Source organism: Streptomyces sp. NPDC104831, from assembly GCF_055583025.1.
Map to the genome: position 1 here is coordinate 1 of NZ_JBVJOT010000007.1, position 55,018 is coordinate 55,018.

Sequence of the window (55,018 nt, forward strand, 5' to 3'; positions counted from 1 at the left end):
GGGGAGGGGGGAGGAGGGAAAAAGAGGGAGGGGGGGGGGGGGGGGGGGGGGGGGGGGGGGGGGCGCCCCCCCCCCCCCCCCCCCCCCCCCCCCACCCCGTCGGTGTCTCCTCAGAGCCTGGCGCGCGTGGCCTCCAGCAGGCGCACGACCGACTCGTCGGCCACACCGCCCACCTCGTCGTACCCGAACCAGCGCAGGTCGAGGGACTCCTCGCTGATCTCCTGCACCGCGCCGGGCGGGGCCAGCACCGCGTACTGGACGTCGAAGTGCCAGTTGCAGGGCGCCGGGATCGGGTGCCGGTCCAGCCGCACCGGACCGCCGGGCAGCAGGGCGAGGCCCCGGATCCCGGACTCCTCCGTCGCCTCGCGCAGGGCCGCCGCCGCCAGCGTCGGGTCGCCCGGCTCGCAGTGGCCGCCCATCTGGAGCCACATCCGCAGCTTGCGGTGCAGCGTGAGCAGGACTCGGCCGGGCCCCGGGTCGATCACCAGGGCACTGGCCGTCACGTGGCCGGCGTCACACGCCTTCCACATGCCGTCCGGGTGGGCCGCCAGGTGGTCCAGGTACGACCGGCGCAGTTCCTCCTGGCCCTCGTACCCCTTCAGGACCAGGACCGCGTCGTCGTACAGGCTCACTCGGCGCCGTCGCCCTCGGTCTCGTCGTCGTCCTTCTTGCCGAGGTCCGGCTTGCCGTGGGCGCCGCCCGCCGCCTCGCCGAGCATCTTGTCCAGCTCGGAGAAGTCCAGCTGCTCGCGGTGCACGAAACCGTCCGGGTCGTCCAGGTCGGTCGCGGTCGGCAGCATGTCCGGGTGGGCCCACAGGCCGTCCCGGCCGTCGACGCCGCGCGCGTCCGTGAGCGAGGCCCACAGCCGGGAGGCGTCGCGCAGCCGGCGCGGACGCAGCTCCAGACCGATCAGCGTGGCGAACGTCTGCTCCGCCGGGCCGCCGGTCGCGCGCCGGCGGCGCAGCGTCTCGCGCAGCGCGTCGGCGGACCCCAGGCGCGGCTTCGCGGCCGCGTGCACCACCGCGTCCACCCAGCCCTCCACGAGCGCCAGAGCGGTCTCCAGACGGGCCAGGGCCGCCTTCTGCTCGGGCGTGTCCTCCGGCTGGAACATGCCCTGCTGGAGGGCGTCCTGCAACTGCTCGGGGTTCTGCGGGTCGAACTGGCCGACCACGTCCTCCAGCTTGGCCGTGTCGACCTTGATGCCGCGCGCGTAGCCGTCGACCGCGCCGAACAGGTGCGAGCGCAGCCACGGCACATGCGCGAACAGACGCTGGTGGGCGGCCTCGCGCAGGGCGAGGTAGAGCCGCACCTCCTCCTGCGGCACGCCCAGGTCCTTGCCGAACGCCTCCACGTTGGCCGGGAGCAGGGCGGCCTTGCGGGCCGGGCCCAGCGGCAGGCCGATGTCGGTGGAGCCGACGACCTCGCCCGCGAGCACGCCCACGGCCTGCCCGATCTGCGTGCCGAACATGGCGCCGCCCATCGAGCGCATCATGCCGATCAGCGGGCCCGCCATGGCCTGCATCTCCTCCGGCAGGACGTCGCCCATGGCCGCGCCGACCCGCTCGGCGACCGGGTCGACCAGCTCCTGCCAGGCGGGCAGGGTCGCCTCGACCCACTCCGCCCGGGACCAGGCCACCGCCGAGGCGGAACCCGACGGCAGGGACGTCGCGTCGTCCAGCCACAGGTCGGCCAGGCGGACGGCCTCCTCCACGGCCCGGCGCTCGGACGAACCGACGCTGGCGTCCTTCGTGCCGTTCGGCGCGCCCTGGGCGACCGTCTGGCGGGCGATCTGCTTGGCCATGTCCCAGTTCACCGGCCCGCCCTCGTACGAGAGCATCTGGCCGAGCTGCTGGAAGGCGGCGCCCAGGTCGCCGGGGTTCAGCGACCCGAACATGGCTGCGAGCGGGTTGTCGGCGCCGGGGCCGCCAAAGCCGCCGGCTCCGGGCAGGCCGCCGAAACCGAACGGATTCGCCGGTCCCTGCCCACCACCGCTCTGCTGGTCCTTCTTCTTGCCCTCGTCGCCGTCCTCCGGCTCCTCCGGCGGAAGGCCGAAACCGAATGGGGTGTCACTCACGGGATTCCTCGGCTGGTAAGGCCACCGGTTCCCCCGGTGGCGCGGCTGCCCGACAACACCACCCAGCGTAGACACCCGGACCCGATCGGGCCTCGGTGCTTCGCCTGCGGAAGGCCTGCGGCAGGATGGATGCACCTGGTACGTACGCGTCACTCGCGCGCGTACTGAAGACAACCGCTGGAGACGCCCGGTGAGTTCCCCAGATCCGCAGGTTCGCGCAGCGCGAAACCGTTCAACCCCTCCCGCCGTGCGCGGACCCGTCGTCGCGGTGACCGGTGCCGCCGGCGGGGTCGGCGCCCTGCTCACCGAGCGGCTCGCCGCCTGTGGGGAGATCAAGGAGGTCGTCGCCATCGACGAGCGGCGCGGCGAGTGCGCCGAGGCCCGGTGGCACATCCTCGACGTGCGCGATCCGGCCATCGCGGACAAGCTGCGCGGCACCGACGTGGTCGTCCACCTCGCCCTCGACCTCGATCTGGAGACCGACCCGGCGGCGCGTACGGCCTACAACGTCCGGGGGACCCAGACCGTGCTCACGGCCGCCGCGGCGGCCGGGGTGCGCCGGGTGGTGCTGTGCACCTCGGCGATGGTCTACGGCGCGCTGCCGGACAACGAACTTCCCCTCTCGGAGGACGCCGAGCTGCGCGCCACCGCCGAGGCGACCGGCGTCGGGGACCTGCTGGAGATCGAGCGGCTGGCGCGGCGCGCCCCGCGCGCGCATCCGGGGCTGAACGTCACCGTGGTCCGGCCGGCCGTCCTGGTCGGCGGCACCGACACCGCGCTGACCAGGTACTTCGAGTCGCCGCGGCTGCTGGTCGTGGCCGGGTCACGGCCCGCGTGGCAGTTCTGCCACGTCGAGGACCTGTGCAGCGCCCTGGAGTACGCCGTGCTGGAGAAGGCCGACGGGGAACTCGCCGTCGGCTGCGACGGCTGGCTGGAGCAGGAGGAGGTCGAGGAGCTGAGCGGGATCCGGCGCATGGAGCTGCCGTCGGCGGTCGCGCTCGGCGCGGCGGCCCGGCTGCACCGGATCGGGCTCACCCCGTCCCCGGCGGGCGACCTGGCCTACACGATGTACCCCTGGGTGGTCAGCGGCAGCCGGCTGCACGACGCCGGGTGGCGGCCGAAGTGGACCAACGAGGAGGTGCTGGCGGAGCTGCTGGAGGAGGTGTCCGGGCGGCGCACGGTCGCCGGGCGGCGCCTGGGACGCAAGGACGCCACGGCGGCGGGCGCGGCGGGCGCGACGGTGGCACTGCTGGGCGCGGCGGCCGTCGTACGGCGGGCCAGGAAGGCGCGGCGGCGCGTCTGACCTGCCCGGGCACGCCCCGGCGCCGGGCCTCTGTAGGAGCCTCCAAACCGCCCCGCGCCCGTGCTGTCGAAAGTCGTATTCCCCGATGTCCGGCCCGTGGGGCACGATGGGCCCATGGCACTCACGAACGACCACCCGGGTGAGCGGGCGGCTGAGCATCCCGTCAAGCTGATCGCCGTCCGGGAGACACCGCTCTCCGTGGACGAGGTCCTGCGCGCCGTCGAGGACGCGGCGGCCGGCGGCATCGCGCTGTTCGTGGGGACCGTGCGCAACCACGACGGCGGCGCCGACGTGGACGCCCTCGGCTACTCCTGCCACCCCAGCGCCGAGGCCGAGATGCGGCGGATCGCCGAGAAGGTCGTCGCCGACCACCCCGTGCGGGCGCTGGCCGCCGTCCACCGGGTGGGCGACCTGCGGGTCGGGGACCTCGCCGTGGTCGTCGCCGTGGCCTGCCCGCACCGCGCGGAGGCCTTCGACGCCTGCCGCAAGCTGATCGACGACCTCAAGCACGAGGTGCCCATCTGGAAGCACCAGAAGTTCTCCGACGGCACCGAGGAGTGGGTCGGCGCCTGCTGACGCCGGCGTCGTACGCGTGCCGCGCGCCGCCCCTCCGGTTGCGTAACCGGGACCCTCGCGTGAGCGTTGTCCGTGCGGATGGTTAATCTGCTGATCAGTCAGTTGCGGACGCTCATGGCGTAGGAGGTCGGCATGGGGGTGCTTGTCTGGCTGCTGATTCCGCTGATGGCCGCGGTCGGCGGCGGACTCTGGGGCAGTTGGGCCAACCGGACCCGCAAGGTGCGCGGCGACGGTCCCGAGCTGGACGGGTACGCCCGGTTCCGCGAGGCCATGGAGAAACCGCGCCCGGGCGCGCGCGGCGCGTGACCGGGGTGCCCTGACGGCGCACCGACAGGGGCGTCCCGTACTGTCGTGGCATGCCACGCCGCACCGTGACGATGCTCGCCTCGACCCTGATGCTGATCGCGCTCCTGTGCGCGGGAGTGCTCATCCCCGTGCCGTACGCGGAGATGTCCCCCGGCCCCACCGTGAACACGCTCGGGGAGCACGACGGCGAGCCGGTGCTGCAGATCTCCGGGCACAAGACCTACCCGGCCGACGGCCACCTGAACATGACCACCGTGCGGGTGACCGGCGCCGACTACCGGATGAACCTCGTCGAGGCCGTCTACGGCTGGCTGGCCCACGACAGCAAGATCGTCCCGCACGACACGCTGTACCCGGACGGCAAGACGGAGGAGCAGTCCAGCCAGGAGAACGCCGAGGAGTTCAGCCAGTCCCAGGAGAGCGCCAAGGTCGCCGCCCTGAAGGAGCTGCACATCCCGGTGAAGTCCTGGGTGATCGTCTCCACGGTCGTCAAGGGCTCCCCGGCCGAGGGCAGGCTGCACGCCGGCGACGTGATCAAGGCCGTGGACGGCACGGCGATCAGGCAGCCGGGCGACGTCGCCAAGCTGGTCACCAAGCACGAGCCCGGGCAGGACGTCGTCTTCACGATCGTCCCCGCCAAGGAGCAGGCCGCCGCGGAGAAGGCCCACCGGACGGCGACCGGCACGCGGGACATCACGATCACGACCCGCGCCTCCGACGACAGCGGCGCCAAGCGGGCCATCGTCGGCATCTCCGCCGGGACCGACCACACCTTCCCGTTCACCGTGGACATCAAGCTCGCCGATGTCGGCGGCCCCAGCGCCGGCCTGATGTTCGCGCTCGGCATCTACGACAAGCTCACCCCGGGCAGCCTCACCGGCGGCACGTTCGTCGCCGGCACCGGCACCATCGACGACAACGGCACGGTCGGCCCGATCGGCGGCATCGAGATGAAGACCGTCGGCGCGCGCGACAAGGGCGCCCGGTACTTCCTCACCCCCGCCGACAACTGCGCGGCGGCGGCCAAGGACACCCCGGACGGCCTCACCCTGGTCAAGGTGAAGACCATCGGCGACGCGCTCGACGCGCTCGCGGACATCCGCGGCGGGGACATCGCCGCCCTGCCGAAGTGCGCCGCCAAGGGCTGAGCGGGCCGGGACACGGCTGGGGGCGCCCCTCGCGGACGAGGGGCGCCCCCAGCGCCGTACCGCGGCGGGCCGGATCAGTCCGCGAACGTGGCCGCCAGCGCGTCCGCCAGGCCCGGCACCAGGTCGGGGCCGGTCAGGACCTCCGTCGGGGAGTCCTTCTCGCGCAGCCGCAGCGCCGACTCGCGGCTGCCGTCGCGCAGCACGGCCACCGTCATGCGGACCTCCTGGCGCTCGGGGTGCCGGGCGACCCACTCGGCCAGCCGGGCCTCGTCCAGGTCGGAGGGGACCTGGGTCTCGGCGGACGGCGGCAGCATCAGCCGCTCGACGGTGAGCGCGCAGCCGGCGACCGCGCCGGGCCAGGCGATGGTGGCGAGGAACTCGTCCAGCGGCTTGCCGGAGGGGACCTCGTCCTGCTCGATCGGGGTGAGACCGACGGTCTCGGACTCGTCCCCGAGGCCCAGCTGAGCCGCGAGCGAAGGTTCCTGAGCCCGCAGCCGTGCGGTGTCTACGAGGGCGAAAAGGCGAGCGGGCCGGTCCCAGCCGAGGCCGGAGACGTACTCGTCGATCTCGAGTACGGCCCGGGTGAGCGGGCTCGCTGCCATGGGAGTGTTGGACATGGTCACAATCCTGCCTCGTTCCCGGCCGGAATCGGGAACCGAGTAAACCGTGAGTAAGTTGCATAGGTGTGGGCCCGCGATCACGGGGGGCCACGGTGGGCCCGCGAACCCGAGGGCCTGACGGAACGACAGCGAACTTCGAGGGGCGCACCTTGGCTTTCCAGATGCCGGACCGCGGCGGAGGCCCGACGGGGCCACGGATCAGGGCAGGCCGCCCGTCCCGTAAGGTCCGGGCCCTGCTCGTGACCCTGGGTGTCCTCGCCGTCCTCGGCATGGTGTTCACCATGTTCGCGGGCTTCTGGACCGACTGGCTCTGGTACCGGTCGGTGCACTACTCGTCCGTGTTCACCACCACCCTGTCCACGAAGATCGGCCTGTTCTTCGTCTTCGGCCTGCTGATGGCGGCCGTGGTCGGCCTCAACATCTGGCTCGCGCACCGGCTGCGGCCCCCGCTCAGCGCCATGTCCATGGAGCAGCAGAGCCTGGACCGCTACCGCATGGCCATCGCGCCGTACAAGAGGTGGCTGCTGCTCGCCGTCACCTGCGTGGTCGGGCTGATCGCGGGCGCCTCGGCGGCGGGCCAGTGGCGGACCTGGCTGATGTGGGTGAACGGCGTGCCCTTCCACGAGAAGGACCCGCAGTTCCACCTCGACGTCGCCTTCTACGCCTTCGACCTGCCCTGGTACCGCTTCCTGCTGGGCTTCGGCTTCGCCGCCACCGTCCTGTGCCTGATCGCCGCCGCGCTCACCCACTACCTGTACGGCGGGCTGCGCATCACCAGCCCGGGCACGCGGGCCACCGCCGCCGCGACCGGCCACCTGTCGGTGCTGCTCGGCATCTTCGTCGCCCTCAAGGCGGTCGCCTACTGGCTCGACCGGTACGGCCTCGCGGTCAAGTCCAGCGACTTCAAGGCCACCGACAACTGGACCGGCCTGCGCTACGTCGACGCCAACGCCTACCTGCCGGCCAAGACCATCCTCTTCTGCATCGCCGTCATCTGCGCGCTGCTGTTCTTCGCCACGCTGTGGCGGCGCACCTGGCAGCTGCCCGTCATCGGCTTCGGCCTGATGGTGCTCTCGGCGATCCTGATCGGCGGCCTGTACCCGGCCATCGTGCAGAAGTTCCAGGTCCAGCCGAACGAGCAGGCGAAGGAGGCGCCGTACGTCCAGAAGAACCTGAAGGCCACGCGCGCGGCGTACGACATCGACGACACCAAGGTCACCGCGTACGACGGCGAGCCGACGACCTCGGACAAGTCGAAGCTGCGCGGCGACGCGAACGACGCGGCGAGCATCCGGATCATCGACCCGAACATCGTCTCGCCGACGTTCCAGCAGCGCCAGGAGATGAAGAACTACTACGGCTTCCCGACCAACCTGGACGTCGACCGGTACCCCGGCAAGGACGGCAAGGAACAGGACACGGTCATCGGGCTGCGCGAACTGGACCTGGCCGGCGTCCCGAAGCACAACTGGATCAACGACCACTTCCGCTACACGCACGGCTTCGGCGTCGTCGCCGCCAAGGGCACCGAGGCCAAGGGCGGCGAGCCGGTCTTCACCGAGTACGACCTGCCGTCCAAGGGCGACCTCGGCACCTACGAGCAGCGGATCTACTACGGCGAGAAGACCACCACCTACTCGATCGTCGGCGGCCCCCAGGAGGAGATCGACTACTCCGACAACGACGCCGAGAAGCCGACCAGGTACCGGGGCAACAGCGGCGTCAACCTCGACAACCCGCTCAACCGGGCCGCGTACGCGCTGACCTTCAACGAGCCGCAGATCCTGTACTCGGGTGCGATCGGCAAGGGTTCGCGGATCCTGTACAACCGCACGCCCAAGGAGCGCGTGGAGGCGGTCGCCCCTTGGCTGACCATCGACGGCGACGCCTACCCGGCGGTCGTGGGCGGGCGCATCCAGTGGATCGTCGACGCCTACACCACCACCAACGGCTACCCGTACTCCTCCCGCACGACCCTCGGCGACACGACGGCCGACTCGCTGACCGCGACGAACGACTCCCGCGCGGTGGTGGCCCAGCAGAACCAGGTCAACTACATCCGCAACTCGGTGAAGGCGACGGTCGACGCCTACACCGGTGAGGTGAAGCTGTACCAGTGGGACACCCACGACCCGGTGCTGAAGACCTGGATGAAGGCGTTCCCGGACACCGTGCGGCCGAAGAGCGCGATCTCCGACGACCTGATGGACCACCTGCGCTACCCGCAGGACCTGTTCAAGGTGCAGCGCGAGCTGCTCACCCGCTACCACGTGACGGACGCCGAGACGTATCTGACCGGCAGCGAGGTGTGGCAGGTGCCCGACGACCCGACCAACAAGTCGGGCAACGCGGTGCCGCCGTACTACCTGAGCATGAAGATGCCGGACCAGGACAAGCAGGCGTTCTCGCTGTCGACGACGTTCACGCCCAACGGGCGGGACAACCTGGCCGCGTTCATGTCCGTCGACGCGGAGGCCGGCACCAGCGACTACGGCAAGATCAGAATCCTGAAACTGCCGGCCCGGACGACGGTCGACGGGCCCAAGCAGGTGCAGAGCAAGTTCAACTCGAACGAGAAGATCGCCGCCTCGCTCAAGCTCCTCAGGGGCGGTGACTCCGACATCGAGTACGGCAACCTGCTGACCGTGCCGCTGCACGGCGGACTGCTCTACGTGGAGCCCGTCTACGTCCGCGGCGGCGGGCTCAAGCTGCCGCTGCTGCGCAAGGTCCTGGTCACCTACGGGAGCGAGACCGCGTTCGAGAACACGCTCGGCGAGGCGCTCGACAAGGTCTTCGGGACGAAGAGCCCGTCCACCAGGCCGCCGGAACCCGGGACCGGCAAGGCGCCCGGCACCGGCAACCCGACCGTCCGCAAGGCGCTCCAGGACGCCCAGAAGGCCTTCGACGCCGGACAGCAGGCACTGAAGGACGGGCCGGACTGGGACGCGTACGCCAAGGCGCAGAAGGAACTCCAGGACGCGCTGGAGCAGGCCGAGCGGGCCCAGTCGAAGGCCGGCGACAAGGCCGGCGGCGAGTCCGGCGGGAAGGCCGACGAGAAGGCCGGCGGGAAGAACGGCGGCGAGAACAAGAGTTGATCAATGCGCCTCCCGCGCCGTGGTACTGTTGACACGCAACGGCGCGGGGTGGAGCAGCTCGGTAGCTCGCTGGGCTCATAACCCAGAGGTCGCAGGTTCAAATCCTGTCCCCGCTACTGCATCGAAGGCCCGGATCCGGAAAAGGGATCCGGGCCTTCGTGGTGTGCGAACTCATGTGCCGGGGGGAGGTACGGCCGCGCCGCCGTGGGGAGTTGGGGGGTTTGTGTTTGACTTGTCTCTCTGTGGGCATGTCGACAAAACGCCGAAGTGACCTCACGGGCTGCTGCGGTATACCGGGTGTACCCAGGTTGCAGGTGGTGCGACGATGGACGTTATGGGGGAGAAGGCAACTCTGTTCGAGTCAGGGCGATTTGCGCAGTCTTCCGGTACGGAGTCGGCCCGCGACGAGCTGGCGGACATGGGGGAGGCCGCCGAGGAGACGCGTCTGGCGCTCGCCGCGCAGAGCGGTGACGCCGAGGCGGCCAGTGTCCTGGGAGCGATGCTGCTGCGCCGTGGCGACCCGGACGCGGCCGAACCCCACCTGCGCGCCGCCACCGCGGCCGGCGACCGGGCCGCCGCCAACAACCTGGGCGTCCTGCTGCACCAGCGCGGTTACCCCGAGGAGGCGGCCGGGTGGTGGCGGATCGCCGCCGTGGCCGGGTCCGCCGCCGCGGCCCACGCCCTCGGCCGCTACCACCGCGAGCGCGGGGACGAGCCGGCCGCCGAGTACTGGCTGCGCCAGTCCGCCGAGCAGGGCCACGTCCTCGGCGCCTACGCCCTCGCCGACCTGCTGGAGCACCGCGGCGACGCCGGCGCCGAACACTGGCTGCGCTCCGCCGCCGAACGCGGGCACCGCGAGGCCGCCTACCGGCTGGCCCGGTCGCTGGACCGGGCCGCCGGACAGGAGGAGGAGCGGCCCGGGGAGGAGAACGGCCCCGACCACGGTGCGGCGGAGGCCGAGCAGTGGTACCGGCAGGCCGCCGCGCGCGGGCACCGCAAGGCCGCGCTCCAGCTCGGGGCGATCCTGGAGCGGCGCGGGGAGCTGAAGGAGGCCGGGCGCTGGTACCTGACCTCCGCCAAGGACGGCGAGCCGCGGGCCGCCTGCGCCCTCGGCTTCCTGCTGCGGGACGCCGGCGACACCGAGAGCGCCGCCGTGTGGTGGCTGCGCGCCGCCCAGGAGGGCGACGGCAACGCGGCCAACGCGCTGGGCGCCCTGCACGCCGAGCGCGGCGAGACCCAGACCGCCGAGCGCTGGTACCGGGCCGCGCTGACCGCCGGTGACGACAACGGCGCCTACAACCTCGGGCTGCTCTGCGCCGAGCAGGGCCGTACCGCACAGGCCGAGCAGTGGTACCGGCGGGCCGCCTACGCCGGGCACCGGGAGGCCGCCAACGCGCTGGCCATCCTGCTGCTCCAGGGCGGGGACACGACCGGGGCCGAGCCGTGGTTCTCCAAGGCCGCCGAGGCCGGGAGCGTGGACGCCGCGTTCAACCTCGGCATCCTCTACGCCGGCCGGGGCGAGGAGCGGATGGCCCTGCGCTGGTACGAGCGGGCCGCCGCCGCCGGGCACGCCGAGGCCGCGCTGCAGGTCGGGATCGCCCGGCTGCGCGAGGGCGACGAGCAGGAGGCCGAGCGGCACCTGCGCTGCGCCGCGGGGGGCGGCAGCGCGGAGGGCGCATACCGGCTGGCCACCCTGCTCGACGCGCGCCGGCCGCCGGAGCCCGCGCACGAGCTGGGGGAGATCGTGCACGAGAAGACCGAGTGCGAGGAGTGGTACGAGCGCGCCGCCACCCAGGGGCACCGGCGGGCGCAGGTGCGGGTCGGGATGCTGGCCGCCGCCCGCGGGGACGTCGTGCAGGCGGCGCGGTGGTACCGCAGGGCGGCCGAGGCCGGCTCCCGCAACGGCGCCTTCAACCTCGGGCTGCTGCTCGCCCGCGAGGGCAGCGAGCCGGAGGCGGCGGTGTGGTGGGCCCGGGCCGCCGACGCCGGGCACGGGCGGGCGGCGCTGCGGCTGGCCCTGGTCTACGCGCGTCGCGGCGAGCTGGCGGAGGGGCAGCGCTGGGCCGACCGGGCGGTGGAGCTGGGTCCGGCGGAGGTGGCCGAGCGGGCGGGCCGGCTGCGCGACGCGCTGCGGGAGGAACTGTCGGCGTGACCCCGGCCACTCGCCGGACAAGGGATTTGCATCCCGGCGCAGGAGTCACGTAGTGTCTTGTTCATCGACGCGGGGTGGAGCAGCTCGGTAGCTCGCTGGGCTCATAACCCAGAGGTCGCAGGTTCAAATCCTGTCCCCGCTACTGAAGGCAGAGGGCCGGAATCCAGGAATGGATTCCGGCCCTCGGTCGTTCCCGCCTCTGGACCCGGGCAGCGGGCCGCGGGGAAGTCCGGGCAGCAAAAAAGGGGGCTTTCGCCCCCTTGTGCCGCGTGTCACGCGGATGCCGCTCGGGTCACGCGCCCGAGCAGTCCGGGCACAGCCCCCGGTACGTCACCTCGACGTCCGACACCGTGAAGCCGAAGCGCTCGGTGTCGGGGAGGTCGGCGAGGGGGTTGCCGTTCGGGTGGACGTCGCGGATCGCGCCGCAGCGGGCGCACACCAGGTGGTGGTGCGGCCGGTGCGCGTTCGGGTCGTACCGCTTGGCGCGCTTGTCCGTCGCGACCTCCAGCACCTCACCGAGCGAGACCAACTCGCCCAGGGTGTTGTAGACGGTCGCCCGGGAGATCTCGGGCAGCTTCGCGACGGCCCGCGCGTGCACCTCGTCGGCGGTCAGATGGACGTGCTCGCCGTTCAGGACCTCGGCCACCACGCGCCGCTGCGCGGTCATCCGCCATCCGCGTCCACGCAGCCGTTCCAGAAGGTCGCTCATGGCCACCAGCCTAACAGGAGGGGACCCCAGGACGGGAATAGGTGTGACTTTGGATCATTGCTTGACTTAGACAAAGTCCATTGTAGGATCGAGCTTGGCTTTGGCCACAGGACAGGACTAGTCAGTGATGACGCAGGAGGCGCACGTGACGCAGGGACCGCTCACCACGGAGGCCGGGGCTCCGGTCGCCGACAACCAGAACAGCGAGACGGCGGGCGTCGGCGGGCCGGTCCTCGTCCAGGACCAGCTGCTCCTGGAGAAGCTGGCCCACTTCAACCGGGAGCGCATCCCGGAGCGGGTCGTGCACGCGCGCGGCGCCGGTGCGTACGGCACCTTCACGGTGACCGCGGACGTGACCCCGTACACGCGGGCCGCCTTCCTCTCCGAGGTCGGCAAGGAGACCGAGGTCTTCCTGCGGTTCTCGACCGTGGCCGGCAACCTCGGCGCGGCGGACGCCGTCCGTGACCCGCGCGGCTTCGCGCTGAAGTTCTACACCGAGGAGGGCAACTACGACCTCGTCGGCAACAACACCCCGGTGTTCTTCATCCGGGACGCGATCAAGTTCCCGGACTTCATCCACACCCAGAAGCGCGACCCGTACACCGGCAGCCAGGAAGCCGACAACGTGTGGGACTTCTGGTCGCTGTCGCCGGAGTCCACGCACCAGGTGACCTGGCTGTTCGGCGACCGCGGCATCCCGGCGTCGTACCGGCACATGGACGGCTTCGGCTCGCACACCTTCCAGTGGAACAACGAGGCCGGCGAGGTCTTCTGGGTCAAGTACCACTTCAAGACCGACCAGGGGATCAAGAACCTCACCGCCGAGGAGGCCGAGGTCCTCGCGGGCAAGGACCCCGACTCCCACCAGCGCGACCTGCGCGAGGCGATCGAGCGCGGCGAGTTCCCGAGCTGGACCGTGGGCGTCCAGATCATGCCGGCGGCGGACGCGGCGGCCTACCGCTTCAACCCGTTCGACCTGACCAAGGTGTGGCCGCACGCGGACTACCCGGTCATCGAGATCGGCAAGCTGGAGCTGAACCGCAACCCGCGGAACATCTTCGCCGAGGTCGAGCAGTCGATCTTCTCCCCGGCGCACTTCGTGCCCGGCATCGGCCCCTCGCCCGACAAGATGCTCCAGGGCCGGCTGTTCGCCTACGGCGACGCGCACCGCTACCGCGTCGGCATCAACGCCGACCACCTGCCGGTCAACCGCCCGCACGCCACCGAGGCGCACACCCACTCCCGGGACGGCTTCCTCTACGACGGCCGGCACGGCGGGGAGAAGAACTACGAGCCGAACAGCTTCGGCGGTCCGCAGCAGACCGGCCGTCCGCTGTGGCAGCCGGTCGACGGCCTCGCCGGTGGCACCGGCAACCACCCGACGCCGGTCCACGCCGAGGACAACGACTTCGTCCAGGCGGGCAACCTCTACCGGCTGATGACGGAGGAGGAGAAGGAGCGCCTGGTCGCCAACCTGGCCGGCTTCATCTCCAAGGTCACGCGCCAGGACATCGTCGAGCGCGCGATCGGGAACTTCCGCAACGCCGACGCCGACTTCGGCAAGCGGCTGGAGGCCGCGGTGCAGGCGCTGCGCGGCTGAGCCGGCCGCCCTCGCGGCTGGGCGGGCCGGACCCATGGTGCTCTGGGTCCGGCCCGTTCGTGCGTTCAGGCCGCGGAAACGGGCGCCCGGGCCGGGGCCCAGCGGCGCACGATGTCGCGGACCGAGACGATCCCGGCCACCTCGCCGCGGTCGAGCACGACCAGGTGCCGGAAGCCGCCGTGCGCCATGGCGCGGGCCGCCTCCTCCAGGGTCCAGGTGGGGGCGGCGAAGACGACGTCGGTGGTGGTGTGGGCGTGCAGGGGTTCGGCGTCCGGGTTCTGGCCCAGGCCGACGGAGACGAGGATGTCGCGTTCGGTGAGGATGCCGATGCCGCCGGCGTCCGGGTCGAGGACCACGGCGGCGCCCACCCGGCGGGCCGACATCAGGGTGGCTGCCTGACGGAGGGTGTGGGCGGGGCCGAGGGTGAGGATCACCGTGCTCATGGCGTCACGGACGAGCATGAAGGGGCCACCTCCTGGGAATCCCGCGCAACCTCGGGATTCACTTGTTCACAAGTGGGGTGGGCCCAGGGTGGCAGGCAAAGGGAGGGTCAACAAGGGGGCGCGCGCCGCTTGTCGGCGGCGCGCGGGGGGCATGCCGGCGCTCTAGCGGCGCGGGTTGAGATACCCCAGCATCTCCTCGTGCAGCAGGCCGTTGGAGGCCGCCGCGTTGCCGCCGTGCGGGCCCGGACGGCCGTCGAGGCCGGTGAAGGTGCCGCCCGCCTCGGTGACGATGATCGCGTTGGCGGCCATGTCCCAGAGGGACAGCTCCGGTTCGGCGCAGATGTCCACGGAGCCCTCCGCGACCATCATGTACGGCCAGAAATCGCCGTACGCGCGCGTGCGCCACACCTGGCGGGTGAGGTCCAGGAAGCCGTCCAGGCGGCCCTGCTCCTCCCAGCCGGAGAGCGAGGAGTACGCGAAGGAGGCGTCCGCGAGCCCGGCGACGCGGGAGACGCGGAGGGGGAGGCCGGAGGCGAGATCGCGGCCGGCGAAGGCGCCGTGGCCCTTCGCCGCCCACCAGCGGCGGCCGAGCGCGGGGGCGGAGACGACCCCGACGACCGGCTGGTAGCCGTCCTCGTCCTCCTCCATCAGGGCGATGAGGGTGGCCCACACCGGGACGCCGCGGACGTAGTTCTTGGTGCCGTCGATCGGGTCGACGACCCAGCGGCGGGGGCCGGTGCCCTCGACGCCGTACTCCTCGCCGAGGACGGCGTCCCCGGGGCGGGCGCGCTGGAGGTGGCCGCGGATCAGTTCTTCCGCCGCCTTGTCCGCCTCGCTCACCGGGGTCATGTCCGGCTTGGTCTCCACCTTCAGGTCGAGGGCCTGGAAGCGGGCCGTGGTGGCGGCGTCGGCCGCGTCCGCGAGGGCGTGGGCGAGGCGCAGGTCGTCGAGGTAGTCGGGCATGCGACGAACGGTAGCCGCCGGGACCGGTACGGGGCCACAGGGGGCCTTGCGGCGCGGGCCCGGCCGCGCCGGTCCGGTCCCGTCCGGGGCCCGTGGACCGGCGGGCACCACCTCTCGTACGCCCTCGCACGCCCCCGTGCCCCCCGCGGACCCTTGACAGTGCATACAACCCCGTCAAATCTGGGCGCTACGTCGCTGTGGCCCAGGGAGGCGCGGATGCCTGCTGCCCGGGAATCGTTGTTGGACGCCGCCTACACGGCGCTGGCGCGCCGGCCGTGGTCCGCGGTGCGGATGGTCGACGTGGCCGCGCGGGCCGGAGTGTCCCGGCAGACCCTGTACAACGAGTTCGGCAGCAAGGACGGCCTCGCACGGGCGCTGGTGCGGCGGGAGGCCGACGGCTACCTCGCCGGGGTCGAGCGGGCCCTCGCCGGTTCCGCCGAGCCCTGCGCGCGGCTCACCGCCGCCGCCGAGTGGACGGCCGCCGCCGCCCGGGACAACGTGCTGGTGCGGGCCCTGCTCACCGGCTGCTGGACCGAGCGGCTGCCGAGCCCGCCGCTCACCGCCGCGCACTCCACCGCCACGATGCCGGCCCAGCGCCGGGCCGACGGGCCGCTGCCCGCGCCCCGCGACTTCGTGCGGATCGTCCGGGACCGCATGGCGACCGTGCTGGCCGCGCCCGGCGCCGCCCCCGCCGACCTGCTGCTCCGCTGCGAGCTGGTCGTCCGCCTCGCCCTGTCCTGTGTGGCGGCACCGCCCGGCGACGGCGCGATCGCGGAACTGGTCCGGGCGGTCCTCCCGCGCCACCCGGTCCGGCCGGCGCGGCCCGCGTCCTAGTGCGCGGAGCCCGACAGCTGGAGTCCGATCACCCCGACGATGACCAGGCTGATGGAGACGATCTTCAGGGTGGACACCAGGTCGCCGAGGAAGACCATGCCGTAGATCGCGGTGCCCGCCGCGCCGATCCCGGTCCACACCGCGTAGGCGGGGCCGACGTCCAGTTTGCGCAGGGACAGGGTCAGCAGACCGAAGCTGCCCAGGGCGAACGACGCGAACGCGATCGTCGGCCACAGGCGGGTGAAGCCGTGCGAGAGTTTCAGGCACACGGCGAAACCGGTCTCCAGAATCCCGGCCACTATGACCAGCAGCCACGCCATGTGCGGTCCTCCCACTCGGATCCGGATCTCCGGCTCGGTGTGATTATGCACTCACCGGACTGGTGCTCGGGCAAACAACGCTGGACTCAGTCGCCTTCCCGGCGTTCGCGCGTGGACAACAGCCGGCGCAGCGAGTACAGCCGCGCCGGGTCGGCGTGCCCGTCCGCCACCCACGCGTCCAGCGCGCAGTCCGGCTCGTCGTGCCCGCACGCGCGCGGGCAGCCCGCGGTGCCCGGCTCCAGGTCCGGGAAGGCGTGGATCACCCGGGACGGGTCGATGTGGGCGAGCCCGAAGGAACGGACGCCCGGGGTGTCGACCACCCAGCCGTCGTCGCCCGCCAGCGGCAGCGCGAGCGCGGACGTGGTGGTGTGCCGGCCCCGGCCCGTCACCGCGTTGACCAGTCCCGTCGTCCGCCGGCGCTCCCGCGGCACCAGCGCGTTGACCAGGGTCGTCTTGCCGACGCCCGAGTGGCCCACGAACGCGGTGATCTTGCCGCCGAGATGGGCGCGCACCCGGTCCGCCGCGTCGCCGTTCTCCAGCTCCTCCCGGCTGGTGACGACGTACGGGATGTCCAGCGCGCCGTACAGCTCCAGCAGCTTGTCCGGCGGGGCGAGGTCCGACTTGGTCATCACCAGCAGCGGCTCCAGGCCGCCGTCGAAGGCCGCGACCAGACAGCGGTCGATGAGGCGGGGGCGGGGCTCGGGGTCGGCCAGGGCGGTGACGATGGCCAACTGGTCGGCGTTGGCGACGACCACCCGCTCGTAGGGATCGTCGTCGTCGGCCGTGCGCCGCAGCACCGAGGACCGCTCCTCGATGCGGACGATCCGGGCGAGGGTGTCCTTCTTGCCGGACAGATCGCCGACCAGGGCCACCCGGTCGCCCACGACGGCGGCCTTGCGGCCCAGCTCGCGGGCCTTCATCGCCAGCACGGGCCGGTCGTCCACCAGGCAGGTCAGCCGGCCCCGGTCGACCGTGAGGACCATGCCCTCGGCCGCGTCCTCGTGCTTGGGACGGATGTTCGTGCGCGGCCGGTTGCCCTTGCGGTTGGGGCGGCTGCGGATGTCGTCCTCGTCGGTGTGCTTGCCGTAGCGGCGCATGGCGTACGTCCCTACTGCCCGAGCATCCCGGTCCACAGCTCGGGGAAGTCCGGCAGGGTCTTCGCCGTCGTCGCCACGTTCTCGATCCGCACGCCCGGCACGGCCAGGCCGATGATCGCGCCGGCGGTCGCCATGCGGTGGTCCTCGTAGGTGTGGAAGGTCCCGCCGTGCAGCGGGCGCGGGCGGATGCGCAGGCCGTCGGCGGTCTCCGTGACGTCGCCGCCCAGCTCGTTGATCTCCTTGGTGAGCGCGGCCAGCCGGTCCGTCTCGTGCAGCCGCAGGTGGGCCACGCCCCGCAGGGTGGACGGCGAGTCGGCGAGCGCGGCCACCGCCGCCACGCCCGGGGTCAGCTCGCCCACGTCACCGAGGTCCACGTCGATGCCGTGGACCGCCCCGGAACCGGTGAACACCAGCCCGTACTCGGTGAGCTCGCAGGAGCCGCCCATCTCGGTGAAGATCTCCCGCAGCCGGTCACCCGGCTGGGTGGTGCGGGCCGGCCAGTCCGGGATCAGCACCTTGCCGCCGGTCACCAGGGCCGCCGCCAGGAACGGCTGCGCGTTGGACAGGTCCGGCTCGACGGTCAGGTCCCGGCCGAGCAGCGCGCCCGGCGTCACCCGCCACACGTTCGGCTCGCCGCCCGACTCCGGGGTGTCCACCTGGGCGCCGACCGCGCGCAGCATGTCCACCGTCATCCGGATGTGCGGCATCGAGGGCAGGGTCGCGCCGGTGTGGCGGACCTCCACGCCCTGGTTGAAGCGCGGGCCGGACAGCAGCAGCGCCGAGACGAACTGGGACGAGGAGGAGGCGTCGACCGACACCGGGCCGCCGTCCAGGGCCCCGCCGCCGTGCACGGTCAGCGGCAGCGCGCCCCGGCCGTCGTCGTCGATCCGCGCGCCGAGCCCGCGCAGCGCGTCGATCACACCGTGCAGCGGACGCTCGTGGGAGCGGGGGTCCCCGTCGAACCGGATCGGCCCGTCGGCCAGCGCGGCCACCGGCGGCAGGAACCGCATCACCGTGCCGGCGTTGCCGACGTCCACCGTGGCCGGGCCGCGCAGGCCCGTGGGCAGCACCCGCCAGGCCTCGCCGGTGCCGTCGGGACCCACCCCCTCCTCGATCTCCACGCCCATGGCCCGCAGCGCGCCGGCCATCAGCAGCGTGTCCCGGGACCGCAGCGGGCGGCGCAGCCAGCCCGGCTCGGAGGCCAGCGCGGCCAGGACCAGGGCGCGGTTGGTGACCGACTTGGACCCCGGCACGTGGACCGTCGCGTCGACGGCTCCGCTCGCGTGCGGGGCGGGCCAGAGGGCGGTGGAGGAGCTGTTCGGGGCCATGGGGCCACTTTATAAGGAGGGCCCGGGGTCAACCTTCCAGCAGCCAGCGCCCGCCGCCGATCAGCGAGCACAGCGATACCGCGTGGAACAGGAACAGCCACAGGCCCGCCGGTACGTGGGTCAGCCGGGACAGCTGGTCCGCGTCCGAGTCGCCCGCCCCGCCCCGCGAGCGCGCGGCCTGCAGCTCGAACGCCGGGCGGACCCCGCCGAGCAGCAGGAACCACACCACCGCGTACCCGAACGCGGCCTGCACCGGCGGCTGTGCCAGCCAGGACACCAGCAGGAACGTCCCGCCGGCCAGGACCACGGTCAGCACGCCGTAGGCGTTGCGGATCATCACCAGCATCGCCAGCAGCAGCGCGGTCGCCGCCCACAGCAGCAGGGTGATGCGGCCGGCCGCCAGCAGCGCGGCCCCGCCGAGGCCCAGCAGGGCGGGGGCCGGGTAGCCGGCGGCGGCGGTCAGGATCATCCCGGCCCCGTACGGCTTGCCCCGGCTCACGGTGAGCCCGCTGGTGTCGGAGTGCAGCCGTATGCCGGTGAGCCGCCGGCCGGTGAGCAGGGCGAGCAGACCGTGGCCGCCCTCGTGCGCGATGGTGATCGCGTTGCGGGACACCCGCCACACCGGGTGCGGCGCGACGACGGCGAACGCGGCGGCGAGCGTGGCCAGCACCACCCACGGTCCCGGAGCGGGCTGGGTGCCGGTGAGCCGGTCCCAGAGGTCGGGCAGCGCGGTGGCGGCGAGGCTCTCCATGGGTCCGGACGGCTCCCTCTTCTCGTGACGGGTCTGGCAGTGTGGCACTTATGTGCGGACGGTATGCATCCAGTCGTAGGCCCGAGGATCTCGCAGGCGTCTTCGAGATCGACAAGTGGGAGCCCGAGGAGACCTTGGAGCCGGACTACAACGTGGCGCCGACCAAGGAGGTCTACGCCGTCCTGGACCGTCCTCTGAAAGACGCGGAATCCCCTCGTCCGGTTCGCCAGCTGCGCAGGCTCAAGTGGGGACTGGTGCCGTCCTGGGCCAAGACCCCCGAGGGCGGGGCGCGGATGATCAACGCCCGCGCGGAGACCGTGCACGAGAAGCCCGCCTACCGCCGCGCCTTCGCCGCCCGCCGCTGCATCCTGCCCGCCGACGGCTACTACGAGTGGGTCACCGGCGAGCAGGAACGCGAGCTGGAGGTCGAGGGCAGGAAGAAGCGGCCCCGCAAGCAGCCGTACTTCGTGCTGCCCGCCGACGGCTCGGTGTTCGCGATGGCGGGACTCTACGAGTTCTGGCGCGACCGGACCCTGCCCGACGACCACCCCGGGGCCTGGTGGGTCACCTGCTCGGTGATCACCACCGAGGCGGAGCGGAGCCCGCTGGCCGTCGCCCCCGCCGAGGGCCCCCGCTCGCTCGCCGACATCCACCCCCGGATGCCGCTGATGCTCACCCCCGACCGCTGGGACGCCTGGCTCGACCCCTCGCGCACCGACCCCGGGGAGCTGCGCGCCCTGCTCGCCCCGCCCCCGGCCGGCCTGATGCGCGCCTACCCGGTCTCCACCGCCGTCAGCAACGTCCGCAACAACGGCCCGGAACTGCTGAAGGAGCTGGAGGCGCCGGAAGAGGGCACACTCTTCTGACATGACTGACGTCACCACCGAGACGGTCGGCACCCCGGCCGGGGACGCCCGGATCACCTGGCACCCGGCCGGCGGGGCGCGGCTGGTGCTGGCCCTGAGCCACGGCGCGGGCGGCGGCATCGAGGCCCGCGACCTCCAGGCGCTCGCCGCCGCGCTGCCCGCGCACGGCGTGAGCGTCGCCCTCGTCGAGCAGCCCTGGCGGGTGGCCGGCAGGAAGGTCGCGCCCGCCCCGAAGACCCTGGACACCGGATGGCGCGGGGTGTGGCCCGCGCTCACCCGGCCCGGCCTGCCGGTGATCTCCGGCGGCCGCAGCGCGGGCGCCCGGGTCGCCTGCCGCACGGCGGCCGGGCTGGGCGCGCACGCCGTGCTCGCGCTGAGCTTCCCGCTGCACCCGCCGGGCAAGCCGGAGAAGTCCCGCGCCGGGGAGCTGCTGGGCGCGGGGGTGCCCACGCTGGTCGTGCAGGGCGGCAACGACCCCTTCGGGAAGCCGGCCGAGTTCCCCGCGGGCGATTACGGCCTGGCCGAGGTGGCGCACGCGGATCACGGCTTCGCGGTGCCGAGGCGCGCGGAGATCACCCAGGAGCGGGCGCTGGAGATCGTCACCGGCGCGGTGCGCACGTGGGTCGCGTCACTGGGGTGAGGCGGGAATGCGGGGCGGCGGCACGCTGTTGAGGAGGTCGGAAGTGCCGGGGACCCGGCACCGATGTCGTAGCAGGAGAGGAAGTCCGCCGCATGGGTTCGACCATCTGCCCGGCCCGCAGCAGCCGCACTGACCTGGACTGGTCCGTGCTGCACGCGGCCAGGACGGCTCCTATTCGAGCGGCGGCGGGTGCGGGTCGTGTTCTATCCTCCGAAACGAGTGGGATCGGTTTCGGTCCCGCCCGGGATCTTGAGGAGGTGGGTCCGGTCACTGGGACCGACGCAGGGACCGACAACGGCCAGGCGGAGCTGCCCGAGGGCCAGGGCATCCGCGCGTCCGACGAGACGGGCGCGCAGCGCAACGCGCGCTTCGAGCGGGACGCGCTCGAGTTCCTCGACCAGATGTACTCGGCCGCGCTGCGCATGACGCGCAACCCGGCCGACGCCGAGGACCTGGTGCAGGAGACCTACGCCAAGGCGTACGCGTCCTTCCACCAGTTCCGCGAGGGCACCAACCTCAAGGCGTGGCTGTACCGGATCCTCACCAACACCTTCATCAACTCGTACCGCAAGAAGCAGCGCGAACCCCAGCGCAGCGCGGCCGAGGAGATCGAGGACTGGCAGCTCGCGCGCGCCGAGTCGCACATGTCGACGGGGCTGCGCTCCGCCGAGTCGCAGGCGCTCGACCATCTGCCCGACTCGGACGTGAAGGAAGCCCTCCAGGCGATCCCCGAGGAGTTCCGCATCGCCGTCTATCTGGCGGATGTAGAGGGCTTTGCCTACAAGGAGATCGCGGACATCATGGGGACACCCATCGGTACGGTGATGTCCCGGCTGCACCGGGGCCGCCGTCAGCTGCGCGGCATGCTGGAGGACTACGCCCGGGAGCGCGGGCTGGTCCCGGCGGGCGCCGGAGAGTCGAACGAAGCGAAAGGCTCGGGCTCATGAGCTGCGGAGAGCCGCACGAGACGGACTGCGGTGAGGTCCTCGACCACCTGTACGAGTTCCTCGACAGCGAGATGCCGGACATCGATCGCGACAAGTTCCAGCACCACTTCGAGGAATGCTCGCCGTGCCTGGAGAAGTACGGCCTGGAGCAGGCCGTGAAGAAGCTGGTCAAGCGGTGCTGCGGGCATGACGACGTGCCGGCCGACCTGCGGGCCAAGGTCATGGGGCGGATCGAGCTGATCCGCTCCGGGCAGACCGTCCCGGAGCACGACGTGACCCGGGCGCCGACCGCGCCCCAGGAGTCCTGACACGCCGGGTCAAATCACCCGTACGTGCTAATCCTCAGGTCATAAGCCCCACACCCCCCGATTGCCGTCCTAGGCTCCGAGCCTGGACAGACACGGTCGGGGAGGGGCGTGATGGACGCGGTACCGGCAAGGGCACGCGGCTATGTGGCCGCCGTCGCCCTGCTGGGCGCCCTCTGCCTGTCCCGCCCGCCGGACACCCCCGGCGCCTGGGCGGCGCCCACCCTGCTCGCCGCACTGTACGCGGCCTGTGAGCACGCCGTGCACCGGCGCTTCGGCGGCACCTTCTACCCCGTGCTGCTCGCCGGAGCGTTCCTGCTGCCGGCGTCGGCCGCCGCGCTGGTCCCGGTGCCCGCCGCCCTGCTCTGCCCGGTCGGCCACCGGCCCGCCCTGCCCCGGCGCGTGTGGCGGGCCGCGCGGCCCGTGCTCGCCGTGTGGGCCGCCGCCCGGGTGCACGAGGCGCTCGGCGGCCGCGCCGCCGTGGCCGGCTCCGACTTCCCCTACGCCCTGCTGCCGGCCGGCGCCGCCGTGCTCGCCTTCTGCCTGGTGCTCACCGTGCTCGACGGCGGCCTGCGCTCGGCCGCCGGGCTGGTGCCGCCGTGCCGGACCTGGCGCGGCCTGCTGGCCCGCTCCCTCGCCCCCGTCGCGGCGCACGGACTCGCCGGCCTGATGATGGCCGTGCTGTGGCGCAGCCCCTACGGACCGGTGTCCGCGCTGCTGGTGCTGCTGCCGATGTGCGTCTCCTGGTGGGTGTTCGCCCAGTACCACCGTGAGCGCGCCGCCCACCAGGCGACCATCCGCGCCCTCGTCCAGGCCGTCGACATCAAGGACGGCTACACCCGCGGCCACAGCGAACGCGTCGGGCAGGCCTCCGTGCTGATCGCCCGCGAACTCGGCCTGGACGACGACCGGGTGGAGGTGCTGCGCTTCGCGGGCATCCTGCACGACGTCGGCAAGCTGGGCGTGCCCACCCGGCTGCTGCGCAAGGACGGGCCGCTCACCCCCGAGGAACGCCGGATCATCGAACTGCACCCCGAGTACGGCCACGAGATGGTCCGCGGGATCTCCTTCCTCGGCGAGGCCCGCTCGGCCATCCTCCACCACCACGAACGGCTCGACGGCACCGGATACCCCTACGGCCTGGCCGGCGACCGGATCCCCGAGTGCGCCCGGATCGTCGCCGTCGCGGACGCCTTCGACGCCATGACCTCCACCCGCTGCTACAGCCGGGCCCGCCCGGTCGAGGCCGCCGTCGCCGAGCTGGAGCGCTGCGCCGGCGCGCACTTCGACCCCCGCATGGTGCGCGCGCTGGTCCGCGCCCTGCGCCGCGAGGGCTGGCGCCCGGCGGTCACCGCGGACGAACCGGCCCACGGCACCGCACCCGCCGAGCGGGCCCCGCGCACCGGGGCGCACCGATGACCGTGCTGCGGCTCATCCACACCGCCGCCGCCCTCGCCGCGGCCGGCTCCCTCGCCGACACCCTGTGGACCGGCCTGGCCGACCGGGGCGACGCGCTCGCCTTCGGGCTGCTCGTCACCGTGGGCGAGCTGGCCCGGTGGAGCGACGACCGGGCCCGGCAGGCCGCGCCCCTCGGCGCCGCCGGCTCGCTGTCGTACGCCCTGCTGGGCGCCGTAGCCGGGCGGCCCAGCCAGCACGACGCCGCCCAGGTCGTCACCGTCGTCCTCGTCGCCGCGCTGCTCGGCGCCGTTCCGCACATCTGGTCCGGCCGCGCCCCCACCGCCGATCACCTGGCCCGCCGGATCCTCACCGTCGGCTTCGCCGCCCTCTGCTTCCAACCCCTGTACAACGAGGGTGTCTTCACCGGCTGGTGCGGATCCGCCTACGCCCTGCTGCTGCTCACCCTGCTCGCCCTGACCTCCCTGTGCGGCACCGTGCTGGCCGCCGCGCTGGCCCACTGCCGCACCGGCTGGCCGTTCGGCCCGCTGCTGCGCGAGGAGGTGCGCGGGCTGCTCGGCATCGGCTCCGCCGTCGTCGCGACCGGTGCGGTGATGGCGCTCGCGGTCGCCGTCGCCGGGCTGTGGGCGCTGCCCGTGTTCTGCCTGCCGCTGCTGCTGGTCCAGCTGTCCGTGCGCCGGTACGCGGCGGTCCGCGCCACCTACCGGCAGACCATCGCCTCGCTGGCCCGCGCCACCGAGATCGCCGGCTGCACCCCCGCCGGGCACGCGCGCCGGGTGGCCGCGCTCAGCCTCGCCGTGGGCCGGGACCTCGGGCTGACCCGGCCGGAGCTGACCGTGCTGGAGTACGCGGCCCTGATGCACGACATCGGCCAGCTCAGCCTGGTCGACCCGGTCCCGGCCGGCGCCACCGCCGCCCTGCCCGCCGCGGAGCAGCGGCGCATCGCCCTGCTCGGCGGCGCCGTCGTCCGGCAGACCGGGGTCGACCCGGCCGTCGCCGACGTGGTGGAGCGGCAGGCCGACCCCTACGCCGAGCAGCCGCTCGCCGCCCGCATCGTCCGGGCCGTCAACGCCTACGAGGAGAAGAGCCGGGACGCCGGCCCCGAGGGCTCCTCGCGCGCGCTGGAGGAACTCGGGCTCCGCACCGCCCGGGAGTACGACCCGCGGGTGATGGATTCGCTCGCCCGGGTACTGTCCCAGCCCCAGGCGGCGCGGGAACGCGTGCCGGTGAGACGGACGGGACTGTCTGACCCCGCGCCCGGCTGGGTAACCCATGGGTAATGAGCACCTTTCCCGCCGTACGTGGTTGGATGCGAGGGAGAGGGTGTCCGGGGGCACAAGCCAGCCCACAGCGGGAAATGGAACTGGCAGGCGGGAATCGTGAGGATCTTCGGCAAGGGACGGCACCGGCCCTCCGCCTCCTGGCGGCAGGCCACCGACCGCGCGTTCACACTCATCGGCGACGGCCGGTACGAGGACGCGGGCGAACTGCTGACACGGGCCGCCGATCTCGAACCCTGGCTGTCGGAGTCCTGGTTCAACCTCGCGCTGCTGCACAAGTTCCGGCACGACTGGGAGCAGGCCCGCGCGGCCGGACTGCGCGCGGTCGCCCTGCTCGACCGGGACACCGGGGCGCCCGACTGGTGGAACGTCGGCATCGCCGCGACCGCCCTCCAGGACTGGCCGCTGGCCCGCCGCGCCTGGCAGGCGTACGGGCTGAAGGTGCCCGGGGGCTCCGCCGCCACCGCCGAGCCGCTCGGCATGGAGCTGGGCAGCGCGGCCGTACGGCTCTCCCCGGAGGGCGAGGCCGAGGTCGTCTGGGGCCGGCGGCTGGACCCGGCCCGGCTGGAGGTGCTGTCCATCCCGCTTCCCTCGTCCGGGCGGCGCTGGGGCGAGGTCGTGCTGCACGACGGCGTCCCGCACGGCGAGCGCACCACCTCCACCGGGCACTCCTACCCGGTCTTCGACGAGATCGAGTTGTGGGCGCCGTCCCCCGTGCCCACCTGGGTGGTCCTGCTGGAGGCGGCCACCGAGGCCGACCGGGACGCGCTGGAGCAGCTGGCCGCCGACGCGGGGTTCGCCGCGGAGGACTGGTCGTCCTCGGTGCGGCTGCTGTGCCGGATGTGCAGCGAGTCCCGGATGCCCTCCGACGAGGGGGAGGGGGTGCACCTGGACCCGCACGACCACAGCGAGCCGGGGCATCCCGGGCCGCTGGGGCACCGGACGGACGGGCAGCTGTGGGTGCCCGAGCGGGAGTGCGGGGTGGCCGCGCCGCCCTCGCTGGTCCGGGGGCTGCTCGACGGATGGGTCGCCGACAGCCCGGATTCGCGTGACTGGCGGGACCTCGAAGAGGTGTGCTGAGCACCGCGCGCGGCCGCGGCGCCGCCGTGGCCGGTGGCGGAGTTCCCCGCGCCCCCCAGGGGCGCGGCCACGTAACCTGTACCAGCAACATCTCCCCCTGTTCTTTGAGGAAGGCGTACGTCGGTCATGGCGCAGCAGGACACCGATCAGCAGGACGCGGGCGTGCTCCCGGTCGACGACGAGGGCTATGTCGTCGACACGGAGAACTGCGAGGAGCGCGAGAACGCCTGGCGTGAGCGCGGCACCTCGCGGCCGATCACGGTCGTCGGCAACCCGGTCCTGCACAAGGAGTGCCAGGACGTCACCGAGTTCGGCGAGGAGCTCCAGCAACTGGTCGCCGACATGTTCGCGAGCCAGCGCACCGCCGAGGGCGTGGGCCTGGCCGCCAACCAGATCGGTGTCGACCGCAAGGTCTTCGTCTACGACTGCCAGGACGACGAGGGTGTCCGGCACGTCGGCGTGGTGTGCAACCCGAAGCTGGTCGACCTGCCCGCCGATCGCCGCCGGCTCGACGACAGCAACGAGGGCTGCCTGTCCGTCCCCACGGCGTACGCCGCCCTCGCGCGTCCCGACTACGCCGAGGTGACCGGCCAGGACGAGCGGGGCAACCCGATCAAGGTCCGGGGCACCGGCTACTTCGCGCGCTGCCTCCAGCACGAGACCGACCACCTCTACGGCTACCTGTACATCGACCGGCTCTCCAAGCGGGACCGCAAGGACGCGCTGCGGCAGATGGCCGAGAACGAGCCGCGCTACCCCGTGGTCGCCAACGACTGACCCCCCCCGGGTCCGCCGCGGCGCCCGGCCGGGATTTTTCCCGCCGGGCGCCTTCGTGTTGCCGCCGTTCGCTTGTTCGAGCATCGCGTGTCCGTTTTGCTCCGCCGCCCCCGTGCGCCCCATTCGGTCAGACAAGGGGGCTGTCTCGCCACTTTGGGGTGGTGAGTGGACCAAATCCGTTCCCACAACGGTCACTTGTGGTGCTGAATGTAAGTACGGGGATACGCAACGGCGCACACCCGGCACAAGGGGAGAGGTGTGCGCTCCTGGCGGCTGAGAGGGGTTTGTCCTGTGCAAGCTTTCCCACGCAGCACCACGGCGACGGCGGTCGCGGTCCCGCCTTCGCTGGCACTCCCGGTGATCGAGTCCTCCTTTCCGCGGCGACTGCACCCGTATTGGCCAAAGCTTCAGGAGAAGACGCGGCTGTGGCTGCTGGAAAAGCGGCTGATGTCGGCGGACAAGGTAGCGGAATATGCCGATGGACTGTGCTACACCGACCTCATGGCGGGCTACTACCTGGGCGCCCCGGACGAGGTCCTGCAGGCCATAGCCGACTACAGCGCCTGGTTCTTCGCCTGGGACGACCGCCACGACCGCGACATCGTCCACGGCCGGGTCGCCGGCTGGCGGCTGCTGCGCCACCGGCTGCACACGGCCCTGGACGCGCCCCGGTCCCACCTGTACCACCCCGACCCCCTCGTGGCGGGCTTCGCGGAGAGCGTGCTGCGGCTGTACGGCTTCCTGCCGCACACCTGGAACCAGCGGTTCGCCCGCCACTTCCACGCCGTGATCGAGGCCTACGACCGGGAGTTCCGCAACCGTACCGAGGGACGCATCCCCACCGTCGACGAGTACCTCGCCCTGCGCCGGCTCACCTTCGCCCACTGGATATGGACGGATCTGCTGGAACCCAGCGCCGGATGCGAACTCCCGGAAGCCGTCCGGAAGAATCCCGCATACCGCCGGGCGGCGCTGCTCAGCCAGGAATTCGCCGCCTGGTACAACGACCTCTGCTCACTGCCGAAGGAAATCGCCGGCGACGAGGTGCACAACCTCGGCATCAGTCTCGTCGCCCATGCCGGACTGACCCTCGAAGAAGCGGTGGACGCCATCAGACGGCGCGTCGAGGAATGCGCCGTCGAATTCCTCGAAGCCGAGCGGAACGCGCTCGTACTCGCCCGGCGGATCGACGACGGTACGGCACGCGGCCGGGAACTGGGCAATACGGTCCGGACCTGCGTCGGCAATATGCGCAACTGGTTCAGCTCCGTCTACTGGTTCCACCACGAGTCCGGCCGGTACCGGGTCGACAGCTGGGACGACCGCGCCACGCCCCCGTACGTCACGAACGAAGCGGCAGGTGAGAAATGACCGTCGAGTCGGTGAAGCCCCAGGCCCCCGCCCGCCCCGGCACGTCCCCGCTCGGTGAACCGCCCCTGGCCGGCGGAGCCCTGCCCGTCCTCGGACACGGACCGAGACTGGTCCGCGATCCGCTCGCCTTCGTGTCCGCGCTGCGCGAGCACGGCGACGTCGTACGCCTGAGACTCGGCCCCAAGACGGTGTACGCCGTCACCACGCCGGAACTCACCGGAGCCCTGGCCCTCAGCCCCGACTTCGTGATCGACGGCCCGCTGTGGGAGTCCCTGGAGGGACTGCTCGGCAAGGAGGGCGTGGCCACCGCGAACGGCCCCCGGCACCGGCGGCAGCGGCGCACCATCCAGCCCGCGTTCCGGCTCGACGCGATCCCGGCCTACGGCGCGGTGATGGAGGAGGAGGCGCACGCCCTGACCGAGCGCTGGCAGCCCGGCCGGACCATCGACTGCACCATCGAGTCCTTCCGCGTCGCCGTCCGCGTCGCCGCCCGCTGCCTGCTGCGCGGCGACTACATGGACGAGCGCGCGGAACGGCTCAGCGCCGACCTCGCCACCGTCTTCCGCGGCATGTACCGCAGGATGGTGATCCCGCTCGGGCCGCTGTACCGGCTGCCGCTCCCGGCCAACCGCCGATTCAACCGGGCGCTGGCCGACCTGCACCTGCTGGTGGACGAGATCGTCGCCGAGCGCAGGGCCTCCGGGCGAAGGCCGGACGACTTGCTGACGGCATTGCTGGAGGCGAAGGACGACAACGGCCACCCCATCGGGGAGCAGGAGATCCACGACCAGGTCGTCGCGATACTCACGCCCGGCAGCGAAACAGTGGCCTCCACGATCATGTGGTTGCTCCAGCTCCTCGCCGAGCACCCGGAACACGCCGAGAAGGTACGGACCGAGGTCGAAGCCGTGACCGGCGGTCGACCGGTCGGATTCGAGCATGTCCGCTCGCTCAGGCACACCAACAACGTCGTCGTCGAGGCCATGCGACTGCGGCCGGCCGTGTGGATCCTGACCCGGCGCGCGGTGACGGACACCGTCCTCGGCGGCTACCGCATCCCGGCCGGGGCCGACATCGTCTACAGCCCGTACGCGATCCAGCGCGACGGCCGCTCCTACGACCGTCACCTCGACTTCGACCCGGACCGCTGGCTGCCCGAGCGGGCCAAGGACGTGCCCAAGTACGCCATGAGCCCGTTCAGCGTGGGCAACCGCAAGTGCCCGAGCGACCACTTCTCCATGGCCCAGCTGAGCCTGATCACCGCGGCGGTCTCGGCGAAGTACCGCTTCGAGCCGGCCGCCGGTTCGGACGACACCACCCGCGTGGGGATCACGCTGCGCCCGCACCGCCTGCTGCTGCGCCCGAGGCCCTGGTAGGCCGCCCGGTGCCGGCGTGCGCTCAGGCGGCCTGGGGGCCCCGGAACGCGCGCCGGTAGGCGTGGGGGGTGACACCCAGCGCCCGGACGAACTGATGGCGCAGCGCGGCGGCCGTGCCGAACCCGGTGCGCCAGGCGATCGCGTCCATCGTCTCGTCCGTGCCCTCCAGCAACTCCTGGGCGAGCAGCACACGTTGACGCAGGACCCAGCGGTAGGGCGTGGTCCCCGTCTCCTGCCTGAAGCGCCGGGCGAAGGTGCGCGGCGCCATGTGGGCGCGGGCGGCGAGCTGGTCCACCGTGACCTCCTGGTCGAGGTGGGCCCCCAGCCACGCCAGCACCTCCCCGACCGTGTCGACCGGTGCCTTCGGCAGGGGCCGTTCGATGAACTGCGCCTGCCCCCCGTCCCTGTGCGGCGGCACCACCATCCGGCGGGCCAGCTTGTTGGCCACCTCCGGGCCCTGCTCCTTGCGCACCAGGTGCAGACAGGCGTCGATCCCGGCGGCCGTGCCGGCGGAGGTGATCACGGGATCCTCGTCCACGTACAGCACGTCCGGCTCGACCTCGATCCGGGGATAGCGCCGGGAGAGCTGCTCGGCGTGGTGCCAGTGCACCGCGCACCGCCGCCCGTCCAGCAGCCCCGCCGCGGCCAGCACAAACACCCCGGAGCAGACGCTGAGCACCCGGGTGCCCCGGTCGACCGCCCGGCGCAGCGCCGCGAGCAGCTCCTCCGGGTACGCGCGCGCCGCGAAGCCCTCACCGGCCGGTACGGCGATCAGGTCGGCCTCCTCCAGCCGCTCCAGGCCGTACGGCGTGGACACCGTGAACCCGCAGGGGGTGCCGAGGCCGGGCCCCTCCGCCGACGCGACGGCGAAGTCGTACACCGGCAGCCCGTCATCGCTGCGGTCGATGCCGAACACCTCGCACACGACACCCAGTTCGAAGGGATGCACCCCGTCCAGCAGCACGGCGGCCACGTTCTTCAGCATGCCGCCAGTCTGCCCTGTCAGTGGCAGTAATTCGAGGGTCTACGGCAGTCCTGCCACTGCCGGTCAGGGGCGGCCGGCGCGACAGTGGTGTCCATGAACGGAAACCAGATCGAAGGCGTGATCGGAATCGGACTGACCCTCGGGATCCTGGTCCTCCTGGCCCTCCCGTCCCTGCTCGGCTTCCTGCGCGACAGGCGCGTGGGCCGGCGGACCGGGCAGGGCCAGGAGGGCCGCGGAGCGGGGAGGGATCAGAAGTCCTCGTCGAGGTCGACGGTGCCTTCCACGGCGACCTGGTAGGCGGAGGGGCGGCGTTCGAAGAAGTTGGTGAGTTCCTGGACGCCTTGGAGTTCCATGAAGGAGAAGGGGTTCTCGGAGCCGTAGAGGGGGGCGAAGCCGAGGCGGGTGAGGCGCTGGTCGGCGACGCATTCGAGGTACTGGCGCATGGACTGGGTGTTCATGCCGGGAAGGCCGTCGCCGCACAGGTCGCGGGCGAACTGGAGCTCGGCGGCGACGGCTTCTTCGAGCATGTCGGTGACCTGCTGCCGGAGCTGGTCGTCGAAGAGGTCGGGTTCTTCCTTGCGGACGGTGTCGACGACGTCGAAGGCGAAGCTCATGTGCATGGTCTCGTCGCGGAAGACCCAGTTGGTTCCGGTGGCCAGGCCGTGCAGGAGGCCGCGGCTGCGGAACCAGTAGACGTAGGCGAAGGCGCCGTAGAAGAAGAGTCCTTCGATGCAGGCGGCGAAGCAGATGAGGTTGAGCAGGAAGCGGCGCCGGTCGGCCTTGCTTTCCAGGCGGTCGATCTTTTCGACCTCGTCGATCCACTTGAAGCAGAATTCTGCCTTTTCGCGGATGGAGGGGATGTTCTCGACGGCGGCGAAGGCGGCGGCGCGGTCGTCGGGGTCGGGGAGGTAGGTGTCCAGGAGGGTCAGATAGAACTGGACGTGGACGGCTTCCTCGAACAGCTGGCGCGACAGGTAGAGGCGTGCTTCGGGGGAGTTGATGTGTTTGTAGAGGGTGAGGACGAGGTTGTTGGCGACGATGGAGTCGCCGGTGGCGAAGAAGGCGACGAGGCGGCCGATGAGGTGTTGTTCCTCGGGGGTGAGCCTCGCGAGGTCGGCGACGTCGGAGTGGAGGTCGACCTCTTCGACGGTCCAGGTGTTCTTGATGGCGTCCCGGTAGCGTTCGTAGAAGTCGGGGTAGCGCATGGGGCGCAGGGTGAGTTCGAAGCCGGGGTCGAGCAGGTGGGTGTTGCGGGTCATTACTGGCAGGCCTCGCAGGACTCGGGGTTTTCCAGGGAGCAGGCGACCGCTTCGGGGTCCGCGGCGGTCTGCTGTGCGGGGAGGGTGGGCTGTGCCTGGGCGGCGCGGGCGATGCGGGTCGCGGGCCGCGAGCGCAGGTAGTACGTGGTCTTCAGCCCGGACTTCCAGGCGTAGGCGTACATCGAGCTGAGCTTGCCGATGGTGGGGGTTTCCAGGAACAGGTTCAGCGACTGGGCCTGGTCCAGGTAGGGGGTGCGGGCGGCGGCCATGTCGATCAGGCCGCGCTGGGGGATCTCCCAGGCGGTGCGGTAGAGGGTGCGGACGTCCTCGGGGATCCACCGGAAGTCCTGGACGGAGCCGTTGGCCTCGCGCAGGGCCTCGCGGGTGCGGGCGTCCCAGACACCGAGGTCCTTGAGGTCCTGCACGAGGTAGGAGTTGACCTGGAGGAACTCCCCGGACAGGGTCTCGCGCTTGAACAGGTTCGACACCTGCGGCTCGATGCACTCGTACACGCCCGCGATCGAGGCGATGGTGGCCGTCGGAGCGATCGCCAGCAGCAGCGAGTTGCGCATGCCCGTCTTCGCGATGCGCTCGCGGAGGGCGTCCCAGCGCTCGGGCCAGGTGAACTCGACGCCGTAGTGGTCGGGGTGGAGGACGCCCTGTGCCGTGCGGGTCTTCCGCCAGGCGGGCAGGGGGCCGTTGCGTTCGGCGAGGTCGGCGGAGGTCTCGTACGCGGCGAGCATGATGCGCTCGGCGATCCGCGTGGACAGGGCCTTGGCCTCGGCCGAGTCGAAGGGCAGCCGCAGCTTGAAGAAGACGTCCTGGAGGCCCATCACCCCGAGCCCGACGGGTCGCCATTTCGCGTTCGAGCGTCCCGCTTGTTCGGTGGGGTAGTAGTTGATGTCCACGACGCGGTCGAGGAAGGTGACGGCGGTGCGGACGGTGGTGTCCAGGCGGTCCCAGTCGATGTCGCCGTCGTGGACGAAGGCGCCGAGGTTGACGGAGCCGAGGTTGCAGACGGCCGTTTCGCCGTCGTTGGTGACTTCCAGGATCTCGGTGCAGAGGTTCGAGGAATGGATGACGTTGCCGGGTTCGGCGGTCTGGTTGGCGGTGCGGTTGGCGGCGTCCTTGAAGGTCATCCAGCCGTTGCCGGTCTGGGCCAGGGTGCGCATCATGCGGCCGTAGAGCTCGCGGGCGGGGAGGGTCTTCCTGGCGAGGCCGGCGGCTTCGGCCTTGCGGTAGGCGGTGTCGAAGTCCCGGCCCCACAGGTCGGCGAGTTCGGGGACGTCGGCGGGGGAGAAGAGGGACCACTGGGCGTCGCTGTTGACGCGGCGCATGAACTCGTCGGGGATCCAGTGGGCGAGGTTGAGGTTGTGGGTGCGGCGGGCGTCCTCGCCGGTGTTGTCGCGCAGTTCGAGGAATTCCTCGATGTCGCAGTGCCAGGTCTCCAGGTAGACGGCGGCGGCGCCCTTGCGCCGGCCGCCCTGGTTCACGGCGGCGACCGAGGCGTCGAGGGTCTTCAGGAACGGCACGATCCCGTTGGAGTGCCCGTTCGTCCCCCGGATCAGCGAACCCCGCGAGCGGACACGGGAGTACGACAGCCCGATGCCGCCGGCGTGCTTCGACAGCCGGGCCACCTGGTGGTAGCGGTCGTAGATGGAGTCCAGCTCGTCCAGCGGGGAGTCCAGCAGGTAGCAGGACGACATCTGGGGGTGCCGGGTGCCGGAGTTGAACAGTGTGGGGGAGGAGGGCAGGTAGTCCAGGCGGCTCATCAGGCCGTAGAGGGAGGCGACCTCGTCCAGGGAGCGGACCGTGTCGTCCTCGGCCAGCCCGCTCGCCACGCGCAGCATGAAGTGCTGGGGGGTCTCGACGACCTTGCGGGTGATCGGGTGGCGCAGCAGGTAGCGGCTGTGCAGGGTGCGCAGGCCGAAGTAGCCGAAGCGGTCGTCGGCGCCCTCCGCGACGGCCGACTCCACCAGCGCGTCCAGCCGCTCGGCGTGGGCGCGGACGAACGCGGCGGTGCGGTCGGCGACCAGGCCCTCGCGGTGGCCCACCGCGATCGACCCGGTGAAGGACGACACGCCCTGGGAGGCGGCCTCGGCCCGGATCGCGAGGGTGAGCAGCCGGGCGGCGAGCCTGGAGTAGGCGGGGTCCTCGGCGATCAGGCCGGCGGCGGCCTCCGTGGCCAGCTCGCGCAGTTCCGCCTCGTCGGCCCGCGCGGACCGGCCGCGCAGCGCGGCGGCGGCGACCCGGCCGGGATCGGCGTCGGGCAGGTCGGCCGTCAGCTCGGACAGGGTCCGCAGCAGCGCGGCACCGGGACCGTCGGTCTCCGGTGCGCTGACCGAAGCCGGGTCTGCTGGCGCGATGGTCACGTGGGGGTCTCCCTCGCTCGGCACGGGGCCTGGCGGAGGGCAGGGGCGACCACGAGCGCGCACGGCGTCGCGTCCGCCGGCCCATTCCACGAGGCCCGGACGTCGGAACACACCCGGACCGGGAGGCCGGGTGGGCCGTCGGCAGGTCTTCGGACTGGACAGGCGCGCGGACACGCGAGTCACACCGTTGCGGGACAGTTCCGGATTCGCACCGGATTCCCCTGCGACGACAGCGAGGACGAGCATACATCTAGTGCCGGGCTGTCCCCTCACCCCCAGATGTTGTGTCGCCCCCGCTCCGGACGGTCAACGGACGGACGGGGAGCGTGAGGCCGGCGGTGGGGGGGCGGATCTCCGGCGTCCGCCGGTACCGGCGCGGGTGACACCGCCGGGCGGCGCGACGCCGTGCCGGCCCAGGGCGGGGCCCGGTGCCGGGTACGGCGGACCGGCAGGGCGGGCGGGTACGGCGACGGGCCGCCGGGGAGTGTGCTCCCGGCGGCCCGTCGCGCGGAGTGGGCCCGGTGCCTCAGTGGCCGGCGCCGGCCGTGGCGGCCGGCAGCTCCACCTGGACTCCCGGGTCGCCGGAGTCCGCCGTGTAGTCCTCCGGCTTGGTCTCGTCGATGCCCTCCGGCGCCTTCACGGCCTTCAGGACGACCGTGAGGACCACGGTGACCAGGACGTTCAGCACGAACGCCGTCAGGCCGATGTAGCCGATCTCACCGATGCCGGGGATCTCCTTCGCGGAGCCGCCGAAGTGCTTCTGCGTCGGCGAGGCCACCCCGTACGCGGCCACCGTGCCGTAGACCATGCCGACCGCCCAGCCGGCCAGCAGCGCCCAGCGGTGGAACCAGCGGGTGAACAGGCCGCCGACCAGCGCGGGGAACGTCTGCAGGATCCAGATGCCGCCCAGCAGCTGGAAGTTGATGGCGACGGTCTTGTCCATCGTGAGCACGAAGACCAGGGCGCCGACCTTCACCAGCAGGGAGACCAGCTTGGAGACCTTGGTCTCCTGCGCGGCCGTCGCGTTCGGCCTGATGAAGTCCTTGTAGATGTTCCGGGTGAACAGGTTGGCCGCCGCGATGGACATGATCGCCGCCGGGACCAGCGCGCCGATGCCGATCGCCGCGAACGCCACGCCCGTGAACCAGTCCGGGAACATGTCCTCGAACAACTGCGGGATGGCGAGCTGGCCGTTGGAGACCTTCACCCCGGCCGCGATCGCCATGAAGCCCAGCAGCGCCAGCAGTCCCAGCATCAGGGAGTACAGCGGCAGGATGGTGGTGTTGCGGCGGATCACCTCACGGCTGCGCGACGACAGGGTCGCGGTGATCGAGTGCGGGTACATGAACAGCGCGAGCGCCGAGCCGAGCGCCAGCGTGGCGTACGTCCACTGGCCCGCCTCCGGCGGCGTCACCGCCCCGCGAGGCTTGCCGGTGGCCGGGTTGACCTGGCCGAAGGCGTGGCCCGCCTTGGCGAAGATGTCGTCGAACCCGCCCAGCTTGATCGGGATGTAGATGATCGCCACCACGATGACGATGTAGATCAGCGTGTCCTTGACGAACGCGATCAGGGCGGGGGCGCGCAGGCCCGAGGAGTAGGTGTAGGCCGCCAGCACACCGAAGGCGATGAGCAGCGGCAGGTCCTTCACGAACCAGTTGGTGTTCTCGCCGCCGCCGACGCCCATCACGTCCAGCACCGCCTGGATGCCGACCAGCTGGAGCGCGATGTACGGCATCGTCGCCAGGATGCCGGTCACGGCCACCGCCAGCGACAGGCCCTTCGAACCGAACCGGCCGCGCACGAAGTCGGAGGTGGTGACGTAGCCGTGGCGGTGCGAGACCGACCACAGGCGGGGCAGGAACGTGAAGATCATCGGGTACACGAGGATCGTGTACGGCACCGCGAAGAAGCCGGACGCGCCCGCCGCGTAGATCGCCGCCGGCACGGCGACGAAGGTGTACGCCGTGTAGAGGTCACCACCGAGCAGGAACCAGGTGATCCAGGTGCCGAACGACCGTCCGCCCAGGCCCCATTCGTCCAGGGAGTGCTCGTTCTCGGACCTGCGCCAGCGCGCGGCCAGGAAGCCCATGACCGTGACGGCCAGGAAGAAGAAGATGAAGACGCCGAGCGCGACTCCGTTGACACCGTCCTTCACTTCGCCGCACCCCCGTTCGCTTCCCCGCGGGCGCGCTGGTCACGCTGCCAGAGCTTGTACGCCAGCATGGTGAGAACGGTGGAGACCAGCACCCAGAGCATCTGGTACCAGTAGAAGAACGGGATCCCGATGAGTGCGGGGTCGGTCTTGGCGTACGAGCCGACCCACAGCATCGCCACGAAGGGCGCGACGAGACACAGGGCGATGATCACCCTTCCCGGTGTCACCACCGGTGGTCTCACTTCAGGCGTTTCGGACATGGCACGGCTCCGTCCCCTCGCTGATCACCTGTGCAATGAGCAGGAAATCTAGGTGACTGTGTCATGACAGCGAAAGCCCTCGTCCGCATATCGGTATATCGATTCAGCGAACGTGTGCGGCCGATGACCCGGCGGTTACTCCACCGGGCGCTTCAGCCGGGCGACGAACTTGTACCGGTCCCCGCGGTAGACCGAGCGCACCCACTCCACCGGCTTGCCGTGGCGGTCCAGCGAGTGGCGGGAGAGCATCAGCATCGGCAGGCCCACGTCGGTGCCGAGCAGACCCGCCTCGCGGGGGGTGGCCAGGGAGGTCTCGATGGTCTCCTCGGCCTCGGCGAGGTGGACGTCGTAAACCTCGGCTAGCGCGGTGTACAGCGAGGTGTACTTCACCAGCGATCGCCGCAGGGCGGGGAAGCGCTTGGCCGACAGATGGGTGGTCTCGATCGCCATCGGCTCGCCGTTGGCCATGCGCAGCCGCTCGATGCGCAGCACACGTCCGCCGGCGGTGATGTCGAGCAGCTCGGCCAGCCGGTCGTCGGCGGTGATGTACCCGATGTCCAGCAGTTGCGAGGTCGGCTCCAGGCCCTGGGCCCGCATGTCCTCGGTGTAGGAGGTGAGCTGGAGCGCCTGGGAGACCTTGGGCTTGGCGACGAAGGTGCCCTTGCCCTGGATGCGTTCGAGCCGGCCCTCCACGACCAGTTCCTGCAGGGCCTGGCGCACGGTGGTCCGGGAGGTGTCGAACTCGGCGGCCAGCGTGCGCTCGGGCGGGACCGGCGTGCCCGGCGCCTGCGTCTGCGTCATGTCGAGCAGATGCTTCTTCAAGCGGTAGTACTTGGGCACGCGCGCGGTACGGGTGATGCCTGCCTCGTTCTCCGCACTGCTGACGTCGGTGCTCATGGTCTGCCTTCCCGGCTCCGGGTGCCGAAAGCGACCGACATCCCATCGGCCACGGCTCACATCGTGGCACGGGTTGCTGTGCCGGCACCCCGCCCGCACGCTCCGTGATCCCCTCTGTATACCGCCGCACCCGCTGTTGGTCTAGTCCATCCCCCGGGGAGCCGCGCGACCGCCGACGGAACGGAGGAGTGGGACAGGGGCGGCGGGGCCGGTGGCACGGGCGGGCCCCGGTCGCCTGGGTCGGTGCGCGGGGGAGGAGCGGCGCGGGGGCGGCAAGGGCGCGGTCCGGCCGGCGGCGTACGGCGCAATCCGGCCGCGGCCGGCCGGACCGCCGACGCTCCCCGCCCGGCCGGTGACCAAGGGCCGCAGCCGTCCGGCCTGGGGAGCGCACCCGGCCCCTTCGGTCCGCGGACGCCTTCAGGCCGTGGCGGGGACGCGCTCCCTCACGGCCCGGTCCGGACTCCCCGGCCGGTGACTCCCGTCAGATGCCCTGCCACTGCGGCTTGTTGGCGTAGGTGTGGCGGAAGTAGTCGGCCAGCTTCAGCTTGGACGCGGCGGCCTCGTCGACGACCACCGTGGCGTGCGGGTGGAGCTGGAGCGCGGAGGCGGGGCAGACCGCGGCGACCGGGCCCTCGACGGTCGCGGCGACCGCGTCCGCCTTGCCCTCGCCGGTCGCCAGCAGCACCAGGTGCCGGGCCTCCAGGATCGTCCCGATGCCCTGGGTGATGACGTGGTGCGGGACCTGCTCGATGTCGCCGTCGAAGAAACGCGCGTTGTCGATCCGGGTCTGCTCGGTCAGCGTCTTGATCCGGGTGCGCGAGGCGAGCGAGGAGCAGGGCTCGTTGAACCCGATGTGCCCGTCGGTCCCGATGCCGAGCAGCTGGAGGTCCACCCCGCCGGCCCCGGCGAGCGCCCGGTCGTACGCCTCGCACGCCGCCTGGACGTCCTCCGCCGTGCCGTCCGGCCCCATGAACGCGTCCATCCCTATGCCCAGCGGCTCCAGCACCTCGCGGCGCAGCACCGAGCGGTAGGACTCGGGGTGGTCCGCGGGCAGCCCGACGTACTCGTCCAGCTGCGCGATCCGCGCCCGGGAGGCGTCCACGGCGCCGGAGCGCACCTTGGCGGTCAGCGCCTGGTAGATGGGCAGCGGAGTGGAGCCGGTGGCCACGCCGAGCAGGGCGTCGGGCTTGCGTCGCAGCAGCTGGGCCATGGCCTCGGCGATCAGCTCGCCGCCCGCCGCGGCGTCCGGAACGATGACAACTTCCACGCTGGGCCTGCCGTTCTGAAGTGGGCTCTGTGCTCTCTATGTGGTTTAGACCAATCTAACAGAGGCGGGGTCCCGAGGCGCGGAAAGAAGCGGGGAAGGTCCGGGAAACTCTCAGCTGAGGGAACCCCCTGTCGCGTCCAGCCAGTGACCGGTCACCCAGCGCCCGTCCTCCGAGACCAGGAAGGCCACGACGTCGGCGACGTCCGCCGGCGTTCCCACGCGTCCCAGTGCCGACAGCGCGGTGGCCCAGGCCTGACCGTCCTCCGTGCCGTGCAGGAAGTCCGCGGTGTTGTCGGTGTCGATGATCCCGGGCGCCACCGAGTTCACCGTGATCCCGCGGGGGCCGAGCAGCTTGGACAGGTCCCGGGTGAAGACGTCCAGCGCCGCCTTGGTCATCGAGTAGGCCATGAGGTGGGGCATCGCGGCGGTCCGCGCCAGGCCGGACGATATGTTCACCACCCGCCCGCCGTCGCGCAGCCGGTCCGCGCCGAGCCGGGTCAGGAAGAACGGGGCCTTCACGTTCACCGCGAACAGCCGGTCGTACTCCTCTTCCTTGATCTCCTCGAAAGAGCCCGCGGTGCCGATGCCCGCGTTGTGCACCAGGATGTCCAGCCCGTCCGCGTGCCGGTCGAACTCCTCCCACAGCCGCTCCGCGTCCTGGGGGGTGCCCAGCTCCACGCCGATCGCGAACGCCGAGCCGCCCGCCGCCTCGATCGCGGCCACCGTCTCCCCGGCCGCCTTCGCGTTGGTGCCGTAGTGCACCGCCACCCGTGCCCCGTCACGCCCCAGCCGCTCGGCGATGCCCCGCCCGATACCCCGGCTCGCCCCCGTGACCAGCGCCGTCTTCCCTGTCAGCGCACCCATGGCCGCCCCTCCAGATTTGTCTAGCGGTCGTTACAAAAAAACCGTACACCACCCCGCCGACATTTTTCTAGGGCTCGCTATAAAATGGTGTCCATGGCGACGGGGCAGGACACGCAGGCGAAGAGCGGCGGCGCGGGCCGGACGCGGGGCAGGCCGCGCTCCTTCGACCGGGCCACGGCGCTGGAGAAGGCGCTGACGGCCTTCTGGGAGCGGGGGTACGAAGCCACCTCGGTCTCCGACCTCACCCGCGTCATGGGGATCGGCGCCCCCAGCCTGTACGCGGCCTTCGGGGACAAGCGGTCCCTCTTCGACGAGGTCGTCCGCGTCTACGCCGGCGGCCACGGCGCCTTCGCCGATCGCGCCCTCGCCGAGGAGCCCACGGCCCGCGAGGGCGTCGAGCGCGTGCTGCGCGAGGCCGCCGCCCGGTACACCGACCCGGCCCATCCCCACGGTTGCATGATCATCCACGCCGCCACCAACTGCACCAACCCCGAGGTGGAGGCGCTGCTGCGGGAGCGGCGCAACGCCAACATCGCGGCCCTGGAGTCCCGGATCCGGACGGACGTCGCGGCCGGGCTGCTGCCGCCCGGCACCGACGCCGCCGCCCTCGCCCGCCATGCCGGTGCCATGCTCCAGGGCATGTCCCAGCAGGCCCGCGACGGCGCACGCCGGGAGGAACTGGAAGCACTCGCGGAAATTGCCATGGCCATCTGGCCCCACGACTGACCCGGGCGGGCTAGGCTGCGTGGCATCGCGTGCCACGGCCTCCGCGCACGGACGCCTTCCACGCCATGGACACGCCGTACTGGTCTAGTCCAGAATCGAACAACAAGCCTCCGTCTTCCCCGCACAGGAAGGCGGACCGAGGATCCGGTGCTCTCTGCCCTGACTGCCCCGGCTCCTCGACCTTCGGCCGACCGGGACCGCACACCCCACGGCCGTTGATGCTCCGGGCTGCGGTGCCGGTGAGGGTTGAGGGTCCCTTCCAGGCGCCGCGGCCCGCGGGTGTTTTTCCGGCCATCGTGAGGCCCCGGGTACGCTCGCACACGTGCCCTCCATGAACGAACTCGTACGCCAGCACACCGCCCTGGACGACTCCGACCTCGAGTGGCTGCACCTGCTGGTCTCGGAGTGGCAGCTGCTCTCCGACCTCTCCTTCGCCGACCTGGTGCTCTGGGTCCCCACCCGGGACGGCACGCGGTACGTCTCGGTGGCCCAGATGCGGCCCAACACCGGCCCGACCTCGTACCAGGACGACATGGTCGGCCACCTGGTCCCGCGCGGCCGGCGGCCCATGCTGGACGCGGCGCTGGACGAGGGCCGGATCGTGCGCGAGGGCGATCCGGAGTGGCGCGAGGAGGTTCCCGTACGGGTCGAGTCGATCCCGGTACGGCGGGAGGGCCGCGTCCTCGGCGTGATCGCCCGGAACACCAACCTGCTCACCGTGCGCACCCCGAGCCGCCTGGAGCTGACCTACCTCCAGAGCGCCTCCGACCTCGCGCAGATGATCGCGGCCGGCTCCTTCCCGTTCCCCGGCCAGCAGGTCGACATGGACGCCTCCCCGCGCGTCGGCGACGGCCTCATCCGGCTGGACGCGGACGGCGTCGTCCACTACGCCTCCCCGAACGCCCTGTCCGCCTACCACCGGCTCGGCCTCGCCGCCGACCTGGTCGGTCACCACCTCGGGCAGACCACCGCCGAACTCGCCCCCACCCGCGGCCCGGTGGACGAGGCGCTGGCCAAGGTGGCCAGCGGCTGGGCGCCGCGCGAGTTCGAGATCGAGGCGCACGACGGCGTCATCCAGTTCCGGGCCATCCCGCTCAAGCCCAAGGGCATCCGCATCGGTTCGCTGGTGCTGCTCCGGGACGTCACCGAACTGCGGCGCCGAGAGCGCGAGTTGATCACCAAGGACGCCACCATCCGGGAAATCCACCACCGGGTGAAGAACAACCTCCAGACGGTCGCGGCCCTGCTGCGGCTCCAGGCCCGGCGCATCGAGTCCGAGCGCGGCCGGGAGGCCCTGGAGGAGGCGGTCCGCCGGGTCGGCTCCATCGCCATCGTGCACGAGACGCTCTCCCAGAACCTGGACGAGCGGGTGGAGTTCGACGACATCGCGGACCGGGTGCTGGCCATGGTCGCGGAGATCTCGCCGGGCAAGGTGACCGGCCGCCGCACCGGGCGGTTCGGCATACTCGACGCCGAGGTCGCCACCCCGCTGTCCATGGTCCTCACCGAGGTCCTGCAGAACGCCCTGGAACACGGTTTCCGCGAGGGCGACACCGGCACGGTCGAGGTCTCCGCGGTGCGTGGCGGCACCACCAAGGAGGCCCGGCTGCTGGTCACCGTCCAGGACGACGGCGTCGGTCTGCCCGAGGGCTTCGACCCGCACCGCTCGGGAAACCTCGGTCTGCAGATCGTACGGACGCTGGTGGAGGGGGAGTTGGGCGGATCCTTCGACATGGTGCCGGCGGCCGGGCGGGGGACCCGGGTGATCCTCGACATCCCGGTGCGGGCCCAGAAGTAGGCACCGCCCCGGCCGGCGCCCGCGCCGGCGACGCCCCGGGCACAGCAAAAAGCCCCGGACCGCCATTGGTCCGAGGCTGATGCTCGTTGCTGCTCTGCTTGTATCGCTAAGCGCTCCGGGGGAACTGCGCGCTGCGGCTCGGGGGCGGGAGATGCGTACGTGCTGTGCGCGCCGCCAAGCTCAGGCTGTCAGCAGGGGTGGGTATGTCAGGCGGAGGCCTGACGGGCCCGGTTGCGGGCGGCGCGGCGCTTCATGGCACGGCGCTCGTCCTCGCTGAGACCACCCCAGACGCCGGAGTCCTGGCCGGACTCAAGCGCCCACTGCAGACACTGCTCGATCACCGGGCAGCGACGGCAGACGGCCTTGGCTTCCTCGATCTGCAGCAGCGCAGGACCGGTGTTGCCGATGGGGAAGAAGAGCTCGGGGTCTTCCTCGCGGCAAACGGCGTTGTGACGCCAGTCCATGGCTGCTACCTCTCCTTGGTATTACGTGCAGGTTGCTTGTGAATGTGAACGCTTTCACGAATCCCCCAACAGGTGAAGGGCCGACCGCCGAGTTCACACCCGGCGTGGTCCTTGGTTTGAAGAGGGGTTCCGGTGATCAGTGGAGGCCGGTGTTGCGGGCCGTCCCGATCGCCACGTAGAGACTCGCAAACCTCGGCGACGGATACAACCCCTTCCGGAAAGTTTTTTTTGATTCCTCGGTGTCGACTAGGTCACAGCCGTACTTCCATGGGGTGGATCCTGGCCTAAACGTTCGAGTGAAAGGACTTTTGCCCGTTCCGCTCACACAATCACACGCAGTGCACGGCGTACGCCTGTGAACGTCACGCTCGTGCGCAGCCCGAGGTGGTCACCGTCCATCTGGAGGGGCAGCGGCACCTTCGAATGCAAGGTGAACCGATCCAGATCATGGAGGGAGAACGCGTGCTTGCCGTGCGGTCCGCGCTCGGGGGACGAAGTGAGCAACTGGGTGCCATACCGGGCAACCGCGGCCGTCGACAGGCGGCTGAGACCCAGCACGTCGATGCCGGTGTCGAACGACGCCTTGGGCGACGTGTACATGGGGCGGTTGCCGAGATACGTCCACGGCGACGTGTTCGAGACTATGGCGACGACGAGGTCCTCCACGGGATCCGCGCCGGGCCGTTCGAGGGTGATCGTGCCGTTCCGGCGGTTGGGCTCGCCCAGGAACTGCCGGACCACCTGCCGGACGTACAGGGCGTGCGTCGACTTCTTCCCGCGCTCGCGCTGCTGCTCGACCCGGCCCACCACGCCCGCGTCGAAGCCGAGCCCGGCGTTGAAGGTGAACCAGCGGGCCGGCACCGCCTCGTCCTCGCTGCCCGGCGGCCCCGACGTCAGCCCGAGTCCGACGATCCGCTCGGTGCCGTCGCGCAGCGCGTCCAGCAGCGCGCCGGTGGCCTCGACGGGATCGTTGGGCAGGCCCAGGGCCCGGGCGAAGACGTTGGTGGACCCACCGGGGACGACGGCCAGACCGGGAAGGTGCTCCGGGTCCGGGCCGGCGTGCAGGAGGCCGTTGACGACCTCGTTGACCGTGCCGTCGCCGCCGAGCGCCACCACCAGGTCGATGTCGTCGCTCTCCGCCGCCTGCCGGCCGAGGTCGCGGGCGTGGCCGCGGTACTCGGTGGTGACCGCCTCCAGCTTCATCTCGCTCGCCAGCGCGTGGATGAGCACATCACGTCTGCGTGCGCTTGTGGTGGTAGCCGCCGGATTGACCACGAGAAGTGCACGCATGCATGGCAGCGTACCTACTGGGGGGTATTCGGCCCAGACCGAGGTAGGGGTCCGGTAAGAAGCGGGGACGTGAGCCTGGCCACGCTCGCCGGGCGCGTCCCGCCGGGTCCCGGGCCGCCGCCGGGGCGTGACGGCTACCCTTCAGGGGTGAGCAGTCAGCAGAACCCCGCCCCCGCCACCGCCGAGCCGGCCGCGGCCGAGGGGCCTCGTCCGCGCCGGCTGACGTACGCGGCGGTGCTGGCCGCGCTGGAGGGCGCCGTGCTGGTGGCCGGCGGCCTGTGGGTGCTCGTCCGCGGGGTCACCGGTGAACCGGACGACCGCCAGCAGGCCGTGACCCTCGGCATCACCCTGATCGTGCTCGCGCTGCTGCCGCTGCTCGCCGCGCGCGGGCTGCTGCTGCGGCGCGGCTGGAGCCGTGGACCCGCGGTGATCACCCAGCTCATGGCGCTCCCGGTGGCCTACAGCCTGGTCCAGGCCGACAGCATGGCCATCCCGGCCGGTGTCGCCCTCGCCGCGGTCGCCATCGCCGCGCTGGTCCTCCTCGTCAACGGCGAGACGACCCGGGCCCTCGGGATCAAGGGGCCGGGCCGGGCCGAGTAGGAACCGCCGGCGGGGCGCACGAGGCAGGGCTCACGGGCCGACCGGGATGGATCCACGGGGGCGGGGGCCACGAAGCGGGGCCGGGGTTCACCGCGCCGGGCGGGCGGCCGGGCTCACTCCTCCACGAGGAGCTTCTCCCGCAGCTGGGCCAGGGTGCGGGCCAGCAGCCGGGAGACGTGCATCTGGGAGATGCCGACCTCCTGCGCGATCTGCGACTGGGTCATGTTCCCGAAGAAGCGCAGCAGCAGGATCCGTTTCTCGCGCGGCGGCAGGTCCTCCAGCAGGGGCTTGAGGGACTCGCGGTACTCCACGCCCTCCAGCGCCTCGTCCTCCGCGCCCAGGGTGTCGGCGACCGCCGGCGACTCGTCGTCCGTGTCGGGGACGTCCAGGGACAGCGTGGAGTACGCGTTCGCCGACTCCAGGCCCTCCAGGACCTCCTCCTCCGAGATGGCCAGCTTCTCGGCCAGCTCGTGCACGGTCGGGGACCGGCCGTGCAGCTGGGACAGCTCGGCCGTCGCGGTGGTCAGCGAGAGCCGCAGTTCCTGGAGCCGGCGCGGCACGCGGACCGCCCAGCCCTTGTCGCGGAAGTGCCGCTTGATCTCGCCGACGACGGTCGGGGTGGCGTACGTGGAGAACTCCACCCCGCGCTCGGGGTCGAACCGGTCGACGGACTTGATCAGACCGATCGTGGCGACCTGGGTGAGGTCGTCCAGCGGCTCGCCGCGGTTGCGGAAGCGGCGCGCCAGGTGCTCCACGAGCGGCAGGTGCATACGGACGAGCTGATTGCGCAGCTCCGCGTACTGAGGGCTGCCGTCGGGCAGCGAGCGCAACTGGACGAACAGCGCCCGCGCCCCGCTGCGGTCCTGGGCGTCGTGCTGCACGGCCCGCACGGACTCCGTGTCCGGCGTCTCGTCCTCGGCGTGTCGCTCGTGCTCGCTCATCGTCCCGCCCGTACCCCTTCCACGAGCCCTCGCCCCCGCGCGGACGGTGGACGCGGCGCCGTCGTGTGCCGTCGGCGGCGTGCCCTGTCCGGCAGCGTCACCGTCGGCCCGCGCGGAGCCGCCCTCCGGGTGGGACCTGGCCTGCTCGGGGATGCCGTCGATGCCGTCCGCCATGCGCCGGGATCCCTCCCGGGGGTCGGCCCCGGAGGTCTCGGCGTCACCCGACCAGGGGGCTCCCCCGTCCCCGGTCGGCAGCTCCCGTGTGCCGCGCTCTTCGTCCCGCACCGGCCCGTCCCCGTTCCTCACGCCGGCCCGGGGCCGACGCCACGCTGTTTGTAGAGACTGATCGACACCGTCTTGTCCTCGTCCACGGCGGACGAGACCTTGCCCGCGAGGGCCGACAGCACGGTCCAGGCGAACGTGTCCCGCGAGGGGGCGTGGCCGTCCGTGGTCGGCGCCGACACCGTCACTTCCAGCGAGTCGTCGACGAGGCGGAAGACACAGCTGAGCACCGAGCCGGGCACGGCTTGCTGGAGCAGGATCGCGCAGGCCTCGTCCACGGCGATGCGCAGATCCTCGATCTCGTCCAGGGTGAAGTCCAAGCGGGCCGCCAGACCGGCCGTGGCCGTCCGCAGCACCGACAGGTAGGCACCCGCAGCCGGCAGCCGGACTTCCACGAAGTCCTGGTTCGCCGCGGGCTCGCCTGCGATCTGGGACACCCTCACCTCCATGGTGGTACAAGCTTTACGGGGGCCGAGAGTCGCCCCCCGGGGTAACGCGTACGTGGTTCAAGCGGTGACGCTATCGCGCTCCGAACATTCCTGTCCCCGGGACCCCAACCCCCTGGCGTCACTCACAGTAAAACTCCGGATACGCTCCGTGTCTAGAGGGTGGGTGGGCCCAAATGGGAAGAGCGCGCGCCGGATTGACGTACCCAGACGTCAGATGCTCGAACCGTCGTGCGGAAGCCGCCACAAGCAGTGTCACACGAGCGCGGGTCATACGAGCACGTGGTCCACGAAGCACCACCGCCAGTCCTCGCCGGGTTCGAAGGTCCGCATCACCGGATGCCCGGTGCGCGCGTAGTGCTCCGTCGCGTGCCGACCCGGCGAGGAGTCGCAGCAGCCGACGTGACCGCAGGTGAGGCACAGCCGCAGCTGCACCGGGTGGGTGCCGTCCCGCAGGCACTCCGGGCACGTCCCGGCGAGCGGCTCCGGTTCCGGGTGCGGCAGCGCGTCGGCGTGCGTGCACTGTTTCATGATTGCCAGATTACGACTTGTGTGCGGATGACCGCGCGGAAAAAGAGGGTGGGCGAGGACCTTGGACGTAATGCCCCTGCTGTTGCTGGTGGCGGGCAGCGCGGCGGTGGCCGCGGCCGCCCGGCGCACCCCCGCGCCGGCTCCGCTGCTGCTGGTCGCCGTCGGCCTCGCGGTCTCCTACATCCCCGGCGTGCCGTCCTACACCCTGGACCCGCACGTCGTCCTTCCGCTGCTGCTGCCCCCGCTGCTGTACACCTCGGCGAGCGACAGCTCCTACCTCGACCTGCGGGCGCAGCTGCGGCCGGTGGCGCTGCTCTCGGTCGGCTACGTCCTCTTCGCGACCGTCGTCGTCGGCTGGGCCGCCTACGCGATCGTCCCCGGGCTGCCGCTGCCCGCCGCGCTGGTGCTGGGCGCGGTGGTGGCGCCCCCGGACGCGGTGGCCGCCACGGCGGTCGCGCGCCGGGTCGGCCTGCCCTCCCGGATCACCACGATCCTCCAGGGCGAGTCCCTGCTGAACGACGCCACCGCGATCACCGCCTACAAGGTGGCACTCGGCGCCGCCGTCGGCGAGGGCGCCACCTGGGCGGGCGGCATCGGCGAGTTCGCGCTCGCCGCGGTCGGCGGGGTCGGGATCGGTCTGGTCCTCATGGCGCCCCTGCACTGGCTGCGCACCCACCTCACCGAACCCCTGCTGCAGAACACGCTGTCGCTGCTGATCCCGTTCGTCGCCTACGGGGTCGCGGAGCAGTCGCACGCCTCCGGTGTGCTCGCCGTCGTGGTCGTCGCCCTCTACCTCGGTCACCGCGCCTGGGAGGTCGACTTCGCCACCCGGCTCCAGGAGGAGGCGGTGTGGAAGATGGTCGCCTTCGTGCTGGAGTCGGCGGTGTTCGCCCTGATCGGCCTCCAGCTGCCGATCGTCCTCAAGCGGCTCGGGGAGTACGAGGGTCCTGCCGCGGCGTGGTACGCGGTCGCCGTCTTCCTGGTCGTCGTGGTGGCCCGGTTCGTCTGGGTCTACCCGGCCACCTTCCTGCCCCGGCTGCTGTCGGCGCGGATCCGCGCGCGCGAGGAGAACCCCACGTGGCGGGGCGCGATGGTCACCTCGTGGGCGGGCATGCGCGGGGTGGTGTCGCTGGCCATCGCCTTCGCCATCCCGTCGACCATGGCCGACGGCCCCCGCAACCTGATCCTCTTCCTGACCTTCACCACCGTCATCGGCACGCTCGTGGTGCAGGGCGTGACACTGCCGCCGCTCATCCGGCTGCTGCGGTTCCCCGGCCGCGACCGGCAGGCCGAGACCCTCGCCGAGGCCAACGCCCAGGCACAGGCGTCGCGGGCCGCCGAGGCCCGGCTCGACGACCTGCTCTCCGACGAGCGCAACGCGCTGCCGCCGCCGCTGGTCGACCGGCTGCGGATCGTCCTGGAGCGCCGCCGCAACGCCGTCTGGGAGCGGCTCGGCCAGGTCAACCCGGTCACCGGCGAGTCCGTGGACGACACCTACCGACGGCTGTCCCGGGAGATGATCAGCGCCGAGCGCGAGGTCTTCGTCCGGCTCCGCGACCACCGCTACATCGACGACGAGATGCTGCGCGCCCTGCTCCGGCGCCTGGACCTGGAGGAGGCGGCGGCCTTCAGGGAGGCCGGTTAGCGGTCCGGGACGGTTTCGGCGGGCTCCGGGAACGGCCGCCCGGTGACGACGGCGGCGATCGTGCTCCCGCGCGCGAAGGCGCCCTCTTCGGCGAGGGCGACGAGTCCGTACAGCAACTTGGCGACATAGAGACGTTCCACCGGCAGCCCGTGCCGCTGTTCGAAGTCGCGTGCGAAAGCCTCCAGTTCGGGCGTGGTGCGCGCGTACCCGCCGCAGTGGAAGCGCTCGTCCAGGGACCAGTCGCCGGTACGGGCGCCGAAGGCACGTTCCTGCAGGGCCTGTACGTCGGCTTCCAGGAAGCCGCCCTTCAGGACCGGTATGCCGAGCGCGCGCTCCCCGGCCGCCAGACCGGCGGCGAGGCCGGCGAGGGTGCCGCCGGTGCCGCACGCGACCGCGACGACCCCGGCCCGGCCGCGCAGCTCCGCGCCCAGCGCCCGGCAGCCGCGCACCGCCTCGGCGTTGCTGCCGCCCTCGGGGACGACGTACGCCCCCTCGGCGCCGGCCGCGCGCAGGATCCCGGCCAGGGTTTCCGGCTCGGTTTTGCGGCGGTACGTCGATCTGTCGACGAAGTGCAGCCGCATGCCGTCGGCCGCGCACCGGGCCAGGGACGGGTTGAGCGGGCGGCCGGCCAGCTCCTGGCCGCGCACCACGCCCGTGGTGGGCAGGCCCAGCAGCCGGCCGGCGGCGGCGGTGGCCCGCAGGTGGTTGGAGTAGGCCCCGCCGAAGGTGACCAGGGGCCGGCCGCCGGCCGCCGCGATGTTCGGCACCAGCTTGCGCCACTTGTTGCCGACGAGGTGGGGGTGGATGAGATCGTCCCGCTTGAGCAGCAGCCGGAGCCCACGGCGTTCGAACCGGCCGTCCCGCACCTCCTGGAGGGGCGAGGGGAGGCGGGGAGCGAGCGGGCCGGGGCTGGTCACGGCTCCATTGTCGCCGGGGCGGGCGCCCGGGCGCACCCGCCGCCGGGCCCGGCGGCACGGCCGGCGGCAGGCGGACCCGCGGCCGGCTCGGCCCCCGGGTGCCTAGCCCTTCAGCCGTTCCCGCACCCGCCGCCTCAGCGAGCGCATCGTGAACCCGCGTGGATCCACCTTCCCCGGCTGCCACTCCAGGTGGCCGATGACCGACCGCTGCGTCCAGCCGTGGCGGCGGCACAGTGCCGCGGAGGCCCGGACGATCGCCTCCAGCTGCTCGTCCGGCCACGGGTCCTCCCCGTCACCGAGGTTCTCGCACTCGAAGCCGTAGAAGTGCCGGTTGCCGTCGGTGTTCGCCTCGTTGTCCGGCGGCAGTCCCTTCTCCGCGATCACCGCTCGCAGTACCTCGTCGTCGCCGAGCCCGGCGTGGTTGGTGCGGCCGTAGCCGACCAGGTGGACCCGGCCGTCCTTGGTGATCACGCCGTGGCACAGCGGGCCCGGCAGGTCCGGGTGGCCGTCGCGGCACAGCTCCACCGTCCGCTCGCCGCCCCGGGTCACCGTGTGGTGGATCATCACACCGTGCACGGGCCCCCAGGGGCCCATGTGATCGCGGTTGTGTTCCCGCCAGTCGCCGACCTCGACGACCGTCACGCCCTCGTCCCGGAGCGCGTCCAGGAACTCGCTCGCCGACATGGGTGGGGCCATGCCCGACTCCTTCGTGCCGTGCCCGTCCGGCCACGCGGCGCGGCCGGATGTCCTGCCTGCTTCTACCGAAACCGGACGACCCGGAACACTTCGTTCGTACGGTGTGCGAGCCGATCCGGACAGCGGCGGAAGCCGTGGGAGCCGGAGCGAAGTCCCTCTTTCTGCCCGGTAATCCGATGATCCATTCCCGCTCTTTCGGGTAATGGCGCGGACACGGCGCGTGCTGGGAGGCTCGGACGTGAGACCGGTGCCCGGTGCACTGCGGCACCGGGCATACATGGGAGGGCATTACTTTATGTCGGTAGGCGAAGAGGTCCGCACCGATCCGGACAGGCCGCAGCAGTCCCTCGGGACGGCGGCAGCGCGGAACCTGGCCACCACCACCAAGTCCGTACCGCAGATGCAGGAGATCAGCTCCCGCTGGCTGCTGCGCACGCTTCCCTGGGTCGACGTCCAGGGCGGCACCTACCGGGTGAACCGGCGGCTCACCTACTCCGTCGGCGACGGCCGCATCACCTTCGTGAAGACCGGGGACCAGGTCGAGGTCATCCCGAACGAACTGGGCGAGCTGCCGGCCCTGCGGTCGTACGAGGACGAGGAGGTGCTCACGGAACTGGCCCGGCGCTGCCGGCAGCGCGAGATCGCGCCCGGCGAGGTGATCGCCGACTTCGGCCACCGGACCGACGTGGTGTACCTGCTCGCCCACGGCCGGGTGGAGAAGATCGGCACGGGTCCCTACGGCGACGACGCCGTCCTCGGGGTCCTCGCCGACGGCGCCTACTTCGGCGACCAGGCGCTGCTCGACCCGGAGGCCATCTGGGAGTACACCGTCCGCGCGGACACCGCGACCACGGTGCTGGTCCTCAGCCGGCAGGACTTCCAGCAGATCGCGGAGCGCTCCGACTCGCTGCGGGCCCACCTCGAACGGCTGCGCTCGATCCCCCGGCAGCGGACCAACAAGTACGGCGAGAAGGAAGTCGAGCTGGCGGCCGGCCACTCCGGTGAACCCGACATCCCGCACACCTTCGTGGACTACGAGCCGCGGCCCCGCGAGTACGAACTGAGCATCGCCCAGACCGTCCTGCGCATCCACTCGCGCGTGGCCGACCTCTACAACCAGCCGATGAACCAGACCGAGCAGCAGCTGCGGCTCACGGTCGAGGCGCTGAAGGAGCGCCAGGAACACGAGCTGGTCAACAACCCCGAGTTCGGTCTGCTCAGCAACTGCGAGTACGACCAGCGGATCCAGCCGCACGACGGCGCGCCCAGCCCGGACGACCTGGACGAGCTGCTCAGCCGCCGCCGGGGCACCAAGCTGTTCCTGGCCCACCCGCGCGCGATCGCCGCGTTCGGCCGCGAACTGAACAAGCGGGGCCTGGTGCCGGAGACCATCGACATCGGGGGCAACCGCATCCCCACCTGGCGCGGGGTGCCGATCTACCCGTGCAACAAGATCCCCATCAGCGCGGCCCGTACGACCTCCATCATCGCCATGCGCACCGGCGAGTCCGAGCAGGGCGTGATCGGTCTGCGGCAGTCCGGCATCCCGGACGAGATCGAACCGAGCCTGTCCGTGCGCTTCATGGGCATCAACGAACAGGCGATCATCAAGTACCTGGTGACGGCGTACTACTCGGCCGCCGTTCTGGTGCCCGACGCGCTCGGTGTCCTGGAGAACGTCGAGATCGGCCGGTGGAGGTGACGTTTCCGCACGTAGCGGCCGTGTCTCCGGCCGCCGGGACGGGTAGGCCCTCGGGGAACGCGTCCGGGCGGCCCGGTGACACCGGCTCGCCCGGACCTGGCGAGGGGGAGGCATGGCCGAGTACATGACGGAGACCGACGAGCGCGCCCCCGGTGTGCCGGACGCCGGCACGGCGGGGGAGCCCCGGGAGACGACCGGGGCCGCCGGTCCGCTCGACGGGCAGGAGGCGCTGGCGCAGCTGGAGCGCACCCGGGCCCTGGTCTATCCGGAGCTGCGCGCGGCCGTGGAGTCGCTGCCGGGCGCCATGCGCCGGATCGGGCTCTACCACTTCGGCTGGCAGCACGCCGACGGCACACCGGCGGCGGGCAACGCGGGCAAGGCGATCAGACCGGCGCTCGTGCTGGCGGCGGCCGCGGCGCTCGGCGGGCCGGCGGCCCGGGCGGCGGCGGTCCGGGCCGCCGCGGCGGTCGAACTGGTCCACAACTTCACGCTGTTGCACGACGACGTGATGGACCGGGACACCACCCGCAGACACCGGCCGACGGCCTGGACCGTGTTCGGGGACACCGACGCGATCCTCGCCGGGGACGCCCTCCAGGCGCTGGCCCTGCGGCTGCTCGCCGAGGACCCGCACCCGGCCTCCGTCCAGGCCGCGGCCCGGCTCGCGGCCTGTGTGGTGGAGCTGTGCGAGGGCCAGCACGCCGACACCGACCTGGAGCAGCGCGCCCCGGACGCGGTGACCCTGGACGAGGTGCTCACCATGGCCGAGGCCAAGACCGGCGCACTGCTGGGCTGCGCCTGCGCGGTCGGCGCGCTGTACGCGGGAGCCGGCGCGGAGGAGGTGGCCGCGCTGGACGGCTTCGGCCGCCAGGCCGGGCTCGCCTTCCAGCTGATCGACGACGTGATCGGCATATGGGGAGACCCGGGGCACACCGGCAAGCCGGCCGGCGCGGATCTCGCCGCCCGCAAGAAGTCCCTGCCGGTGGTGGCGGCACTCACCTCCGGCACGCCGGGGGCGTCCGAGCTGGCCGCGCTGTACGCCAAGCCGTACCTCGGCGAGGAGGCGGAGGCCGGGGAGATCGCGCGTACGGCCCTGGCGGTGGAGCGGGCCGGCGGCCGGGACTGGGCGCAGGCCGAGGCGGCCGACCGGATGGCCCGGGCCATGCAGGAACTGGCCCGCGCGGTCCCCGACCCGGAGGCGGCGGGCGGCCTGCTGGCGCTCGCCGAGTTCGTCACCCGGCGCACCAACTGAGGGCCGCCGCCCGGCGGCCGAGGAGAACCCGGAGTTCCCGGCCCGTGTGGCTCCTGACCCCGCACGGCCGTCGGGGGCTCCGGTCAGGCGGCCCCGCACACCCCCACAGTGTGCGGGGCCAACGCTTCCCGTGGGGCGGGATGCGACGAGGCCGCCTACGCTGAGGTCATGGCCAGCGAGGAACCCGTCTGTCCGGTCTGCGGGCAGCCGGTGGAGAAGGTCGTCAAGCGGCACAAGACGCTGGGCGCCTGGGTGCCGGTCTGGGGCCCCGGCCCGTGCCGCGACCCCGACTGCGAGGCGTACACCGGCTCCGGCGGCCCCGGCACGGAACGGTCCGCCGAACCCGTTCGGGGCCCGGCTCCCGGCCCCGGCCGGTCCGCCGGTGCCGGGGACGGCGGCGGCCGCGCGCCCGGGAGGCCCCAAGGCCGCGCACCGGGCGGCCGGTGGCGGGGGACGCCGTAGCGTGGGCGCATGCCGAAACTGCCGTACATCCTCCACATCACCGAACGCTCCCTGTGGGAAGCGGCGCGCGAGCGAGGTGTCTACGAACGCTCCACCCGGGGCCGCAGCCTCGAGGAGGAGGGCTTCATCCACTTCTCCAGCCGTGAGCAGCTGCCGGGCGTCGCCGCGTTCCTCTACGGCGGCTACGACGGCCCGGACGAGCTGGTCGTCCTCGTCGTGGACCCCGCCCTGGCCGGGGCGCCGGTGCGCCACGAGTCCGCCGAGCCGGGCGGGGAGGAGTTCCCGCACCTGTACGGTCCGCTGCCGGTTCAGGCCGTGGTGAACGTGGAGCCCTGGGGCTGAGCCGCCCGGCGGCCCCGGACCGGACCGGCCGCCGGGTCAGGACGCCGGGCGTTCGAGGAAGCGGAGCTGGTTGCCCGCCGGGTCCCGGAAGGCGCAGTCCCGGACCCCGTACGGCTGGTCCATCGGCTCCTGGAGGACGTCGGCGCCGGCCTCCCGCACCCGCTCGTACAGCGCGTCGCAGTCCGGGGTGGTGAAGATGACCCCGCGCAGCAGGCCCTTGGCGAGGAGTTCGTTGAGGGCCTGCTTGTCCGCCGGAGAGGCGTCCGGGCTCGCGTCCGGGGGCTCCAGCACGATCTCCACGTCCGGCTGGAGCGGGGAGCCCACGGTCACCCAGCGCATCCCCTCGAAGCCCACGTCGTTGCGGATCTCCATGCCGAGGACATCGCGGTAGAAGGCGATGGCCTTGTCGTGGTCGTCCACCGCGAGGAAGCACTGCGCGAGTTTCACGTCCATGGGCCCACCCTAGAGCGAGCCGCCGCGCCGTGCCTCAGTACGGACGGCGGCGCGGCCGGGTCAGCCTGCGGGCCACGCAGGGCGGGATCGCCGCGCTCTCCTCGTGGTCGCGGGCCCGGTAGGCGCTCGGTGTCTCGCCGACCAGCTCGGTGAAACGGGAGCTGAAGGAGCCGAGGGAGGCGCAGCCGACGGCGAGGCACACCTCGGTGACGGTCAGGTCGCCCCGGCGCAGCAGCGCCTTGGCGCGCTCGATCCGGCGGGTCATGAGATAGCCGTACGGCGTCTCGCCGAACGCCTTGCGGAAGCTGCGCTGGAAGTGGCCCGGGGACATCAGGGCGTCGCGGGCCAGCTCGGTCATGTCGAGCGGTTCGGCGTACTCCCGGTCCATGCGGTCGCGCACGCGCCGCAGCCGTCTCAGATCCTCCAGGACGCTCACCCGCCCAGCTTCGCACAGCACCGCCCGGCCGGGGCGGGAAGTCGCCGAGGGGTCTCGCGCCCCGCCGGAAAGCACCGCACCCGGCTCGCGGTGGCGCGGGCCGGGTGCGGGGGAGGGGCGGGCGGTCAGGCCTGCTTGGTCTCCCAGAAGATCTTGGCGATCTGCTCGATGTAGTCCAGGGCCTTCTGGCCCGTCGCCGGGTCGGTGGACGCCTTGGCGGCCGAGAGGGCCTTCAGGGCGTCGTTGACCAGCTGGTGCAGCTCCGGGTACTTCTCGAAGTGCGGGGCCTTGAAGTAGTCGCTCCACAGGACGGAGACGTGGTGCTTCGCCAGCTCGGCGCGCTGCTCCTTGATGACGGTGGCGCGGGCCTGGAAGTGCGGGTCGGCGTTGCCGGCCATCTTCTCCTGGACGGCCTTCACCGACTCCGCCTCGATGCGGGCCTGGGCCGGGTCGTACACGCCGCAGGGCAGGTCGCAGTGGGCGCTGACCTTGACCTTGGGGGCAAACAGGCGGGAAAGCATGGAGCATTCCTTCCTCGTGATCGTCTTCTCAGGTGCGACATTACTCCCTGAGGAACGCGATTTCTCGGCTGCCCCCTA

At 72.1% G+C, this 55,018-nt stretch carries 54 protein-coding genes, 2 tRNA genes and 1 riboswitch; of the genes, 28 read left to right on the forward strand and 28 right to left on the reverse strand.

The features are described 5' to 3' along the window. Positions 1 to 110: 110 nt before the first annotated feature. Together ACZ63H_RS06835 and ACZ63H_RS06840 are read right to left on the reverse strand one after the other, a co-directional pair. A complete protein-coding gene (locus ACZ63H_RS06835) occupies positions 111 to 632 on the reverse strand; it encodes an NUDIX hydrolase (protein WP_469862780.1) in 522 nt (173 codons plus the stop codon). Further along, positions 629 to 2,074: a zinc-dependent metalloprotease gene (locus tag ACZ63H_RS06840; RefSeq protein ID WP_469862781.1), complete on the reverse strand. Its 1,446-nt coding sequence runs from the start codon at positions 2,072 to 2,074 to the stop codon at positions 629 to 631. Before ACZ63H_RS06840 ends, ACZ63H_RS06835 begins: the two co-directional genes overlap by 4 nt. Positions 2,075 to 2,264: 190 nt before the next feature. Here ACZ63H_RS06840 and ACZ63H_RS06845 point away from each other — a divergent pair, with 190 nt between their 5' ends. From ACZ63H_RS06845 to ACZ63H_RS06860, 4 genes are all read left to right on the forward strand, one after another. After that, positions 2,265 to 3,377 (forward strand): SDR family oxidoreductase, encoded by a 1,113-nt coding sequence (locus tag ACZ63H_RS06845; RefSeq protein ID WP_469862782.1) that lies wholly within the window; start codon positions 2,265 to 2,267, stop codon positions 3,375 to 3,377. Between the two features lie 114 nt (positions 3,378 to 3,491). Next, positions 3,492 to 3,953 carry a molybdenum cofactor biosynthesis protein MoaE gene (locus ACZ63H_RS06850; RefSeq protein WP_469862783.1) on the forward strand — a complete coding sequence of 154 codons (462 nt, stop codon included), beginning with the start codon at positions 3,492 to 3,494 and terminating at the stop codon, positions 3,951 to 3,953. 132 nt (positions 3,954 to 4,085) lie between these two features. Beyond that, positions 4,086 to 4,259: a hypothetical protein gene (locus tag ACZ63H_RS06855; protein ID WP_318201492.1), complete on the forward strand. Its 174-nt coding sequence runs from the start codon at positions 4,086 to 4,088 to the stop codon at positions 4,257 to 4,259. A 50-nt stretch (positions 4,260 to 4,309) separates the two neighbouring features. Next, positions 4,310 to 5,407 carry a YlbL family protein gene (locus ACZ63H_RS06860; RefSeq protein WP_469862784.1) on the forward strand — a complete coding sequence of 366 codons (1,098 nt, stop codon included), beginning with the start codon at positions 4,310 to 4,312 and terminating at the stop codon, positions 5,405 to 5,407. Between the two features lie 74 nt (positions 5,408 to 5,481). Here ACZ63H_RS06860 and ACZ63H_RS06865 read toward each other — a convergent pair whose 3' ends face one another. Further along, on the reverse strand, positions 5,482 to 6,024 hold the full coding sequence (locus ACZ63H_RS06865) for a PPA1309 family protein (RefSeq protein WP_467933641.1): 543 nt from the start codon (positions 6,022 to 6,024) through the stop codon (positions 5,482 to 5,484). 164 nt (positions 6,025 to 6,188) lie between these two features. On the opposite strand from ACZ63H_RS06865, the gene ACZ63H_RS06870 reads away from it, so the two are divergent. From ACZ63H_RS06870 to ACZ63H_RS06885, 4 genes are all read left to right on the forward strand, one after another. Further along, positions 6,189 to 9,122: a UPF0182 family membrane protein gene (locus ACZ63H_RS06870; protein WP_469862922.1), complete on the forward strand. Its 2,934-nt coding sequence runs from the start codon at positions 6,189 to 6,191 to the stop codon at positions 9,120 to 9,122. Positions 9,123 to 9,164: 42 nt separating this feature from the next. Continuing rightward, positions 9,165 to 9,238: transfer RNA gene (locus ACZ63H_RS06875), tRNA-Met, on the forward strand. A gap of 209 nt (positions 9,239 to 9,447) precedes the next feature. Continuing rightward, entirely contained in the window at positions 9,448 to 11,274 is a 1,827-nt protein-coding gene (locus ACZ63H_RS06880) for a sel1 repeat family protein (protein WP_469862785.1), read from the forward strand. Between the two features lie 68 nt (positions 11,275 to 11,342). Beyond that, a tRNA-Met gene (locus tag ACZ63H_RS06885) sits at positions 11,343 to 11,416 on the forward strand. Between the two features lie 150 nt (positions 11,417 to 11,566). Here ACZ63H_RS06885 and ACZ63H_RS06890 read toward each other — a convergent pair. Beyond that, positions 11,567 to 11,983 carry a Fur family transcriptional regulator gene (locus tag ACZ63H_RS06890; protein ID WP_469862786.1) on the reverse strand — a complete coding sequence of 139 codons (417 nt, stop codon included), beginning with the start codon at positions 11,981 to 11,983 and terminating at the stop codon, positions 11,567 to 11,569. 145 nt (positions 11,984 to 12,128) lie between these two features. Between ACZ63H_RS06890 and ACZ63H_RS06895 the strand changes: the two genes are divergently transcribed. Then, positions 12,129 to 13,583: a catalase gene (locus tag ACZ63H_RS06895; RefSeq protein WP_469862787.1), complete on the forward strand. Its 1,455-nt coding sequence runs from the start codon at positions 12,129 to 12,131 to the stop codon at positions 13,581 to 13,583. Between the two features lie 65 nt (positions 13,584 to 13,648). Here ACZ63H_RS06895 and ACZ63H_RS06900 read toward each other — a convergent pair whose 3' ends face one another. Then, positions 13,649 to 14,044, reverse strand: coding sequence for a CBS domain-containing protein (locus ACZ63H_RS06900; protein ID WP_469862788.1), 396 nt, complete (start codon positions 14,042 to 14,044; stop codon positions 13,649 to 13,651). A gap of 144 nt (positions 14,045 to 14,188) precedes the next feature. Next, positions 14,189 to 14,989 carry a histidinol-phosphatase gene (gene hisN, locus ACZ63H_RS06905; protein WP_469862789.1) on the reverse strand — a complete coding sequence of 267 codons (801 nt, stop codon included), beginning with the start codon at positions 14,987 to 14,989 and terminating at the stop codon, positions 14,189 to 14,191. A 216-nt stretch (positions 14,990 to 15,205) separates the two neighbouring features. Between hisN and ACZ63H_RS06910 the strand changes: the two genes are divergently transcribed. After that, positions 15,206 to 15,823 carry a TetR/AcrR family transcriptional regulator gene (locus ACZ63H_RS06910; protein WP_469862790.1) on the forward strand — a complete coding sequence of 206 codons (618 nt, stop codon included), beginning with the start codon at positions 15,206 to 15,208 and terminating at the stop codon, positions 15,821 to 15,823. Here the strand turns inward: ACZ63H_RS06910 and ACZ63H_RS06915 are convergent. From ACZ63H_RS06915 to ACZ63H_RS06930, 4 genes are all read right to left on the reverse strand, one after another. Next, positions 15,820 to 16,143 (reverse strand): DMT family transporter, encoded by a 324-nt coding sequence (locus tag ACZ63H_RS06915; protein ID WP_014674883.1) that lies wholly within the window; start codon positions 16,141 to 16,143, stop codon positions 15,820 to 15,822. The two genes, ACZ63H_RS06910 and ACZ63H_RS06915, sit on opposite strands and share 4 nt — an antisense overlap. An 86-nt stretch (positions 16,144 to 16,229) precedes the next feature. Beyond that, entirely contained in the window at positions 16,230 to 17,240 is a 1,011-nt protein-coding gene (gene rsgA / locus ACZ63H_RS06920; protein WP_469862791.1) for a ribosome small subunit-dependent GTPase A, read from the reverse strand. Between the two features lie 11 nt (positions 17,241 to 17,251). After that, a complete protein-coding gene (gene aroA, locus ACZ63H_RS06925; protein ID WP_469862792.1) occupies positions 17,252 to 18,568 on the reverse strand; it encodes a 3-phosphoshikimate 1-carboxyvinyltransferase in 1,317 nt (438 codons plus the stop codon). A gap of 28 nt (positions 18,569 to 18,596) precedes the next feature. After that, positions 18,597 to 19,319 (reverse strand): M50 family metallopeptidase, encoded by a 723-nt coding sequence (locus ACZ63H_RS06930; protein WP_469862793.1) that lies wholly within the window; start codon positions 19,317 to 19,319, stop codon positions 18,597 to 18,599. Between the two features lie 50 nt (positions 19,320 to 19,369). On the opposite strand from ACZ63H_RS06930, the gene ACZ63H_RS06935 reads away from it, so the two are divergent. From ACZ63H_RS06935 to ACZ63H_RS06980, 10 genes are all read left to right on the forward strand, one after another. Beyond that, positions 19,370 to 20,185 carry an SOS response-associated peptidase gene (locus tag ACZ63H_RS06935; RefSeq protein ID WP_469862794.1) on the forward strand — a complete coding sequence of 272 codons (816 nt, stop codon included), beginning with the start codon at positions 19,370 to 19,372 and terminating at the stop codon, positions 20,183 to 20,185. Between the two features lies 1 nt (position 20,186). Continuing rightward, the gene (locus ACZ63H_RS06940; RefSeq protein WP_469862795.1) at positions 20,187 to 20,825 is read left to right on the forward strand and encodes an alpha/beta hydrolase family protein; all 639 of its coding nucleotides are present in this window, start codon (positions 20,187 to 20,189) and stop codon (positions 20,823 to 20,825) included. Between the two features lie 257 nt (positions 20,826 to 21,082). Further along, positions 21,083 to 21,772 carry a sigma-70 family RNA polymerase sigma factor gene (locus tag ACZ63H_RS06945; RefSeq protein WP_467933625.1) on the forward strand — a complete coding sequence of 230 codons (690 nt, stop codon included), beginning with the start codon at positions 21,083 to 21,085 and terminating at the stop codon, positions 21,770 to 21,772. Continuing rightward, positions 21,769 to 22,080: a mycothiol system anti-sigma-R factor gene (gene rsrA / locus ACZ63H_RS06950; RefSeq protein ID WP_467933624.1), complete on the forward strand. Its 312-nt coding sequence runs from the start codon at positions 21,769 to 21,771 to the stop codon at positions 22,078 to 22,080. Before ACZ63H_RS06945 ends, rsrA begins: the two co-directional genes overlap by 4 nt. A 111-nt stretch (positions 22,081 to 22,191) precedes the next feature. Continuing rightward, entirely contained in the window at positions 22,192 to 23,496 is a 1,305-nt protein-coding gene (locus tag ACZ63H_RS06955) for an HD-GYP domain-containing protein (RefSeq protein ID WP_469862796.1), read from the forward strand. Beyond that, entirely contained in the window at positions 23,493 to 24,773 is a 1,281-nt protein-coding gene (locus tag ACZ63H_RS06960; protein WP_469862797.1) for an HD-GYP domain-containing protein, read from the forward strand. Before ACZ63H_RS06955 ends, ACZ63H_RS06960 begins: the two co-directional genes overlap by 4 nt. Before the next feature lie 99 nt (positions 24,774 to 24,872). After that, positions 24,873 to 25,853: a hypothetical protein gene (locus ACZ63H_RS06965; RefSeq protein ID WP_469862798.1), complete on the forward strand. Its 981-nt coding sequence runs from the start codon at positions 24,873 to 24,875 to the stop codon at positions 25,851 to 25,853. Positions 25,854 to 25,979: 126 nt separating this feature from the next. Continuing rightward, positions 25,980 to 26,630, forward strand: a complete 651-nt coding sequence (gene def / locus ACZ63H_RS06970; protein ID WP_467933619.1) for a peptide deformylase — start codon at positions 25,980 to 25,982, stop codon at positions 26,628 to 26,630. Between the two features lie 291 nt (positions 26,631 to 26,921). Continuing rightward, a complete protein-coding gene (gene cyc1, locus ACZ63H_RS06975) occupies positions 26,922 to 28,001 on the forward strand; it encodes an epi-isozizaene synthase (protein ID WP_469862799.1) in 1,080 nt (359 codons plus the stop codon). Next, positions 27,998 to 29,377, forward strand: coding sequence for a bifunctional albaflavenone monooxygenase/terpene synthase (locus tag ACZ63H_RS06980; RefSeq protein ID WP_469862800.1), 1,380 nt, complete (start codon positions 27,998 to 28,000; stop codon positions 29,375 to 29,377). Before cyc1 ends, ACZ63H_RS06980 begins: the two co-directional genes overlap by 4 nt. A 22-nt stretch (positions 29,378 to 29,399) precedes the next feature. On the opposite strand, the gene ACZ63H_RS06985 is transcribed toward ACZ63H_RS06980, so the two are convergent. The 8 genes from ACZ63H_RS06985 to ACZ63H_RS07020 form a co-directional block, all read right to left on the reverse strand. Beyond that, positions 29,400 to 30,362, reverse strand: coding sequence for a GlxA family transcriptional regulator (locus tag ACZ63H_RS06985; RefSeq protein WP_469862801.1), 963 nt, complete (start codon positions 30,360 to 30,362; stop codon positions 29,400 to 29,402). A 248-nt stretch (positions 30,363 to 30,610) separates the two neighbouring features. Continuing rightward, complete coding sequence (locus tag ACZ63H_RS06990) at positions 30,611 to 31,621, reverse strand: ribonucleotide-diphosphate reductase subunit beta (protein ID WP_469862802.1); 1,011 nt, start codon at positions 31,619 to 31,621, stop codon at positions 30,611 to 30,613. Beyond that, the gene (locus ACZ63H_RS06995; RefSeq protein ID WP_469862803.1) at positions 31,621 to 33,993 is read right to left on the reverse strand and encodes a ribonucleoside-diphosphate reductase subunit alpha; all 2,373 of its coding nucleotides are present in this window, start codon (positions 33,991 to 33,993) and stop codon (positions 31,621 to 31,623) included. Before ACZ63H_RS06995 ends, ACZ63H_RS06990 begins: the two co-directional genes overlap by 1 nt. 123 nt (positions 33,994 to 34,116) lie before the next feature. Further along, positions 34,117 to 34,245: riboswitch (cobalamin riboswitch) on the reverse strand. Between the two features lie 274 nt (positions 34,246 to 34,519). Next, the gene (mctP, locus tag ACZ63H_RS07000) at positions 34,520 to 36,148 is read right to left on the reverse strand and encodes a monocarboxylate uptake permease MctP (protein ID WP_469862804.1); all 1,629 of its coding nucleotides are present in this window, start codon (positions 36,146 to 36,148) and stop codon (positions 34,520 to 34,522) included. After that, positions 36,145 to 36,408 (reverse strand): DUF3311 domain-containing protein, encoded by a 264-nt coding sequence (locus tag ACZ63H_RS07005; protein WP_469862805.1) that lies wholly within the window; start codon positions 36,406 to 36,408, stop codon positions 36,145 to 36,147. Before ACZ63H_RS07005 ends, mctP begins: the two co-directional genes overlap by 4 nt. Before the next feature lie 135 nt (positions 36,409 to 36,543). After that, complete coding sequence (locus tag ACZ63H_RS07010) at positions 36,544 to 37,305, reverse strand: GntR family transcriptional regulator (protein WP_469862806.1); 762 nt, start codon at positions 37,303 to 37,305, stop codon at positions 36,544 to 36,546. 481 nt (positions 37,306 to 37,786) lie between these two features. Continuing rightward, positions 37,787 to 38,572: a glucosamine-6-phosphate deaminase gene (gene nagB / locus ACZ63H_RS07015; protein WP_469862807.1), complete on the reverse strand. Its 786-nt coding sequence runs from the start codon at positions 38,570 to 38,572 to the stop codon at positions 37,787 to 37,789. A 111-nt stretch (positions 38,573 to 38,683) separates the two neighbouring features. After that, a complete protein-coding gene (locus ACZ63H_RS07020) occupies positions 38,684 to 39,436 on the reverse strand; it encodes an SDR family oxidoreductase (protein WP_469862808.1) in 753 nt (250 codons plus the stop codon). Between the two features lie 93 nt (positions 39,437 to 39,529). Between ACZ63H_RS07020 and ACZ63H_RS07025 the strand changes: the two genes are divergently transcribed. Together ACZ63H_RS07025 and ACZ63H_RS07030 are read left to right on the forward strand one after the other, a co-directional pair. After that, complete coding sequence (locus ACZ63H_RS07025; protein ID WP_469862809.1) at positions 39,530 to 40,162, forward strand: TetR/AcrR family transcriptional regulator; 633 nt, start codon at positions 39,530 to 39,532, stop codon at positions 40,160 to 40,162. A 331-nt stretch (positions 40,163 to 40,493) separates the two neighbouring features. Next, positions 40,494 to 41,960, forward strand: coding sequence for a sensor histidine kinase (locus ACZ63H_RS07030; RefSeq protein WP_469862923.1), 1,467 nt, complete (start codon positions 40,494 to 40,496; stop codon positions 41,958 to 41,960). 206 nt (positions 41,961 to 42,166) lie between these two features. Here the strand turns inward: ACZ63H_RS07030 and ACZ63H_RS07035 are convergent, their stop codons facing one another. Both ACZ63H_RS07035 and ACZ63H_RS07040 read right to left on the reverse strand, forming a co-directional pair. Next, positions 42,167 to 42,424, reverse strand: coding sequence for a WhiB family transcriptional regulator (locus ACZ63H_RS07035; RefSeq protein ID WP_003992873.1), 258 nt, complete (start codon positions 42,422 to 42,424; stop codon positions 42,167 to 42,169). Between the two features lie 321 nt (positions 42,425 to 42,745). Next, complete coding sequence (locus ACZ63H_RS07040) at positions 42,746 to 43,714, reverse strand: diacylglycerol/lipid kinase family protein (protein ID WP_469862810.1); 969 nt, start codon at positions 43,712 to 43,714, stop codon at positions 42,746 to 42,748. A gap of 147 nt (positions 43,715 to 43,861) precedes the next feature. On the opposite strand from ACZ63H_RS07040, the gene ACZ63H_RS07045 reads away from it, so the two are divergent. After that, positions 43,862 to 44,314 carry a hypothetical protein gene (locus ACZ63H_RS07045; RefSeq protein ID WP_469862811.1) on the forward strand — a complete coding sequence of 151 codons (453 nt, stop codon included), beginning with the start codon at positions 43,862 to 43,864 and terminating at the stop codon, positions 44,312 to 44,314. A gap of 113 nt (positions 44,315 to 44,427) precedes the next feature. On the opposite strand, the gene ACZ63H_RS07050 is transcribed toward ACZ63H_RS07045, so the two are convergent. The 3 genes from ACZ63H_RS07050 to ACZ63H_RS07060 form a co-directional block, all read right to left on the reverse strand. Then, complete coding sequence (locus ACZ63H_RS07050) at positions 44,428 to 45,540, reverse strand: RNA polymerase sigma factor SigF (RefSeq protein WP_469862812.1); 1,113 nt, start codon at positions 45,538 to 45,540, stop codon at positions 44,428 to 44,430. 17 nt (positions 45,541 to 45,557) lie between these two features. Next, a complete protein-coding gene (locus tag ACZ63H_RS07055; RefSeq protein ID WP_030609825.1) occupies positions 45,558 to 45,974 on the reverse strand; it encodes an ATP-binding protein in 417 nt (138 codons plus the stop codon). Positions 45,975 to 46,253: 279 nt separating this feature from the next. After that, on the reverse strand, positions 46,254 to 46,514 hold the full coding sequence (locus ACZ63H_RS07060) for a UBP-type zinc finger domain-containing protein (protein ID WP_318201455.1): 261 nt from the start codon (positions 46,512 to 46,514) through the stop codon (positions 46,254 to 46,256). A gap of 61 nt (positions 46,515 to 46,575) precedes the next feature. Between ACZ63H_RS07060 and ACZ63H_RS07065 the strand changes: the two genes are divergently transcribed. Further along, positions 46,576 to 48,159: a Na+/H+ antiporter gene (locus ACZ63H_RS07065; protein ID WP_469862813.1), complete on the forward strand. Its 1,584-nt coding sequence runs from the start codon at positions 46,576 to 46,578 to the stop codon at positions 48,157 to 48,159. Here ACZ63H_RS07065 and ACZ63H_RS07070 read toward each other — a convergent pair. Both ACZ63H_RS07070 and ACZ63H_RS07075 read right to left on the reverse strand, forming a co-directional pair. Continuing rightward, the gene (locus ACZ63H_RS07070; RefSeq protein WP_469862814.1) at positions 48,156 to 49,076 is read right to left on the reverse strand and encodes a 1-aminocyclopropane-1-carboxylate deaminase/D-cysteine desulfhydrase; all 921 of its coding nucleotides are present in this window, start codon (positions 49,074 to 49,076) and stop codon (positions 48,156 to 48,158) included. The genes ACZ63H_RS07065 and ACZ63H_RS07070 overlap by 4 nt on opposite strands. A 102-nt stretch (positions 49,077 to 49,178) precedes the next feature. After that, positions 49,179 to 49,772 (reverse strand): N-acetylmuramoyl-L-alanine amidase, encoded by a 594-nt coding sequence (locus ACZ63H_RS07075; RefSeq protein ID WP_469862815.1) that lies wholly within the window; start codon positions 49,770 to 49,772, stop codon positions 49,179 to 49,181. A 295-nt stretch (positions 49,773 to 50,067) separates the two neighbouring features. On the opposite strand from ACZ63H_RS07075, the gene ACZ63H_RS07080 reads away from it, so the two are divergent. The 4 genes from ACZ63H_RS07080 to ACZ63H_RS07095 all read left to right on the forward strand — a co-directional run bounded on the left by ACZ63H_RS07080 (position 50,068) and on the right by ACZ63H_RS07095 (position 53,530). Then, the gene (locus tag ACZ63H_RS07080) at positions 50,068 to 51,474 is read left to right on the forward strand and encodes a family 2B encapsulin nanocompartment shell protein (RefSeq protein ID WP_469862816.1); all 1,407 of its coding nucleotides are present in this window, start codon (positions 50,068 to 50,070) and stop codon (positions 51,472 to 51,474) included. A 112-nt stretch (positions 51,475 to 51,586) separates the two neighbouring features. Continuing rightward, positions 51,587 to 52,726: a family 2 encapsulin nanocompartment cargo protein polyprenyl transferase gene (locus ACZ63H_RS07085; RefSeq protein ID WP_469862817.1), complete on the forward strand. Its 1,140-nt coding sequence runs from the start codon at positions 51,587 to 51,589 to the stop codon at positions 52,724 to 52,726. Between the two features lie 168 nt (positions 52,727 to 52,894). After that, positions 52,895 to 53,188: a hypothetical protein gene (locus ACZ63H_RS07090; RefSeq protein ID WP_469862818.1), complete on the forward strand. Its 294-nt coding sequence runs from the start codon at positions 52,895 to 52,897 to the stop codon at positions 53,186 to 53,188. Positions 53,189 to 53,197: 9 nt separating this feature from the next. Continuing rightward, complete coding sequence (locus tag ACZ63H_RS07095) at positions 53,198 to 53,530, forward strand: DUF952 domain-containing protein (RefSeq protein WP_469862819.1); 333 nt, start codon at positions 53,198 to 53,200, stop codon at positions 53,528 to 53,530. Positions 53,531 to 53,566: 36 nt separating this feature from the next. Here the strand turns inward: ACZ63H_RS07095 and ACZ63H_RS07100 are convergent, their stop codons facing one another. From ACZ63H_RS07100 to sodN, 3 genes are all read right to left on the reverse strand, one after another. After that, positions 53,567 to 53,983: a VOC family protein gene (locus ACZ63H_RS07100; protein ID WP_469862820.1), complete on the reverse strand. Its 417-nt coding sequence runs from the start codon at positions 53,981 to 53,983 to the stop codon at positions 53,567 to 53,569. 34 nt (positions 53,984 to 54,017) lie between these two features. Next, positions 54,018 to 54,371: a helix-turn-helix transcriptional regulator gene (locus tag ACZ63H_RS07105; RefSeq protein ID WP_469862924.1), complete on the reverse strand. Its 354-nt coding sequence runs from the start codon at positions 54,369 to 54,371 to the stop codon at positions 54,018 to 54,020. Positions 54,372 to 54,544: 173 nt separating this feature from the next. Further along, positions 54,545 to 54,940, reverse strand: a complete 396-nt coding sequence (gene sodN, locus ACZ63H_RS07110; RefSeq protein ID WP_318201445.1) for a superoxide dismutase, Ni — start codon at positions 54,938 to 54,940, stop codon at positions 54,545 to 54,547. Positions 54,941 to 55,018: the final 78 nt, after the last annotated feature.

Excerpts from the sequence above, each read along its gene's own strand:
- ACZ63H_RS06850 (WP_469862783.1), top strand. The coding sequence starts at position 3,492 with ATGGCACTCACGAACGACCACCCGGGTGAGCGGGCGGCTGAGCATCCC.
- ACZ63H_RS06910 (WP_469862790.1), top strand. The coding sequence starts at position 15,206 with ATGCCTGCTGCCCGGGAATCGTTGTTGGACGCCGCCTACACGGCGCTG.
- ACZ63H_RS07060 (WP_318201455.1), bottom strand. The coding sequence starts at position 46,514 with ATGAAACAGTGCACGCACGCCGACGCGCTGCCGCACCCGGAACCGGAG.
- rsrA (WP_467933624.1), top strand. The coding sequence starts at position 21,769 with ATGAGCTGCGGAGAGCCGCACGAGACGGACTGCGGTGAGGTCCTCGAC.
- ACZ63H_RS06990 (WP_469862802.1), bottom strand. The coding sequence starts at position 31,621 with ATGACCCGCAACACCCACCTGCTCGACCCCGGCTTCGAACTCACCCTG.
- ACZ63H_RS06855 (WP_318201492.1), top strand. The coding sequence starts at position 4,086 with ATGGGGGTGCTTGTCTGGCTGCTGATTCCGCTGATGGCCGCGGTCGGC.
- ACZ63H_RS06985 (WP_469862801.1), bottom strand. The coding sequence starts at position 30,362 with ATGCTGAAGAACGTGGCCGCCGTGCTGCTGGACGGGGTGCATCCCTTC.
- rsgA (WP_469862791.1), bottom strand. The coding sequence starts at position 17,240 with ATGCGCCGCTACGGCAAGCACACCGACGAGGACGACATCCGCAGCCGC.
- ACZ63H_RS07020 (WP_469862808.1), bottom strand. The coding sequence starts at position 39,436 with ATGGGTGCGCTGACAGGGAAGACGGCGCTGGTCACGGGGGCGAGCCGG.
- ACZ63H_RS06915 (WP_014674883.1), bottom strand. The coding sequence starts at position 16,143 with ATGGCGTGGCTGCTGGTCATAGTGGCCGGGATTCTGGAGACCGGTTTC.
- ACZ63H_RS07085 (WP_469862817.1), top strand. The coding sequence starts at position 51,587 with ATGGCCGAGTACATGACGGAGACCGACGAGCGCGCCCCCGGTGTGCCG.
- ACZ63H_RS07010 (WP_469862806.1), bottom strand. The coding sequence starts at position 37,305 with ATGAGCACCGACGTCAGCAGTGCGGAGAACGAGGCAGGCATCACCCGT.
- ACZ63H_RS06980 (WP_469862800.1), top strand. The coding sequence starts at position 27,998 with ATGACCGTCGAGTCGGTGAAGCCCCAGGCCCCCGCCCGCCCCGGCACG.
- ACZ63H_RS06900 (WP_469862788.1), bottom strand. The coding sequence starts at position 14,044 with ATGCTCGTCCGTGACGCCATGAGCACGGTGATCCTCACCCTCGGCCCC.
- ACZ63H_RS07005 (WP_469862805.1), bottom strand. The coding sequence starts at position 36,408 with ATGTCCGAAACGCCTGAAGTGAGACCACCGGTGGTGACACCGGGAAGG.
- sodN (WP_318201445.1), bottom strand. The coding sequence starts at position 54,940 with ATGCTTTCCCGCCTGTTTGCCCCCAAGGTCAAGGTCAGCGCCCACTGC.
- ACZ63H_RS06860 (WP_469862784.1), top strand. The coding sequence starts at position 4,310 with ATGCCACGCCGCACCGTGACGATGCTCGCCTCGACCCTGATGCTGATC.
- ACZ63H_RS07105 (WP_469862924.1), bottom strand. The coding sequence starts at position 54,371 with ATGGACCGGGAGTACGCCGAACCGCTCGACATGACCGAGCTGGCCCGC.
- ACZ63H_RS07100 (WP_469862820.1), bottom strand. The coding sequence starts at position 53,983 with ATGGACGTGAAACTCGCGCAGTGCTTCCTCGCGGTGGACGACCACGAC.
- ACZ63H_RS07025 (WP_469862809.1), top strand. The coding sequence starts at position 39,530 with ATGGCGACGGGGCAGGACACGCAGGCGAAGAGCGGCGGCGCGGGCCGG.
- hisN (WP_469862789.1), bottom strand. The coding sequence starts at position 14,989 with ATGCCCGACTACCTCGACGACCTGCGCCTCGCCCACGCCCTCGCGGAC.
- def (WP_467933619.1), top strand. The coding sequence starts at position 25,980 with ATGGCGCAGCAGGACACCGATCAGCAGGACGCGGGCGTGCTCCCGGTC.
- ACZ63H_RS07030 (WP_469862923.1), top strand. The coding sequence starts at position 40,494 with ATGAACGAACTCGTACGCCAGCACACCGCCCTGGACGACTCCGACCTC.
- ACZ63H_RS06940 (WP_469862795.1), top strand. The coding sequence starts at position 20,187 with ATGACTGACGTCACCACCGAGACGGTCGGCACCCCGGCCGGGGACGCC.
- aroA (WP_469862792.1), bottom strand. The coding sequence starts at position 18,568 with ATGGCCCCGAACAGCTCCTCCACCGCCCTCTGGCCCGCCCCGCACGCG.
- ACZ63H_RS07040 (WP_469862810.1), bottom strand. The coding sequence starts at position 43,714 with ATGCGTGCACTTCTCGTGGTCAATCCGGCGGCTACCACCACAAGCGCA.
- ACZ63H_RS07075 (WP_469862815.1), bottom strand. The coding sequence starts at position 49,772 with ATGGCCCCACCCATGTCGGCGAGCGAGTTCCTGGACGCGCTCCGGGAC.
- ACZ63H_RS06935 (WP_469862794.1), top strand. The coding sequence starts at position 19,370 with ATGTGCGGACGGTATGCATCCAGTCGTAGGCCCGAGGATCTCGCAGGC.
- ACZ63H_RS06880 (WP_469862785.1), top strand. The coding sequence starts at position 9,448 with ATGGACGTTATGGGGGAGAAGGCAACTCTGTTCGAGTCAGGGCGATTT.
- ACZ63H_RS07035 (WP_003992873.1), bottom strand. The coding sequence starts at position 42,424 with ATGGACTGGCGTCACAACGCCGTTTGCCGCGAGGAAGACCCCGAGCTC.
- ACZ63H_RS06870 (WP_469862922.1), top strand. The coding sequence starts at position 6,189 with ATGCCGGACCGCGGCGGAGGCCCGACGGGGCCACGGATCAGGGCAGGC.
- ACZ63H_RS07095 (WP_469862819.1), top strand. The coding sequence starts at position 53,198 with ATGCCGAAACTGCCGTACATCCTCCACATCACCGAACGCTCCCTGTGG.
- ACZ63H_RS06960 (WP_469862797.1), top strand. The coding sequence starts at position 23,493 with ATGACCGTGCTGCGGCTCATCCACACCGCCGCCGCCCTCGCCGCGGCC.
- ACZ63H_RS06930 (WP_469862793.1), bottom strand. The coding sequence starts at position 19,319 with ATGGAGAGCCTCGCCGCCACCGCGCTGCCCGACCTCTGGGACCGGCTC.
- ACZ63H_RS06865 (WP_467933641.1), bottom strand. The coding sequence starts at position 6,024 with ATGTCCAACACTCCCATGGCAGCGAGCCCGCTCACCCGGGCCGTACTC.
- ACZ63H_RS07090 (WP_469862818.1), top strand. The coding sequence starts at position 52,895 with ATGGCCAGCGAGGAACCCGTCTGTCCGGTCTGCGGGCAGCCGGTGGAG.
- ACZ63H_RS06890 (WP_469862786.1), bottom strand. The coding sequence starts at position 11,983 with ATGAGCGACCTTCTGGAACGGCTGCGTGGACGCGGATGGCGGATGACC.
- ACZ63H_RS06955 (WP_469862796.1), top strand. The coding sequence starts at position 22,192 with ATGGACGCGGTACCGGCAAGGGCACGCGGCTATGTGGCCGCCGTCGCC.
- ACZ63H_RS07080 (WP_469862816.1), top strand. The coding sequence starts at position 50,068 with ATGTCGGTAGGCGAAGAGGTCCGCACCGATCCGGACAGGCCGCAGCAG.